Below are 55,987 nucleotides of genomic sequence, written 5' to 3' on the forward strand. Positions count from 1 at the left end.
CGCCGCGTTGCACAGGCTGACCATGTCCTCGCGCAACTCGACCCCGGTCACCTGCCCTTCGACCTGCAAGGTATTGCGCAGGTAATCGTGGATGGCAAAGGTCAGGTAACCCTTGCCCGAACCGAAGTCCGCCACCCGCAGCGGCTGGTCGAGCTTGATCGGCGACTGGCTCAGGGCGTGGGAAAACACCTCGATGAACTTGTTGATCTGCTTCCACTTGCGCGACATCGCTGGAATCAGCTCGTGCTGCGGGTTGGTTACCCCCAGGTCGCTGAGAAACGGCCGGCTGAGCTCCAGATAGCGGGTCTTCTCGCGATTGTGCTCGGCGGACGGCACTTCTCGTGCCTGTTGGGCCTTGCCCTTGAACAGCGTGCTCTTGCCCTTCTTGCTGTACTCCAGTTGCACTTCGTCGGTGAGCGACAGCAGGTGGGCATTCTTGAAGGACGCCGGGAGCAACCCGGCGATGATCGCCTGGCCTTCGGCGAGGGCGAAGTTCTTGGTGATATCACGGGTCTTGTAGCGATAGACAAAGGACAGGCACGCCTGCTCCTTGACCGTCACCTGCTTGATGATCAGCCGTTGCAGGTCCGCTTCGTCGCCTACGTACTTGGCCAGTACCAGCTTGATAAAGGCGTTCTGGCTCAGGCTGGTGTCCAGCAGGTCGAGAAATTGTCCGTGGTGGTCCGGCGCGGGCTGGGCGGGAGTGGCAGTAGCTGACATGGAAAAAGCGCCTCGGGCGTGCGGGATCTGGATAAGGGGAATGCCGGGCATTTTAGGCGGGATGGGACGCCAGGGCACGGGCTTATTTCGTCATTCGTCCGGATACCGCGCCCGAACCGCGGGCCTCAGCCCAGCAGCACCAAACGGTTAGGCAGTTCGTTACGCGCCTGGGTCACCGGCACATGGGCCTTGAGCAGTTCGCCGCAGGACTCGATGCAGCTGATAAAACCCTGCAAGGTCTGCCCTTGTTTGACCCGCTCGGTGAAGGCCTTGACGATGGGCTCCCAGGCACTGTTGTCGAGCCGCTGGGAAATCCCCTTGTCCACCAGGATTTCGACATGGCGCTCGGCCTCGCAGACAAAGATCAGGACACCGGTACAGCCGACGGTATGGTGCAGGTTCTGTTCGAGAAACTGCCGCCGCGCCAGGCCCGACGCCCGCCAGTGCCGCACCGAACGCGGAATCAGCCGGCTGGTGATCGAGGGGATGCGGAACACCAGGCACAGCACGATAAAGCTGCTCCATTGCACCGCCAACAGGCTGTGGCTATTCATCCAGCCGAAGGCGAAGTTGACGACCCCCGGCACCAGCAGCGCCAGCAGGCTGGCCCACAGCAACGGGATATAGGCGTAGTCGTCGGCACGCCGCGCCAGCACGGTCACCAGTTCCGCATCGGTCTGCTGCTCGACCCGGGTAATCGCTTCGGCAACCTGCCGTTGTTCGTACTCATTCAGTAAGGCCATGGTTGTGCACGCTCTCTAATAGTTATTGTGGACTACCAACTGCCCGATGCTCCGCCGCCACCAAAACTGCCGCCGCCACCACTGAAACCGCCGCCGGAGCGTCCGCCACCGCTGCCACCGAAACCTCCCGAACCGCCGCCCCTGGGCCCGAAGCCCATCAGTTGCATGATCGCGCAGATCAACACGAAGAGCACCATGAGGAAGCCGATCAATACCGGGTGCCGCGAACCGAAATCCCCTTCGGGTTCGGTTTTTTCCGTCAGCGGGCTGCCCAGTACCTTGAGCATGGCGTCGACACCGGCGCTGATGCCGCTGGAAACATGGTCGCGCTTGAACTGCGGCACGATCAACTGGTTGATGATCAAGGACGACTGGGCATCAGTCAGGCGATCTTCCAGGCCATAACCCACTTCAATCCGCACCTTGCGCTCGTCCCGGGCGACGATCAGCAGCGCGCCGGTGTTCTTGTCCTTCTGACCGATCCCCCAGTGACGCCCCAACTGGTAGCCATAATCCTCGATAGTCGTGCCTTGCAGGTTCGCCACGGTCACCACCACGATCTGCTCGCCGGTGGCCTTTTCATGGGCCAGCAATTGCTGGTTCAAGGCCTCGCGCACCGGTGCGTCGATCATCTGGGCGCTGTCCACCACCCGCCCGCTCAGTTCGGGAAACTGCAAGTCGGCCCTGGCCACCAGCGCCAAGGCGCAGAGCAACAGCCACAGAGCACTTTTGAAAATACGCATGCCTACCTCGTTCGTGATGAAGCAGGGTCGGGCGTTGCCACGTGCACGCGCGGCAACGCCCATCGGGTTACTGGAACTTCACCTGCGGTGCTTTCTCGGCGTCCTGGGTGGTCGCTTCGAACGTCGGGCGCAACGGCAGGTTGCTGTACATCAGGCTATGCCAGAGACGGCCGGGAAAGGTGCGAATCTCGGTGTTGTACTTTTCCACGCTGAGGATGAAGTCACGCCGCGCCACGCTGATACGGTTTTCCGTGCCTTCGAGCTGGGACTGCAGGGCCAGGAAGTTCTGGTTCGACTTCAGATCCGGGTAGCGCTCCGAGACCACCATCAAGCGACTGAGCGCGCCGGTCAACTGGCCCTGGGCGTCCTGGTACTGCTTGAGCTTCTCGGGATTGTCCAGGGTGCTGGCATCGACCTGGATCGAGGTCGCCTTGGCCCGCGCCTCGACCACCGCGGTCAGGGTTTCCTGCTCCTGCTTGGCATACCCCTTGACCGTTTCCACCAGGTTCGGGATCAGGTCCGCGCGGCGCTGGTACTGGTTCTGCACCTGGGCCCAGTTGGCTTTCACCTGTTCGTCGTAGGTGGGAATATTGTTGATGCCGCAGCCGGCCAGCAACGTCGCCAGCAATGCCAGTACGGCGAATCTGCAACTCGAACGGAAGCCCTGTTGTGCCTGCATGCTCGAAAACTCCTTGAAACGTCGAAAAGGGAAAAATCCCAGGATTTTTCTCACCCGGGACTGGGGCATAATCCGCCACCGCCACTGGAATGTGTGAAGCCAATCAGCTAAAAGATGCCCAGCGCGAAAAACAGTTCACAAATGTGCTGGATTATTAGCACAACAATAGTCGCTCCCTATAACTAAACAGCCCGGCCAGTGCGCAACGATCGATCGCCGGACCGGGCCCCCGAGATAATCATTCATGAAGAAGCTGTGTTTGCTGGGCCTCGCTATTGGCCTGGCCAGTCTCCCGGTAGTGGCTGAAACAAAGCCCGCGCCCCTGGAAAACAAGGACGCTTTCATCGCCCAGTTGATGAAGCAGATGACCCTCGAGGAAAAGATCGGCCAATTGCGTCTGATCAGTATCGGCCCGGAAATGCCTCGGGAACTGATCCGCAAGGAAATCGCCGCCGGTAACATCGGCGGCACCTTCAACTCCATCACCCGTCCGGAAAACCGTCCGATGCAGGACGCGGCCATGCGTAGCCGGCTGAAGATCCCCATGTTCTTCGCCTATGACGTGATCCACGGCCACCGGACCATTTTCCCCATCAGCCTGGCCCTCGCCTCCAGCTGGGACATGGACGCCATCGGGCGCTCCGGGCGCGTTGCCGCCCAGGAGGCCAGCGCCGATAGCCTCGACATCACCTTCGCACCCATGGTCGATATTTCCCGCGACCCGCGTTGGGGCCGAACCTCCGAAGGTTTCGGCGAGGACACCTACCTGGTTTCGCGCATTGCCAAGGTGATGGTCCACGCCTACCAGGGCAAGAGCCCGAGCGAGCCGGACAGCATCATGGCCAGCGTCAAGCACTTTGCCCTCTACGGCGCGGTGGAAGGCGGTCGCGACTACAACGTGGTCGACATGAGCCCGGTAAAAATGTACCAGACCTACCTGCCGCCCTATCGCGCTGCCCTCGACGCCGGCGCGGGCGGGGTGATGGTCGCGCTGAACTCGATCAACGGCATACCCGCCACCTCCAACACCTGGCTGATGCAGGACCTGCTGCGCAAGGAATGGGGTTTCAAGGGTCTGGCGGTGAGCGACCACGGGGCGATTTTCGAGCTGCTCAAGCATGGCGTCGCCAAGGACGGTCGCGAAGCGGCCAAGCTGGCAATCAAGGCCGGCATCGACATGAGCATGAATGACTCGCTGTACGGCAAGGAGCTGCCGGGCCTGATCAAGTCTGGCGAGGTGCCGCAAAGCGATCTGGACAACGCCGTGCGGGAAGTGCTCGGCGCCAAGTACGACATGGGCCTGTTCAAGGACCCGTACCTGCGTATCGGCAAGGCCGAGGACGATCCAGCCGATACCAATGCCGAAAGCCGCCTGCACCGTAGCGATGCCCGGGATATCGCGCGCCGCAGCCTGGTTCTGCTGAAGAACCAGGGCCAGACCCTGCCGTTGCAGAAGTCGGCGAAGATCGCTCTGGTCGGCCCGCTGGCCAAGGCCCCGATCGACATGATGGGCAGCTGGGCCGCCGCCGGCCAGCCAGCGCAATCAGTCACCCTGTATGACGGCATGAGCCGCGCCCTCGGTGACAAGGGCCAACTGATCTACGCCCGCGGCTCGAACATCACCGCCGACAAAAAGGTCGTGGACTACCTGAACTTCCTCAACTTCGATGCCCCGGAAGTGGTGGATGACCCACGCCCGGCACAGCAGCTGATCGACGAAGCGGTCAAGGCCGCGCAGCAGGCCGACGTGGTGATCGCCGCGGTGGGCGAGTCGCGGGGCATGTCCCACGAATCGTCGAGCCGTACCGACCTGAATATCCCGGCCAGCCAGCGGGAACTGATCAAGGCCCTCAAGGCCACCGGCAAACCGTTGGTGCTGGTGCTGATGAACGGCCGTCCACTGACCATCGGCCACGAGCAGGACCAGGCCGACGCCGTACTGGAAACCTGGTTCAGCGGTACCGAAGGCGGCAACGCCATCGCCGACGTGCTGTTCGGCGACTACAACCCGTCGGGCAAGCTGCCGATCACCTTCCCACGCTCGATCGGCCAGGTGCCGATGTACTACAACCACCTGACCATCGGCCGGCCGTTCACACCGGGCAAACCGGGCAACTACACCTCGCAGTATTTCGACGAGGAAAACACCCCGCTGTATCCCTTCGGTTATGGCCTGAGCTACACCGACTTCAGCCTGAGCGACATGGCGCTGTCTTCGACCACGCTGAACAAGAGCGGCAAGCTCGATGCCAGTATCACCGTCAAGAACACTGGCAAGCGTGATGGCGAAACCGTGGTGCAGTTGTATATCCAGGATGTCGCCGGTTCCATGATCCGTCCGGTCAAGGAACTGAGGAACTTCCAGAAGGTGATGCTCAAGGCGGGCGAGCAGAAGGTCATTCACTTCAACATCGACGAGGACGACCTGAAGTTCTACAACACCCAGTTGAAGTACGCCTCGGAGCCGGGCAAATTCAACGTGCAGATCGGCCTGGACTCGCAGGATGTGACGCAGCAGAGTTTCGAGTTGTTGTAAGACCTGTAGGAGCTGATTTGCCAGCGATGGCGGTGTCGTACTCACCGCCGCCATCGCCAGCAAGCCGGCGCCTACAAGGTTTCGGGCACGACAACCGCCAGGCGGCGCAGCTCGGATTTGTAGGCGCCGGCTTGCTGGCGATGGCGCCCGGATAGGCGCTACAAGACTCAAGGGCGTCGCCCCCCCAAGGCACTGCCAAAGCCGACATGCTATCTTTCCCGCCCCTCCCCAGCCTGTCGTTGCCCGTATGCCGCCGATCCCCCGTTCCCTGCGCCTGGCGTTCCACACCCTGCTGATTGTCGCGGGTACCGCCTTGGCCGCCGGCTGGGCCGTGCATCGCGCCGAACAACAGGCCCTGGTCGACGATGCCTCGCGTGGCAAGACCCAACTGACGCTTTACGCCAACGCCCTGCACACCCTGATCGAACGCTACCGCGCGCTGCCCGCCGTGCTCGCCCTCGACCCGCAATTGCGCGCGGCCCTCGCCGGCCCCATCGACGCAGCCCAGCAGGACGCCCTGAACCGCAAACTGGAGCGGATCAACGGTGCGGCACGCTCTTCCACCTTGCAACTGCTGGACCGCAACGGCCTGTCGGTGGCCGCCAGCAACTGGCGCCTGCCCAGCAGCTACGTCGGTCACAACTATGGGTTTCGCCCCTACTTCAACCAGACCCGCATCGAGGGCAGCGGGCACTTCTATGCCGTTGGCGTGACCAGCGGTATTCCCGGCTACTTTCTCGCCAGCGCGGTGACCGGCGACAACGGCGAATTCCTCGGCGCGATGGTGGTGAAGCTGGAGTTTCCGGAACTGGAGCGCGAATGGAGCAAGGGCAACGACACGCTGCTGGTCAGCGATGCCCGCGATATCGTCTTTATCGCCAACCAGCCCGGCTGGCGTTATCGCCTGCTGCGCCCGCTGCGTGACAGCGACCGCAGTGAAATCGGCAGCACCCGGCAATATGACAAGCAGTCCCTCAGCCCCCTTGAATACCGATCCTTGCGGATGTTCGGCGACAACAGCTACCTGACCCGGGTCGATGGCCCGGACGGTAGCGCCGACTACCTCTGGGAATCGCTCGCACTGCCGCCGGAAGACTGGACCCTGCACCTGCTGCGCAAACCGCAGATGGCCGCCGAGGAACAGCGCAACGCCGCCCTCGCCGGTGCAGGCCTGTGGCTGACCCTGGTGTTTCTGCTGCTGTTCCTCAGCCAACGCTGGCGCCTGGCGCGCCTGCGCCAGCGCAGTCGCGAAGAGCTGGAACGCCTGGTCGAGGAGCGCACCCGTGACCTGCGCACGGCCCAGGACGGCCTGGTGCAGTCGGCCAAGCTGGCGGCGCTGGGGCAGATGTCCGCTGCCCTCGCCCATGAAATCAACCAGCCGCTGACCGCCCAGCGCATGCAATTGGCGACCTTGCGCCTGCTGCTCGATCACGGTCGGATCGACGACGCTTACCAGGCTCTCGCGCCGCTGGAGCAGATGTTGACCCGCATGGCGGCCCTCACCGGGCACTTGAAAACCTACGCTCGACAAAGCCCCAGCGGCCTGCGCGAGCCCCTCGACCTGGCCGGCGTGGTCGACCAGGCGTTGCAGCTGCTGGACCCGCGCCTGCGTGAAGACGCAGTCAGCACGGTGCTACACCTGACCCGCCCGGCCTGGGTCCGTGGTGATGCCATTCGCCTGGAGCAGGTACTGATCAACCTGTTGCGCAACGCCCTGGACGCCATGCATGACAAGCCGCTCAAGCGTCTGGAAATCCGTATCGAAGCTCGCCCTCCGGTGTGGCTGCTGACCGTGGGTGACAGCGGCGGTGGCATCGCCGAGGAACACCTGAGCAAGGTCTTCGACCCGTTCTTCACCACCAAGCCGGTAGGCGAAGGCCTCGGCTTGGGCCTGGCGGTGTCCTACGCCATCGTCCATGAACTGGACGGCCGCCTGAGCGTCGACAATCGCCAGGGCGGGGCCTACTTCAGCCTGACCCTGCCGATTGCCCCGGAGATGGACAGACAATGAACGCCGTGATCGTGGTTGACGACGAAGCCAGCATCCGCACGGCCGTCGAGCAATGGTTGAGTCTGTCAGGCTTCCAGGTGCAGACCTTCAGTCGCGCCGAGGAGTGCCTGGCGCAATTGCCAGGGGATTTCCCCGGGGTGATCCTCAGCGACGTGCGCATGCCCGGCATGGGCGGCCTGGAATTGCTGGCGCGCTTGCAGACACACGACCGTGACCTGCCGGTGATTCTGCTGACCGGGCACGGCGACGTGCCCATGGCGGTGGAAGCCATGCGCGAGGGTGCCTACGACTTCCTGGAAAAACCCTTCAGCCCACAGAGCCTGCTCGCCAGCCTCGCCCGGGCCATGGAGAAGCGCCGCCTGGTGCTTGAGAACCGCCAGTTGCATGAACAGGCCGATCACCGCTCCCGGCTCGAGCGCAGCCTGCTCGGGGTTTCCCGGAGCCTGCTAACCCTGCGCCGGCAGGTGCTGGAGCTGGCGGCGCTGCCGGTCAATGTGCTGATCCGCGGCGAAACCGGCAGCGGCAAGGAGTTGGTTGCCCGCTGCCTGCATGACTTCGGACCGCGGGCCGACAAGCCGTTTGTCGCCCTCAACTGCGCGGCGATTCCCGAGGCCTTGTTTGAAGCCGAATTGTTCGGCCATGAAAGCGGGGCCTTTACCGGGGCTCAGGGCAAGCGTATCGGCAAGCTGGAATACGCCGATGGCGGCACGTTGTTTCTCGACGAAATCGAAAGCATGCCGCTGGCCCAGCAGGTGAAACTGCTGCGGGTGTTGCAGGAGCAGAAGCTGGAGCGGCTGGGTTCGAACCAGAGCATCGCGGTGGACCTGCGTATTGTCGCGGCGACCAAGCCCGACTTGCTGGACGAGGCCCGGGCCGGGCGTTTTCGCGAGGACCTGGCCTATCGGCTGACGGTGGCGCAGTTGCGCCTGCCACCATTGCGCGAGCGGCGCGAAGATATCCCCTTGCTGTTCGAGCACTTCGCCTACAGCGCGGCCGAGCGACTGGGGCGGACCTCGACGCCGCTGAGCGGGCCGCAGTTGAGCCGCCTGTTGAGCCATGACTGGCCGGGCAATGTGCGGGAATTGGCCAATGTCGCCGAACGCTCGGTCCTCGGCCTGGGTGAGCCGGAGCCCGACGGCATCGACCCGGGCCAATCCCTGGCGGCACAGCAGGAGGCCTTTGAAGCGCAGTGCCTGCGTTCGGCCCTGAACCGGCACAAGGGCGATGTCAAAGCGATACTCGAAGAACTGCAACTGCCGCGCCGCACCTTCAATGAAAAGATGCAGCGTCATGGCTTGACGCGCGAGATGTTCCTCAAGGACGAGTGAACCCCGCCCAGGAAAACACCGCCTATCAACCTGTGGGAGCGGAGCTTGCCCGCGAAGCTTTTAGCGCTCTCAAGGGCACCTTCGCGGCGGTGCGGCGATCCGACAAGCTCCGCTCCCACAGGTTGTGCTGTGTTTGTCTGGTTCATGTTTCAGCCAGCACATCCCGCATCGGCAATTTTCCGCTTACCGTTTTATCGCCAATAGGCGGATTTCCGCTCACAAAAACCCGCCAGCCCTTCTAAACCGGGCCTTCCGCCGTTGGCACAGCTCCTGCTATAGCCCTGGCAGGCTGCGCTTGCGCGCGCTCCACAAAAACAATGACTTGAAGGTTCCCTGATGGATAACTCCTCTACCCTGCCTCTGGGGTCGGCGGCCGCGCCGGCCAAAGAAAGAACCACCTCCAGCCGTCTGAAATCGATTTTCAGCGGTTCGATCGGCAACATGGTCGAATGGTACGACTGGTACGTCTACGCCGCGTTCTCGCTGTACTTCGCCAAGGTCTTCTTCCCCAAGGGCGATTCCACCGCCCAGCTTCTCAACACCGCCGCGATCTTCGCCGTGGGCTTCCTCATGCGCCCGATCGGCGGCTGGCTCATGGGCCTCTATGCTGACCGCAAAGGGCGCAAGGCCGCCTTGATGGGCTCGGTCCTGCTGATGTGCGCAGGCTCGCTGATCATCGCCCTCACCCCGGGCTATGAAACCATCGGCGTCGGCGCCCCGATCCTGCTGGTGGTCGCCCGCCTGATGCAGGGCCTGTCGGTCGGCGGCGAATACGGCACCTCAGCCACCTACCTCAGCGAGATGGCGACCAAGGAACGTCGCGGCTTCTTCTCCAGCTTCCAGTACGTAACCCTGATCTCCGGCCAGCTCATCGCCCTGGCGGTGCTGATCGTGCTGCAACAGACCCTCAGCACCGAACAGTTGCAAGCCTGGGGCTGGCGTATTCCGTTCGCCATCGGCGCCCTGTGTGCCGTGGTCGCGCTTTATCTGCGTCGCGGCATGGAAGAAACCGCGTCCTTCACCGAGAAGAAGGAAGAACCGAAAGAAAGCCTGATGCGCACCCTGATGCGACATCCCAGGGAACTGATGACCGTGGTCGGCCTGACCATGGGCGGCACCCTGGCGTTCTACACCTACACCACCTACATGCAGAAATACCTGGTGAACACGGTCGGCATGAGCATCTCCGACTCCACCACCATTTCGGCGGCGACGTTGTTCCTGTTCATGTGCCTGCAGCCGCTGGTCGGGGCGTTGTCGGACAAGATCGGCCGGCGACCGATCCTGATTGCCTTCGGCATCCTCGGGACCCTGTTCACCGTGCCGATCCTCAGCACCCTGCACAGCATCCAGACCTGGTGGGGCGCGTTCTTCCTGATCATGGCGGCGCTGATCATCGTCAGCGGCTACACCTCGATCAACGCGGTGGTGAAGGCCGAACTGTTCCCGACTGAAATCCGTGCGCTGGGCGTCGGTCTGCCGTATGCCCTGACGGTCTCGATCTTTGGCGGCACGGCGGAATACATTGCGCTGTGGTTCAAGAGCGTCGGCATGGAAACCGGCTACTACTGGTACGTGACAGCCTGCATCGCCTGTTCGTTGCTGGTGTACGTGACCATGAAGGACACCCGCAAGCATTCACGGATCGAGACCGACTGAGTACCGACAGCGCTGCCCCCTTGTAGGAGCCGGCTTGCCGGCGATGAGGCCCTTGAGCCTTGCAGCGTCCATGCGGACGCCATCGCCGGCAAGCCGGCTCCCACAAGGTTCGGCGGCGTGTTCAAAAGCGCATTCCCCTCCCTTGCCCCACGCCTTTACCGGGCGCTCCTGGCGCATTTGCGCGCAATCGCAAAAGAATTACCTGAATTAATAGTCAGTTAATTTCCAAGCGACATTCTGATCCTACGTTAGATCGACCTGGCCCCGGCCCCTTGGCATCACGTTGAATGCCGACCCTTTCTGGCGCCACACATATCGATTTATACGATTGATTAAAGCATTTATTTGCGCTTTTTAATCAAATTAACAAGCGTAAAATCACTTCCATACCCACTGAACAAAACGCACACCTTCAGGAGCAACCCCCATGAAAACCAAACTGATCCTCGCTCTGGCCCTCTCGGTACTGGCTGCCAACACCTTCGCCGCCGATGGCTATGACAAAACTCCAGGCGGCGCCTATACCGTGGCTGCCGATGGTTACGACAAGACCCCAGGTGCCAACGCTGTTGCCGCTGACGGCTACGACAAGACCCCAGGTGCCAACGCTGTTGCCGCTGACGGTTACGACAAAACCCCAGGTGCCAACGCTGTTGCCGCTGACGGTTACGACAAGACCCCAGGTGCCAACGCTGTCGCTGCCGACGGCTACGACAAAACCCCTGGCGCTGCTGCCATCAGCTAACCCCACCGTTAGCCTTGCAGCCCGGCTTCGGCCGGGCTTAGTTGTTTCTGGGGATACTGAAAATGCCACGAAACCTGTAGGAGCCAGCTTGCTGGCGATGACGGCCGATCAGACGACGCAAGACTCCCTAAGCAGGCGCCTACAAGGACCAACACCTATCGCATTTCCCCGCAACGCATCGCACACTGTCGCCTTCCCTTGTTGATCCGGTCCCTGGAAACCCTCGAACCATGTCCGACGCCATCCACTACTACGAACCCGCCAACGGCCACGGCCTGCCTCACGACCCGTTCAATGCCATCGTCGGCCCGCGGCCCATCGGCTGGATTTCCTCGCAGGATGCCCAGGGCCAGTTGAACCTGGCGCCCTACAGCTTTTTCAACGCGTTCAACTACATCCCGCCGATCGTCGGATTCGCCAGCATCGGCCGCAAGGACAGCCTGAACAACATCGAACAAACCGGCGAATTCTCCTGGAACCTCGCCACCCGGCCCCTGGCCGAAGCCATGAACCAGAGTTGCGCGGCGGTGCCGGCCGAGGTCGATGAATTCGAACTGGCCGGCCTCACACCCGCCGTCTCACGAATCATCAAGGTGCCACGGGTACAGGAAAGCCCGGTGTCATTCGAATGCAAGGTCACCCAGATCATTCAACTGCAACGGGCGGATCGGCAATTGGTGCCCACCTGGCTGGTGCTCGGCGAAGTGGTCGCCGTGCATATCGCCAAGTGGCTGCTCAAGGAGGGGATCTACGACACCGCCGCCGCCGAACCGATTCTGCGCGGTGGCGGTCCGGCGGACTACTTCCAGTTGGGCCCGGAAGCCCTGTTCAAGATGTATCGCCCACGCGCCTAGCGCAGCTTGCTGGCGATAAGGCCCTTGAGCCTTGCCGCGCCCATCCGGACGCTATGGCCAGCAAGCCGGCGCCTACAAGAGCCGTGCCCAGCAGAGGATCAGTTGCAAACCTAAGCGACAGACCAGGACAACTCACCCTCTTCGTCGACATCGGCCAGGCGCGCAAGCTCCAGCGCCGCAGCCTCGTCGGCCTCGAAGGCGGTCTTGAACTTCTGTTCATCGAGTATTTTGTGAAACCGGGGTGCGCCGGAACCGTCCAGGGCTTTCACGGCAATCGCCGCGCTATAACCCCCTTCACCGGGTACCACCGCCGAAACGGCTTCGAAGTGTGTGAATGCTTTACGTGCCATGCCTGTTATCCCGGCCAATTGAGTGGCCGGCATTCTAAACCTTCAGCTGGCCAACTGCTGCAAGGCACCGGCGCTGGACAGATGAAAATCGCACTGGGCCCGGGCCGCGCTGACATCGCTGAAGGTATGGAAGTCGAAGCTGTCGACCACCAGTTCCTGGATCAGCTCGGCAAAGACCTGCATCACCGGGGTATTGAAGTAGGCCGTCATGGCCGCTTGGTTGACCCAGAACCCGGACACCAGCCACAGGTCGGCATCGGCCAGGGAGTGCTGCAGGGAAAACTGCAGGCAACCGCAGGCCTGGCGGGAGGGTTCGATCAGGCTGCTCAGCCGTGCGCCCAGTTCGGCGGAGCGCCCAGGGCGTGCACGAACAAAGGCCATGTGACTGACGGGGATAGGCTTGGACATGCGCGGCGCTCCCGAAGAGAAGTTGTACTCGCTCAATCAGTGCGGGGACTGACTGCGACAGGAACAGAGATTAGAGCGTTTGCCGAGGGGGTCGTTAGTCGATTCCTGCCGGCTTATTGCACAATCCTGCCGCGACAGCGATTCCCACGAGCGCCAATCACCCCACGCTACCGCGCCCCTGCCGACAGCATTTTGAGCAATGTCACAACGCCTGGCCGCCTGTAACATGAGCGTCATATGAAAAGACTGCAGAATCAGGCAAGAATTGCGCAGTATTGTCCTGGCGCCGTGGATTGCCCAAACTTAAGCTTGCCCCATTCGCAATCATCTCCAGGGCCCGCCATGTCCTTGCTCGATCAACCCCAAGTCCCCCTGCCGGTCGAAATGGAAAAATTGCGCGCGGAACTGGCCGAGATCATCTGCCGTAACACCGGTGAAGACGGCTCCTATGCCACCGCCGTTGGCTCGCTGCATCTGTCACGCCATAGCCAGCCCCAGGAATTCTCCCCGGTACTGGCCCAACCGGCCCTGTGCGTCCTGGCCCAGGGGCGCAAGGAAGTGCGCCTGGGGGACGAGAACTTTGTCTACGATCCGCTGAACTACATGGTGGTCTCGGTTTCCATGCCGATCTGCGGGCGGATCACCAGCGTCTCGCCGCAACACCCGATCCTCGCCTTGCGCATGGATATCGATCCGGCCGAAATCAGTGCCCTGATTGCCGAGGCCGGGCCCATGGGTGTGCCCAGCCGACCGACCGGGCGCGGCCTGTATGTGGAGCGCCTGGACACACAGATGTTCGATGCCCTGCTGCGCCTGACCCGCCTGCTCGACAGCCCGAAAGATATCAACATGCTCGCGCCGCTGATTCGCCGGGAAATTCTCTATCGACTGCTACGCAGCCCGCAGGGTTATCGACTGTATGAGATCGCCATCGCCAATAGCCAGAGCCACCGGGTCAGCCAGGCGATCAAGTGGTTGAACGGCAACTTCGAGCAACCGTTGCGCATCGACAGTCTCGCCCGCGAGGCCAACCTGAGCGTGTCCACCCTGCACCACCGGTTCAAGGCGATGACCTCCATGAGCCCGCTGCAGTACCAGAAGCAGTTGCGCCTGCAGGAAGCGCGGCGGCTGATGCTGATCGAAGGCCTGGATGCCTCGGCGGCGGGCTACCGCGTGGGCTATGAAAGCCCTTCGCAGTTCAGCCGCGAATACAGCCGGTTGTTCGGCGCGCCGCCGCTACGCGACCTGGCGCGGTTGCGCCTGAGTGTCTAGAGGCTAGGCCGCCAGCACCCGACAGGCCTCGGCCGGAATGGTCACCGAGACCCTATGCCCAACGCCCAGGCCAATGCCCTGGCACGGCGTGCTCAGCGCCGTGAACGACACGCCGGAACACTCGACAATGGTTTCAATGGTCGAGCCGATATCGCGAACGAAGATCACCGTGCCGAGCAGGCGATTATTGCCTGCCGTCGCCTCGGGCGCGGAGAGTTGCAGGTCCTCCGGACGCACCAGCATCCGCACCTGCTTGCCGGCCTCGACAGCGGCACTGCCCAGCACCTCGATACTCTCGCCCCCCGGTAGCCCGACCCGGCCACCCCCCAGCACGGTGGCCGGAAAGATATTGCCCGAACCGATAAAGTCAGCGACGAACTCGTTGGCCGGGTGCCGATAGATCTCGATGGGCGTGCCCACCTGCTGCACCCGATGCTCGCCCAGCACCACCACGATATCGGCCATGGTCATGGCTTCACGCTGGTCGTGGGTGACCATGATGGTGGTGATGTTCAGGCGCTGTTGCAGTTGGCGGATTTCCACCTGCATCGATTCACGCAACTTGGCGTCCAGCGCCGACAGCGGCTCATCCAGCAACAGCAGCTTGGGCCGCGCGGCGATCGCCCGGGCAATCGCCACCCGTTGGCGCTGGCCACCGGAGAGCTTGGACACCGGCCGGTCGACCATCTCGCTCAGTTGAATCAGTTGCAGCAGTTCGACCACCCGCGCCTGCTGCTCAACCTTGCCGACCCCGCGCAGTTTCAGTGGATAGGCGATGTTCTCGCCCACGGTCATATGCGGAAACAGCGCCAGGGACTGGAACACCATGCCGAAGTTGCGCAGGTGCGCCGGGGTCTGGCCGATGTCCTCGCCATCCAGGCGGATCTCACCGCCGCTGAGGGTTTCCAGGCCGGCGATCATCCGCAGCAAAGTGGTCTTGCCACACCCCGAAGGGCCGAGAAAACACACCAGCTTGCCCTCGGGCAGGTGCAAATTGACGTCCTTCACCGCACAGGCCATGCCGTAGTGCTTTTCAACGTTTTCCAGAATCAGTCCAGTCATGTTGCTTACCTCAAGAAATCAGAAGGAAACGCCGCCTTCGCCCACCAGCTTCTCCAGCGCCCAGATCAGGACGAAGTCGATCAGCACGATCAGCACGGCAAAGGAGAAAACAGTGGGGTCCAGGGACGAGACAGTGCGGCTGTACATCCAGATCGGCACGGTCATCACGTCAATGGTGTAGAGGAAATAGGTCACGGTGAATTCGTTGAACGAGACGATAAAGGCCAGCAGCATCCCGGCGAGAATCCCCGATTTCATCAACGGCACCACCACATCGAGAATCGCCCGCTGCGGTGAAGCACCAAGCATCCGCGCGGCCTCCTCGACCTCGCTGCCGATGGAGAGCATGGCTGCCGTGCAGTTCTTCACCACGAAGGGCAAGGCCAGGATCACGTGGGCAATCACCAGCCGCGAGAAGCTCATCTGGAACGGCAGGCTGTCGAACACCAGCAGCAAGGCCAGCCCCAACACCACCATCGGAAACACCAGCGGCAGGGACATCAGTTGCAGGGCCACGGCCTTGCCACGGAATTCGCAACGCACCAGCGCATAGGCCGCGGGCACCGCCACCAGGGTCGCAAACAGCATGGTCAGGCAGGCCACCAGCAGGCTGGTGGTCATCGCCTTGCCCAGACTCAGTACATCGCTGGCATCCGGCGAAACGATGGTCTGCCAGGCCGCCCGATACCATTGCAGACTGTAGCTGCTGGGCGGGAAGTCGAGGTTCGAGGCGCCGCTGAAGGACATGACGATCATGGTCAGGATCGGCAGCACCGCCAGCAGCAGGATGAACCCCGAGAGAATACCGGCGAAGCGTCCGGTTTCCCCCGGCAGGATCGACAGGCGTTTGTGCGACAACAGGCTCATTGGCAGGACTCCAGCATCCGGCGCCGACGGCCGGTGACGTATTCGGACAGGGTCATGATCGCCAGGGTGGTGATGATCAGGACCACGCCGGCCGCCGAGGCCGCCGGCCAATTCATCAGCGGGGCAATCTGGTCATGGACCATCACCGCCAGCATCGGCACGCGCCGACCGCCCAGCAGCAGGGGTACGACAAAGCTGCTGGCGTTGTAGGCAAATACCAGGGTCGCGCCGGTGATAATGCCCGGCAGGCTCATCGGCAAGACCACCTGGCGAAACACCTGGAAGCGGCTGGCGCCGAGGGTCGCGGCGGCCTCTTCGTAGGTGCGCGCGACACCGCGCATGGCGCTGGCGATCGGCAGTACCGCGAGGGGGAAAGCGGTCTGTACCAGGCCCATCAGCACGCCGTTCTGGTTGTACAGCAGCATGATCGGACGCTTGATCAGACCCAGGCCCATCAGCGCCTGGTTGAGCATCCCGCCAGGACCGAGGATCACCAGCCAGCCGTAGCTTTGCAGCAGCAGGTTGACCAGCAGCGGCAGAAGCACCGCGGCGAGGAAGATCCGGCGCAGAAATGGCGAGGTCAGGCGCGACATGGTGTAGGCCACGGGGATCGCCAGCAGCACCGCGATCACTGCGCTGAACAGCGCCAGGCGCAGGGTCAGCAGCAACGATTTGAGGTAGTAGGGTTCCAGTAGCTGCGCGTAGCTGGCGAAGCTGAAGCCGGTCCATTCGGCGCCCTTGGTGCCGACGCTCATGCGCAGCACCAGCAGGCTGGCGAGGATCAGCACGGCGAGAAACAGCATCGACGGCGAGAGGAAAAGCCAGGCCCGGGCGGTGGGCGAAATACCCGCTATCGGACGCGGCAAAGCCACGCCGACCGGCCGGGTCAGAGGTTGGTGTTCCATAAAAAGAGTCTCGACTGAGAGAAATCATCAACAAGGCAGAAGCTTGGCGGACAAACCCCATCGCCAGGGTTGACACGGCCCCTGTAGGAGCCAGCTTGCTGGCGATAGCGGTTTATCAGGCGACAAGGATGTTGACTGTCAGATCGCCATCGCCAGCAAGCTGGCTCCTACAGGTTTCGCGACAGGTTCAAAACCAACACGAAAGCGCCAAGGCCCCTGCGCCTGAACTTCAGGACGAAAAGATTTCCGTATAGCGGCGAATCCACTGGTCATGCACCGTCGCCAGGAACGCGTTGTCGTGCATGATGGCTTTCTCGGCGATCTGCTCCGGGGTCAGGATATACGGGCTCTTGCGCGCCTCGGCGGAGATGATCGCCTTGGCATTGACCGGTCCGTTGAAGATGTCTTCGGCCATCTTGCCCTGCACCAGCGGGTCGAGCGAATGGTCGATAAAGGCGTAGGCCAGGTCGGTATCGCCAGGACGATTCTTCGGCATCACCGAGAGCATCAGGTCGGTGTAGAAGCCCTCCTTCATGCCGAAGGTGGCGCCCAGGCCGTAGGCCGGATCACGAATCTGTTTCGGAAAGAACGCCGGCGCATACAGGCCACCCAGGTCCAGAGAACCGGTGCGGAACAGTTCGGCGATCTGGTTGGGGTTTTCCCCGAGGGTAACCACGCGGTCCTTGAGCTCGGCGAGTTTCTTGAAGCCCGGCTCGATATTGTGCTCGTCACCGCCGGCCAGCTTGGCGGCGATGATGATCAGGTCCATGGCCTCGGTCCAGTTCGGCGGCGGCAGGAACAGGTTGCTGGCGAAGTCCTTGTCCCACAGCGCCGCGTAGCTGTCCGGCGCCTCCTTCACGGTGCGGGTGCTGTAGACCAGGCTGTTGCACCAGAGCAGGTAGCCGATACCGTGGCCGTTGGCACCGGTGCGGTATTTTTCCGGCACGTCGACCAGGTTGGGGATGCGGTTCAGATCGGGCTTTTCCAGCAGCCCGGCAGCGGCCAGGCCTTCGGCGCCGACACCGGCCAGGGTGATGATGTCGTACTGCGGACGATCACCGCCGGCCTTGAGCTTGGCGACCATTTCCGAGGTGCTGCCGGTGCGGTCGGCGATGACCTTGGCGCCGGTCTTGGCCTCGAACGTCGCGGCGATATTGCGCAGGGCGGCGAGGCCGGTGTCATCGGACCAGGTCAGCAGCTTCAGGGTCTTGCCCTGGAAGCGGGTGTCGCTGGCGTTGGCCCGGATAAACGGCATGCTCATGGCGGCGGCGGCCACCGAAGCGACGCCCACGGTCTTGATAAACTGCCTTCTGTTCAGGTCGTACTGGCCCATTTCGGACTCCCTTTATTCTTTTAGGTATGAGGTCGGTCGCAACGTCTGCAGCCGGTCTTCGATCTCGCTGGAGCCCCCGAGGACCGTGGGTCGTGGCTGAGTCGGCAGGTTCATCCTGAGGTCGCCCGGAACCGGCAACAATCGAAAGTTTGTCATTGAAGCCATGCGCCCGGCGCATGCCTCATTTCGAGGCATGCGTTGCCCTGTCAGGGGCCACACCTACCCCACGCCGATACACAAAACAGACAGGCACAACAAACTCCTGTACGAGCTGGCTTGCCAGCGATGGCGTCCGAACGATCGATGCAAGACGTTCGGGCCTCATCGCTGGCAAGCCAGCTCCTACAGGGTGTGCGGCGGCGTCAAGATTCCACGGCCCGAAAGCTTTCTACAGGGCGCGAATCACGTGTTTGATCTCCTGGAACGCCTGCAAACCCCAAGGCCCCAGCTCACGGCCCAGGCTGCTCTGCTTGTAGCCGCCCCAGGCGGTTTGCGGAAAGATCACCTGCGGCGCATTGATCCACACCAGCCCGGCCTGCAAGGCATTGGCAACCCGCTGCGCGGTCTCGTCACTGCGGCTGACCACGCTGGCCACCAGACCGAACTCGCTGTCGTTGGCCAGCGCCAACGCCTCGGCCTCGCTGGCAAAACTGCGCACGCAAAGTACCGGGCCGAAAATCTCTTCACGCCACAACGCACTGTCCAGGGGCACTTCGGTGAAGATCGTCGGCCGCAAAAAATAGCCGCGCGCAAGCTCCGGCGGACGTCCGCCGCCACAGACCAGCCGAGCGCCGACACTCAGGCCACGGTCGATATGGCCGAGCACACGCTGGTATTGCGCCTGGTTGACCAGCGCGCCCATTTCCACCTCGGGGTCGAACGGGTCCGCCACGCGAATGGCTTCGGCCCGCGCGGTCAGGCGCAGCAGGAACTCATCGGCGATCTCCTCCGCTACCAACACCCGGCTGGTGGCCGAGCACATCTGCCCGGCGTTGAAGAAACCGCCGCCACTGGCGAGCTCCACCGCAAGATCGAGGTCGGCGTCAGCCATCACCAGCAACGCCGATTTCCCCCCCAGCTCCAGGCTCACACCCTTCACGGTTTCCGCCGCCCGCTGCATCACCTGGACCCCCACCGCATTGCTGCCGGTGAAGGAAATCTTCGCCACCCGGGGGTCGGCCGCCAGTGGCGCGCCGACGGCCAGGCCGGTGCCACAGACCAGGTTGAAGACCCCGGCCGGCAAGCCGCTGTCGGCGATGATCGCGGCCAGTTCCAACTCCGGCAATGGCGTGACTTCCGACGGCTTGAGCACCACGCAGCAACCGGCGGCCAGGGCCGGAGCCAGCTTCCAGGCGGTGGTGACCATCGGGAAGTTCCACGGCACGATCAGCCCCACCACCCCACACGGCTCGCGGCGTACATGGGCGGCGAAAGCGTCGCTGGGCAACTCGACCGGCTTGTCCTGCTGCCCGTCGAGGGTCTCGGCCAGGCCCGCGTAATACTCGAAGGTGGCAATCACATCATCGACATCGATGCCCGCCTCGAACAGCGGCTTGCCGTTGTTGCTCGATTGCAGCTGGACCAGGGTTTCGCGGCGCTCGCGCACGCCCTCGGCAATCCTGCGCAACACGGCACCGCGCTGGGCCCCGGTAGTCGCCGACCAAACGGCGAAAGCCCGGCACGCCGCGCTCACCGCCTGCTCCACCGCCTGCCCATCACCACCGGAAACGCTGCCAAGCAAAGCCTCGGTGGCCGGATTGATCACCCGTAGCTGCTCGCTGCCGGAACGCCATTGGCCGTCGATGTAGAGACCGTCCTGATTCATTTGCACGTTCATCACCAGGCCTCCCCTTCCATCCACAATCGCTGGTCGATTTCGATCAGGGTCGGCCCCTGGCGATCCGCGGCGGCCTCCAGTGCCGTACGCAAGGTTTCGACGCCGGCAACGGCCTCGGCCACGCAGCCCAGGGCCCGGGCCACGCCGATAAAGTCCGGGGTGTAGATATCCACGCCGACCGGGGTGATGGCGCGATTGACCATGTATTTCTTGATCTCTTCGTAGCCCTGGTTATTCCACAGCAGCACGATGATCGGGGTCCGCGCCTCAACCGCGCTGGCCAGTTCAGACAGAGTGAACTGCAAACCGCCATCGCCGATCAGGCAGACCACCGGAGGCCGTTGGCCGCGCTCACGGGCACCGCCCAACCAGGCACCGATGGCCGCCGGCAAGGCATAACCGAGGGTGCCGTAGCCGGTGGACGAGTTGAACCAGCGACGTGGGTGCTCCGGGTTCAGGGTCAGGTTGCCGGTGTAGACCGGCTGGGTCGAATCGCCCACCAGCACCGCCTCCGGCAACACGTCGAGAACGGTGTTGAGGAATTGCGTCTGGGCGCGGGTCGGTGCATCCCAGAGAGCGCCCAGTTCCGCGCGCAAGGTAGCGGCACGTTGCGGCCCCCAATCGCCCTGACGATCAGCCAGCGCCTGGCCCTCGACAGCCGCGAGCAGCGCCTCGGCCGCTGTCCGCGAGTCGGACACCAGCGCGACCTTGGGCGGATAGTTGCGCACGGTCTGGTCCGGGTCGATATCGACACGCAACAAGGTACCGGGAATCTCGAAGCCGCCGGCAAAGGTGATGTCGTAGTCGGTTTCCGCCAGCTCCGTGCCAATGGCCAGGACCACATCGGCATCCGCCACCAGGGCGCGGGTGGCGACCATGGACTGGGTCGAACCGATCAGCAACGGATGGCGCGACGGCAACATGCCCTTGGCATTGATGGTCAAGGCCACCGGTGCCTCCAGTCGCTCCGCCAGTCGGGTCAGCGCGGCTGCCGCATCGATGGCACCGCCACCGGCGAGGATCAGCGGATGGCGAGCCTTGGCCAGCAGTTCGGCCATTTGCGCGATCGCCGCCGGGGCGGCACCGGCACGGGTGATCTGCACCGGCTGGCTATCGAGCAAGGCATCGGCGTTTTCCACCAGCACGTCGAGGGGAATCTCGATGTGCACCGGACGCGGCCGCCCGGCCTGGAACAGGGCGAAGGCCCGGGCCAGCACTGCCGGCAGTTCGGCCGCCGACATCAGTGTGTGGGAGAACGCCGCGACGCCCGCCACCAGCGTGCCCTGGTTCGGCAATTCGTGCAGTTTGCCGCGCCCGCCGCCCAGTTGACTGCGCGACTGCACGCTGGAAATCACCAGCATCGGGATCGAATCGGCATAAGCCTGGCCCATCGCGGTGGTGATATTGGTCATGCCGGGGCCGGTGATGATAAAGCACACTCCCGGCTTGCCGCTGGTGCGGGCGTAGCCGTCGGCCATGAAACCGGCGCCCTGTTCATGGCGCGGCGTGACATGCTCGATGCGCGACGACGCCAGCCCGCGATAGAGCTCCACGGTATGCACGCCAGGAATGCCGAACACCTGCTCGACCCCGTAGCCTTCCAGTAACTTGACCAATACTTCGCCGCACGTCGCCATCTGTCCCGCCCTTCTTGTTCGTATAAGCCATGCTGCCGATGAGCACGGCGATAGGGGTATTGGAGCGTTTGGCCGATGGCGGGCACAAGGCAAAAATAGTCATACTAGGCATGTCCTGTCGTCATGCCTGAGCTGCCCTCCCATGAAACGTCCGCCACCGCTGCCCGCTCTGCATACCTTCCTGGTCACCGCCCAGTGCTGCAACTTCACCCGCGCGGCCGAACTGCTGCACATCACCCAGGGCGCGGTGAGCCGGCAGATCGCCGGTTTGGAGAGTCACCTCGGTTATGCGTTGTTCCAGCGCCAGGCCCGTGGCCTGAGCCTGACCGCCCAGGGCCGTGAACTGTTTCCACGGATCCAGCAGGTGTTCAACCTGATCGACGAGGCGGTGGATCAGGTTGGCGCCCGGCGCGAGGCCCTGCAGCTCAAAGCCCCGACCTGCATGATGCGCTGGCTGCTGCCACGCCTGTTGCAATGGCAGAAGGAGCGCCCGGACGTGCCCGTGGAGCTGACCACCACGGTGCAGCATGCGGTGGATTTCCGCCGCGAGGAATTCGATGCCGCCGTGGTCTATGGCGCGCCGCCGGGACCTTCGGTGGCGTCTCACCACCTGTTCGACGAACAGCTGACGCCGGTTTGTTCGCCGCAACTGCTGGAAGGTCCGGTGCCGTTGCACAGCTTCGCCGACCTTGAGCAGCATATGCTCCTGCATCCCACGCGCGACCAGCGGGATTGGGAAGCCTGGCTCAAGGTAGCGGGCGCGCGGGTCAGTAATATCGGCAAGGGACAGCATTTCGACACCCTGGACCTGGCGATGAGCGTGGCGTCCCAGGGCACTGGCGTGGCGATTGGTGATTGGGCGTTGATCGGCGAGGACCTGAGCGCTGGACGACTGGTTATGCCGTTCGATTTGCGGGTGCGCACCGGACAGGCGTACTACCTGGTCTACCCGGAGCGGGCCGGGACGGCGCCAGAGTTGCGGGAACTGATGGAGTGGCTGGTGGCACAGGCGGCGGAGCGAGTTTAAACCTGTAGGAGCCAGCTTGCTGGCGATGTAGACGCTGCGCTGTCCCAGACGGACCGCGTTATCGTTCATCGCCAGCAAGCCGTCTCCTACAGATAGCAAAAGGTATCGCTGAAACTCAGTAGCCGACAGCAAACCGCTGGCGCGAATGCGCGGGTTTCTCGACTTCATCCAACAGGGCAATGGCGTAGTCGGCGAAAGTAATCCAGCTGCGACCTTCGGCACTCACCAGCAGGTCGTCCTTGCCCAGACGGAAATGGCCGGTACGCTCGCCCTCGACAAACTCCGCCGACGGCGACAGGAAGCTCCAGTCGAGTTCCTTTTCCTGACGCAAGGTCTCAAGGAACTCCGCACCGGCACTGGCCTCAGCCTTGTACTCCGCCGGAAAGCCCGGACTGTCGATCACCCGACCACCACCCGGCAACAACAGCGAACCGGCCCCGCCGACCACCAGCAAGCGTTTGACTCCGGCCTGCTTCACCGGAGCGATCACCGCTGCGGCCGGCAGCGTGGCGAAATGCGCGGCGCTGATCACCACATCGTGACCGGCAATCGCCGCTTCCAGCGCAGCGGCATCCAGCGCATCGACCGCCTTGCTCACCACGCCGGCTCGCTCAGTGATCTTCGCCGGGTTGCGGGCGATGGCGGTCACGCTGTGGCCGCGCCGCAGGGCTTCTTCCAGCAACTGGCTACCGGCACGTCCGCTGGCACCAATGATTGCAATCTTGCTCATGACACTCTCCAGTTCCAATCGAATGACGCTGTGCGTCGAGGGGCGCCTTCCCACCCAGGGAGCAGGGAGGCCGATCTACAAAATCTGTTGGCCGTGAGGGCGATGAACAGAGCTTAGTTGCCCGAACCAATACAAAAAATGCGATGCTGAAACATAGTTTGTTTCTGAAAGTGGGCAAATCATGGATCGTCTTACGGCAATGCGGGTCTTCGTCACGGTGGTCGACCTGGGTAGCCAGTCGGCGGCGGCCGACCATCTGGACCTGTCGCGACCGGTAGTGTCGCGCTACCTCGCGGAGTTGGAGGACTGGGTCGGCGCCCGGCTGATGCACCGCACCACCCGTAAGCTGAGCCTGACCGCCGCCGGCAACGAAACCCTGCCGCGCTGCCGACAACTGCTGGAGCTGTCGACGGACCTGCAGGCCGCCGTCCGCGAACCTGACGAGGCGCCGCGCGGGATACTACGGATCAGCGTCAGCACCTCCTTCGGCCTGGCACAACTGGCCCATGCCATCGCTGAATACGTCAAGCGCTACCCGGGCGTCAGTGTCGACCTGCAGATGCTCGACCGCACGGTGAATTTGGTCGACGAACGTATCGACCTGGCGATTCGCACCAGCAACGAATTGGACCCGAACCTGATCGCCCGCCGTCTGACTGTCTGTCGCTCGGTGATCTGTGCCTCTCCGGCCTACCTGCGCGAGCATCCGGCGCCGCAGCGGGTGGAGGAACTGAGCCGGCACAATTGCCTGACCCACTCCTACTTCGGCAAGAGCCTCTGGCATTTCGAGCAGGATGGCGAACAGGTTTCCGTGCCGGTACAGGGCAATATCAGCGCCAACGAGGCCGGGACCCTGATGCAGGCGGTGATCGCCGGGGCGGGTATCTCGATGCTGCCCACCTACCAGGCCGGGGCCTATATCAAGCGGGGCGAACTGGTGCGGCTGTTGCCCCTGGCGGAACCGATACGGATGAACATCTACGCGGTGTACGCCTCGCGCAAACACATGCCGGCGGCGCTGCGCAGCATGCTCGACTTCCTGGTGCAGCACTTTCCCGAAACGCCGCTCTGGGATGAGGGATTATGAGGACTGGCCAAACGAAGCCGGCGATTCGCAGTATCCTGATTGCCTTGATGCTGGCGATTTTCCTCGGTGCGCTGGACCAGACGATTGTCGCCGTCTCTATGCCCGCCATCTCCGCTCGTTTCAAGGATGTCGGCCTGCTGGCCTGGGTGATTTCCGGCTACATGGTGGCGATGACCGTGGCTGTACCAATCTACGGCAAGCTCGGCGACCTCTATGGTCGACGTCGGCTGATGCTGTTCGGCATGGGTCTGTTCACCCTCGCCTCGCTGTTTTGCGGCCTGGCCCAGAGCATGGAGCAACTGGTGCTGGCGCGGATCATCCAGGGCATCGGTGCAGGCGGCATGATTTCGGTCAGCCAGGCGATTATCGGCGACATCATCGCGCCCCGCGAACGCGGCCGTTACCAGGGTTATTTCAGCAGCATGTATGCGCTGGCCAGCGTCGCCGGGCCGGTGCTCGGCGGTTATATGACCGAGTACCTGTCGTGGCGCTGGGTCTTCCTGATCAACCTGCCACTGGGCCTGGGCGCCTGGTGGGTGGTCCACCGCACCCTGGTCGGCCTGGCGATACCACAGCGCAAACCGATCATCGACTACCTCGGCACCGTCCTGATGATCATCGGCCTGACCGCCCTGCTGCTGGGCATCACCGTCATCGGCCAAGGCCACCATTGGAACGACAGCCAGGTGCTGGGCCTGCTGGTTACGGCGCTAAGCGCCCTGTGGCTGTTTGTCCTGCACGAACGGCGCACGGCCGAACCCTTGCTGCCGATGCACCTGTTCCTCAACCGCAACGCCCTGCTGTGCTGGTGCACGATCTTCTTCACCAGCTTCCAGACGATCTCGCTCACGGTGCTGATGCCCCTGCGTTTCCAGAGCGTGACCGGCGCCGGCGCCGACAGCGCGGCCCTGCACCTGCTGCCGCTGGCGATGGGGCTGCCCATGGGGGCCTACTTTGCCGGACGCAGGACCTCGGTGACCGGCTACTACAAACCACTGATCCTGAGCGGGGCGCTGCTGATGCCACTGAGCATTCTCGGCATGGCGTTTACCCCGCCCCAGGCGGTACTGCTCAGCAGCCTGTTCATGTTGCTCTGCGGGATTGCCGGCGGCCTGCAGTTCCCGACCTCGCTGGTGGGCACGCAGAACTCCGTGGAACAACGTGATATCGGCGTCGCCACCAGCACCACCAACCTGTTCCGCGCCCTCGGCGGTGCAATGGGCGTGGCGCTGATGTCGGCGTTGCTGCTGGCGCTGTTGCAGGACTTCAGCCTGACGCACCTGGCTGGCGCTTCGGGCAATGCCTTGCTCGAAGGCCTGAACAGCGCTGAAGGCCCGGCGCGCGATGCCCTGCGCGGGGAACTGCTGCTGAGCTTCCGCCATCTGCTGCTGATCAGCGCCGCCATCGCCCTGCTGGGATTGGCGGCGGCGCTGGCGATGCCGAACAACGTGTTGCGCGGGCGGGACGACAAGACCCACTGATCGCAAGGCTCGCCTGGTGGGGTGGTCAAGGGCTGTAATACCCGACCGCCACCAGGTACTGCCCGACCCTTCTCAGGTAGGCATGCTTGTCCTCGATCTTGCCGGTCACCGGATTCTTCCAGCGATATTCGTACTCTCCACGCTCCTGCTTGGCCATCATTGCCAGGATCGGCGCCCCCACCGGCTTGCCGTCGGGGTCCTTGACCTTGCTGAAGTCAGTGTCCACAAGTCGCAGGTTGGTCCCGTGGGCCAGGTAACGATGGGTTTTCAGATCCACCACGAAGACATACAGGTCATCCTCCAGGAAGCCCAGGGCATTGATCGACTCGAGCGTGGCCTGCTTGTCCTTGCCCAGATCGGTCGCCGCCCTGGCCAGCAAAGCTTCGGCCTGCTGCGGCGAGGCCCGAGGCAGGTAATAACCGACCGCCAGGATGCGCTCGCCGACGCGCTGGTAAAACACCCGCTTGCGCTCGACCTTGCCATCATTCCAGTTCTGCCAGCGATACTCGGCCTCACGGATGCCGCCACCTTCAGGGGTCTTGAGCCTGTCCTTGAACGCCTTGCGCAAATCCAGACCCAGGGCTTCGGACACGTCACGCCCGATCAGTGCCGAAGAGGGGCCGCCGCTGGCCAGCATCACGCCATGGGTGTCGACCACAAACACATAGCGGTCCTGATCGACGAATTCACCCTGGCGACTGAACGCGGCGAACGCCTTGTCACCCTGGTCGCGGTAGTAAGCCACGGCCTTTTCCAGCAGCGCCCTGGCCGCCGGCGCTTCATCCGGCGGTACGCTTGCCGCCAGCGCCGACCCCAGGCACAGCAACATCAAACAGCCTGACAAGGCCCGTGTTAAGCCAAACCCCATGGTGCACCCCTCGTTCCTGTTGGTCTGCCAGCAGCGTAGACCGCCACAGCCTATACGGAAGCATTCAGCAAGCCGAGGTGGAGGGCCCCGACCGCTGCGCAAAATGTGCGGGCATTTTTTATCCGCACCACTAGAATGCGTCCATCGGGAACCCGCCTACGGAATCGTCATGCCGCTTCGCTCAGTGCTCTACTCGCAACGCTCGTTGATCCTGACGCTGATCGCCCTGCTGGCCAGCGGTTTCCTCGCCACCTCCCTGCTCAGCTACTACGCCTCGCGCACCTCGATCCGCGACGGCATCGTCAATACCGAACTGCCCTTGACCTCCGACACTGTCTACTCGGAAATCCAGAAAGACCTGGTCCGCCCGATCCTGATTTCCTCGATGATGGCCCGCGACACCTTTATGCGTGACTGGGTGGTGGCCGGCGAACGCGACCCGGAGCAGATGACCCGCTACCTCAACGAAGTCATGACCCACTACGGCGCCTACACCGCCTTCTTCGTCTCCAACAGCAACCTGACCTACTACCAGGCCAAGGGCGTGCTGAAGAAAGTCCGCATCGACGATCCCAACGACCTCTGGTACTTCCGTGTGCGGGACATGCAGGCCCCCTACGAGATCAATGTCGACCCGGACACCGCCAACAATAATCGCCTGACCTTCTTCATCAACTACAAGGTCTTCGACTACGACGAGCACTTTATCGGTGCTGCCGGCGTCGGCCTGACCGTGGACGCGGTGGTCAAGCTGATGGACAAGTACCAGCAGCGCTACCAGCGCAGCGTCTACTTCGTCGACACTTTCGGTCGCCTGGTGCTGACTGGCGCCGATGGCGGCCCCGAAGGCGCCCGGGCCGGGCAGTCGCTGAACGACCTGGCAAGCATGAAGAACCTACAGGCCAAACTGCCCAAACCCCACGATGGCAGCTACGAATACACGGACTCGGACGGCAAGGGGCACTTCCTCAATGTGCGCTTCATTCCAGAGTTGAACTGGTACCTGTTCGTCGACAAGCGCGAGGACAGTGCCCTCAGCGGGATTCGCCAGTCGCTGTACCTGAACCTGCTGATCTGCCTGGTGGTGAGCCTGATCGTGCTGGCCCTGCTCAACCGCGTGATCCAGCGTTACCAGCGCAAGATCCAGGCCCTGGCGACACTCGACAGCCTCACCGGCCTGCCCAATCGCCGAGGCTTCGACCTGCTGGCGGCCCAGGCCCTGCATGAGGCCCAACGCGAACCCAAGCCGCTGACCGCGCTGCTGCTGGACCTGGATCATTTCAAGCAACTCAACGACAGCTACGGCCACCTTGCGGGCGATGCCGTGCTGAGCGGATTTGCCCGAGACCTGGAGAGTTGCCTGCGCCAGTCGGAAATTATCTGCCGCTGGGGTGGCGAGGAATTCATTGTCCTGCTCAAGGACACCGACAGCACCAATGCCCAACTGATCGCCGAGAAAATTCGCCGACATATCGAGCAACAGGGCTACAGCTACAACGGCCAGAGCCTGCAACTGACCGTCAGCATCGGCCTGACCTCACTCCAACAGGACGACACCTTGCACAGCCTGCTGGCCCGGGCCGATCATGCGCTGTACAGAGCCAAACAGAGCGGACGCAACCGCGTCTGCAGCGACCTGCTGAAATCCGCCCATGAATGACCCCAGCCTTTGTCCGGCCTGCGGTGCGCGCAACGACTGCGCCCTGGCCGACCCGCGCACGGCCGACCGGCCCTGCTGGTGCTACAGCGTCAGCATCGACCCGGCGCTACTCGAAACCCTGCCGGCCGAACTGCGCAACGCCGCCTGCCTGTGTCCGCGTTGCGCGCAAGTGGATAAGCAGCTGAAGGCGCCCCCACAACCGGCGCCATGACGTAAAATGCCCACCCACGCCGAAAGCCTTCAACCATGCGCCTTGACCGTTTCCTCAGCAACCTGCCCCGCTTCAACCGCCAACAGGTGCGCCTGTTATTGGTGCAAAAACGGATCAGAGTCGATGGCCTGAGCATCAGCGATCCGCATCATGAGGTCCGAGAGTTCAGCCAGGTCGAAGTCGACGACGAGGTGCTGCAGGCAGGCTGCCCGCCGCGCTACTTCATGCTGCACAAACCGCCGGGCTGCGTCAGCGCCACCCGCGACCCCGAGCACCGCACCGTCCTCGACCTGATCGACGCGCCCGACGCCGTTGGGCTGCACATCGCCGGCCGCCTGGATTTCAACACCACCGGGCTGATGATCCTGACCAACGACGGCCAGTGGTCGCGCCGGCTGACCCAGCCCCAGACCAAACTGCCCAAGGTCTACTACGTGGAGACCGAACAGCTCATCGGCGCTGAATACGCCGAGACTTTCGCCCGTGGCTTGTATTTTGCTTTCGAGAACCTGACCACCCAGCCCGCCACGCTGGAATTGCTCGGCCCGCGCAGTGCCCGCTTGAGCATCGTCGAAGGTCGTTATCACCAGGTCAAGCGCATGTTCGGCCACTTCGACAACAAGGTCCTGCGCCTGCACCGCGAAGCCATGGGACCGCTGGTGCTGGATGAGCAATTGGCCCCGGGGCACTATCGCCCGTTGCAGGCCGAAGAAATCGGCCGGATCTGAGCGCACGACGACGACCGCTCGGCAGAAGTCACTAACTTATGACAAATCGTTCCTTGCGCAATCAACGTACGCCTGCTTGAATCAGACCGTCAGCCGAAATATGACTGATGAGTCACGCTGCTATACCAAGAAACTCTTTGTCGACTGCGAGGCCCACCGGCTCTCGCTTTGCGGCAGATTGCCCTCCTATAACAACACCCGTCGGCCAGGCTTCAACGGACCGACATGGGCCTGCAACATTCCAGGCGAATGCCTACCTGTCATATAAATCGTGCACAGTTCGTTGCGCGCATACCCGCTTGCCAGGAGTCCTTTGACATGAGGCCAGAAATCGCTGTGTTGGATATACAGGGTCAGTATCGGGTTTACACGGAGTTCTATCGCGCAGATGCCGCAGAAAAGACCATCATCCTGGTCAACGGTTCGCTGGCTACCACTGCGTCGTTTGCACAGACCGTGAAGAACCTGCATCCACAATACAACGTCGTGTGCTACGACCAGCCCTACGCGGGCAAGTCCAAGGTGCACAACCGTCACGAAAGAATGCTGACCAAGGAAATCGAAGGGCAGATCCTCCTGGAGCTGATCGACCATTTCGGCGCCGAGCATGTGATGTCCTTTTCCTGGGGCAGCGCGGCGACCCTGGTTGCCCTGGCGCACCGGCCACGGCGAATCGAGAAGGCGGTGATCAGCTCCTTCTCACCGGTGCTCAGCGAACCGATGCGCGACTATCTGGAACGGGGCGTCGACTACCTGAGCGCCTGCGACCGCGACCGCATGGGCCATCTGGTCAACAACACCATCGGCAAGCACCTGCCGTCGCTGTTCAAGCGCTACAACTACCGGCACGTCAGCAGCCTGGCCGAGCATGAATACGGGCAGATGCACTTCCATATCAGCCAGGTGCTCAGCAGTGACCAGTTGTGCTATCTGACGGCGGCGAAACAGATCGACGTACCGGTGCTGTTCATGAATGGTGAATGGGACGAATACACCTCGCCCAGCGATGCGTTGCAATTCGGTCAGCATGTGCGCCACAGCCAGTTCAGCACCATCCGCAGCACCGGGCACTTTCTCGACATGGAGCACAAGTCCGCCTGCCGCGACAGCCGTCATGCGCTGCTGGAGTTCCTCAAGCCGACGCATCAGGAAAGCCGATCGCGGTATTACCGACACGTTCAGGAGCACCATGCACAGGCCATGTGAACGAGGGTTATCACGGGTTTGCAGCGTTCTTGCGAACGGACACAAATCCCGTGATGGACGCAAACCCCTTGTAGGAGCCAGGCTTGTCGGGACGCCGCATCGCAGCGAAGAGGCCCGAGTGGCCACCAGAAGTCTCGCAGGCAAGCCTGGAACCGACAGGAACCGCGCTTGCGCTTACTGACGGGTATTGGCCTTGCGTGCGTGACCGCCGACCCGACGTGCTTGTTAAAACACAGATTTTCAAAGAAAAACTTCAAATCCCCGGCCACATCTGGTACAAAGTCAGCCGTCCGAGCGGGTGTCGTATAATGGCATTACTCCAGCTTCCCAAGCTGATAACGAGGGTTCGATTCCCTTCACCCGCTCCAATCGAATCCAGTCCGACGTTGCTGAACAGTGCGACGAAGACAAAAGAAAACCGGCCCTCAGTGGCCGGTTTTTTTATGGGCGGGATTGCACTAGACCGTCAAAAATAACGTTTCTCCCAGAAACGACAAAGGCGCCTTTCGGCGCCCCATTCGCAGGCAGGCGGCTTGTCATCGCCCCTCTCATTCCGGAACTGCACACCTGGGGTGCATCTCTCGACAGCAAAGCCTAATACCTCCCAAAACGGGATCCTGTAGGTGCGGGTAATAGCAAGTGGTACCTTGCGGATATTCTGGGAAAGCAGCCCGGCTTATGCCGACTCAGGGACGCCACTGGTTGAGTGGTACCGACATATGGAAAAGGCCGTCTATCGCACGCCGCAAGAGATCAAGGCGGAGCTGAGAACTGCCAGTATCCTCAAAGGTGGGAGGGCGGTATTCAACATTGGCGGCAACAAATACCGAGTGATTCTGGCAATCGATGATCAGAGACAGCTTGGCTTCATACGACTCGTTGGCACCCATGCCCAGTATGACCAGATCGACGCGGAGACTGTGTAATGAACATTAAACCTATTCACAACCAGGAAGACCTGAGCGCCGCCTTTGCGCGTATGGAGCAGCTGTGGGGCGCAGAAATCGGTACGCCTGAAGGGGATGAACTGGAAATTCTTGCGCTGCTCATCGAAAAATACGAAGACCAGCATTATCCAATGCCACCTTCCGACCCAATCGAAGCGATTAAATTTCGCATGGATCAGCAGGGCTTGACCCCTCGTGACCTGGAACCTTTCCTTGGATCGAGCGGGCGCGTATCCGAAATATTAAACCGCAAACGCAAACTGAGCTTGTCGATGATCAAGCGCTTGCATGACGGTTTGCGAATTCCTTATGAGTGCTTGCTCGCGGATGTTGCATAACGCGCAAGACTCTGGAGTTTGCCCCGAGTTTTGTCGTCAGCCATCAGCCAATGATTATGCCGAACCAGGCGGCCAACACCTTCACATGTAATAGCCTACCGTTTTCTTCAAGCAATCCGAGTACTCATAAATATCGTCCACCGAGTTGATCGGGTGCCGCGTCTCGTTTTTTTCCTCATCAAAGATCCCGATGTATTTCTGTGAGCGATTAAAATGCAGACGGCAAATCGGCTTACGATTGTTATCATCCAGCAGGATACCGAAGTAGCTCTGAGTGTCCCGCTGCACGATACGTTTCGCATCAACGACAGAACGCACCATCGCACGAACAATGTGATAACCCTCCAGCTCCTCCAGTGTCGTCAGAATTTTAGCTTCTGAATCGACACTATCAGTCGTACTATTTACGCCCTCCGTAGCAACCGGAAGTGAACTGACCGTCGGTTGAAGCACGCCGCTCATTGCGGACTTGAGACGGTCATTGATCTGGTCATTGAGAAACTGCGCTAGCGCCTTTCTGGTCAGTTCATAAAACTGCTCGCGTACTTTCTGAGTTATGACTCCATCGTAAACTCGACTTGCAAAGACTTTGACAAAATCATCATCGGGCTTACTGACTTGAGAGGCGATAACCTTCTTGATCTGACTGACATACTTCAACTCTCCTGCGGCATTGATGATCGAATCCACGTCGAAAGCTGACTTCGTCAACTTAGTCAACTCTGGAACTGAGTACTCATCGATGTCCAGTAAATCGAGTTCCAGAAAAGGCTTCTCGTCCATTTTGTTAGGGGCATCGAGGTCAGTGAAAAACTTATAGACTTGGCCGTTGGTCAGGATGGAAATCCGAGCGCTGGTGACATGAAAATAGCGGAACAATTGAGAGGCATGGTTGAGATTGAGTGACTCGCCGATTTTTTTGCACTCAATCAGAATCTGAACCTCTCCGTCCTTCATGATAGCGTAATCAATCTTTTCACCCTTCTTCGTCCCCACATCACAGACAAATTCAGGGGTCACTTCCTGCGGATCAAAAACATCGTAGCCTAGAACAGTATTGATAAAGGGCATGACGAAGGCGTTTTTGGTCGCCTCTTCCGTCTGAATAGCAGCGCTTTGAAGACGCACTTTGGCAGCGAGACTGGCGAGCTTTTCAAAAAAGTCCATGAACGACCTCTGACCTGTTCAGATCCATTGATGAGGATGATGGCAAAATGACCACTCTTGAGAGTAGACATAAAACAGCACAAAGAAAGGCCGCCTTCCAAAAATCGGGTAAACCCAGACAGGTGGGTTAGAAATAACCTCATGATTTAATTTCACGTACAAATCTAATCAAATCAGCATAGCGGGGTGGGCGTCACAGTTCCCGGACAGGCCAAACGGCTGGCTTGGCATGCGGCATTGGTGCTGCACACCGGCAGGAGGCTTACGTAAAGCCTTGGCAGCATCAGCTTTGAATGCTGCCCTCAAATCAGTCGGTTTCGGGGTACGAAGAGGAGCCCAGCGCCCCTTTTCTTCCTTTTCTCAGCTCAACGCTGAAACATGGTTGATAGCGATAAGCCATCTAACGATAATCCGGCCTCCCTACACTCACGCAAGGATATGCCGTGAAAAAGTCCCTTCTGTTGCTCCCACTGCTCGCCCTGTTGCTGCAAGGCTGCGGTGTGACCATGACCCGCTACGAGCCGAGCTACGAAAACGTCCAACAGCTCAAGCAAACTCCACCGCTGCAATCGATCAGCAATGCCGAGGTGAAAGCCGCCTCTGGCCAGGGCTCGCTGATGGTTCGGGCTAACCCGATCCGTTCGCCGAGCGGCAGCATCCCCCTGCATATTCAGCAGGCCATCAACGAAGAGCTGAGCAAAGCCGGCCTGCTGGATCCGCAAGCAGAGCGGCACCTGAATGTATTGCTGGTCAATAATGAGCTGACGGCAGGAGCCAGCACCGGTACCGGGCAGCTCTCTGCCCGCTTTACTTTGCTCAAGGGCAATGAGGTGGTCTATGACGCGACCAAGGACGTGAACCACGAGTGGAGCAGCAGTTTTTTCGGATTCATTGCGATTCCGAACGCCGCCAATGCCTACAACCCGATGGTGCGTGATTTGCTGAAGGCGCTGTACAGCGACCCGCAGTTCATTCAGGCCTTGAAGTAAGGATAAAAAAGGGCCGCTATTGCGGCCCTTGGTTTATCAAGCCCGTGGTACGCCGGAGTTGAGCGCCGAGTATTTCAGGCCATTGCTCTCGACCATTTGCTTGAGCAGCGCATTGACCTGGCGGCTGAACGTGTCGTTGATCGCCGCTTTCGGGGTGTTGCCCATCAAAGGTACAAACCAGATCCCCATCCAGGTATTGATCGAATCATGGTTGCTCGCATTGCTGATTGCCACCCCTTGTTGGTCAACCGCTTCGAGACTCATGGTGTATTGATCAGTGGCCAGCGCCGGGATGATCATGAGGCTGAGGCCACTGATAAAACCCATGACCAGTTGGCCACCACCCGCCGGATGGTTGTAAACCTTGAGGTGCAGGTTGTAATCACCAGGCTGCTTCTGGAATTCGTCCAGCGTGACACGACTGAAGAGTCCGGAATCGTTCAGCACTTTTTGCAGTTCAGGCTTGAGCATCTCGCGCGCTTGCGGCACTTCAACGGCTGAGGCGCTTTTTGGCACACCTTGGTAGAACTTGAAGTCCACATACACATTCGGCTTGTTCGAATAGCTGGACATCGATGGCAGCTTCACCGGCGCCACTTCGTCCTTGGTGAAGCTCGCGCAACCACTCAGCCCGAGCACTAGGGCCAACCCCAGAATTTTTCCAATTTGCATGTCGACTTCCCTAATTGATGGCATAGCGCCTCCATGGCCGGAGCGCGGAACGGATTCTAGAGAGTCACCAGTAATAACAAAAGGCCATACTCGAGAAATCTGGCCAAATTGGAAAAAAGCCCCCAGCCTGGTCTTTACAAGGCCCACTCCGCGTGGCCCCATAACGTATTTTTGGCGCATAAGAATGGATATCGAGCTGGCTAAAACCTTTCTGGAAATCGTCAGATGCGGCAGTCTGATTGCCGCCGCGCAGCGATTGCATGTGACCCAGACGGCGATCACCGCCCGTGTGCAAAAGCTGGAAAGCAGCCTCAATAGCAAGTTATTCGTCCGCAACAAAGCGGGGGCCAAACTGACAGCGGACGGGGAAGCCTTCGTTGTCTATGCCAACCAGTTGGTACAAACCTGGGAGGCTGCGGTCAGGGATTTACCCCTGCCCGAAGGTTTCCACAAAATATTGCATATCGGTGGCGAAGTCAGTTTATGCAATCCGCTCATTCTGGATTGGGTTCGTGAAATCCAGAAATCCATACCGACGCACGCCATCAAAACGGAGATCAGGGACGGCTCAACGCTGTTACGACAATTGGAGCTTGGCCTGTTGGATGCGGCCTTGGTTTATCAACCGGCCTACTGGCCCGACTTGCAAGTCGAGCAGATTCTCGAAGAAAAATTGATACTGGTCCGCCTGATCGCCAAACCCGAGCCTTATGTCTACATCGACTGGGGCGTTGGCTTCCGGCACTCCCATGACGCGGCCTTGCCGGAAAAAGCAAAGGCAGCGCTTTCCTTCAACCTGGGGCCCGTCGCCCTGCAATATATTCTCGACAATGGCGGGTCCGGCTACTTCAGGACCCGTGTCGTGCAATCCTATATTGAAAGCGGCATTCTTGAGCGCGTCAGCTCCGCCCCTGAATTCAGCTACCCAACCTTCCTGGTCTATTCTCGTAGCCGATCATCGACCGAGCTGCAACTCGCCATCAAGCTATTAAAAGATATTGTCACCCGGGATAGCGATTGGTCCCAACGCTGGGATCCGCTGATCTGACTAATGCAGGTGCACAATCAAATCGCGGTGCAAGGCCGCGATCAAGTCTGTCTGTGTGATCACCCCGACAAATACGTCATTTTGCAGGACCGGAATACAGTGCAAGCCCTGCTTTGACAGTAACGGTATCAGCTCGACAATATGAGCCGTCGTCGTCACACAGGTCACGGGCGCCTGCATGATGTCTTTCAACAAGGTCTTTTTCTTGACCCCGAACACGCCAGGCAAACCGCTGCTCCGACTGGCTAGCGGGTGTTTGATAATATCCGTAAGGCTGATAATACCGACAATATGGTTTTCTTCATTCAGTACGGGCAAGGTTTTGATGTGGTGGTGCATCAGGATCCGCACCGCCTCTTTAATGGTTGTTTCCGGGGTCCCCGAAAGCACGTCCCTCGACATGATATGGGCAGCTTGAATATCCCCCATGCTCCGTCTTAACGCGTGCTTTTCGGTGGATCGGATAATGCTTTCCAGGTCCTCTCTCGTGACGTCAACAAATCCGTCAATATCCGCCAGTGCCGCGTCAAGGTCATCACTATTAAAACCGACCCGCTCGAACGGAGGGATATCCCGGGTGTGGTTGATCTCCGCCGATGGATTGAGATGGGCTTTGGGGTAGCGAACCCCGGTCAGATTATTGAATACCAGTGCACACCCCAAGAGAACTCCGGCATTCAGCATCACCGGATAAAAAACCTGCAGCCCCAAGGGGGCCAAATCGCTTTGAGACAGCACAACACAGAGCGCCACGGCAGCACCGGGAGGGTGCAGGCAACGAAGCATGAACATGCCGCCAATGGCCAATCCCACAGCGACGCTGGCGCTCAAGAAAGAATGACCGAGTAACGGTACCGCTATCAACGCGGCCACGGTAGCGACAAAATAACTGCCGACTATCGACCAAGGCTGAGCCAGTGCGCCCGTAGAAACAGCAAACAACAAAACGGATGACGCGCCTACCGGACCTATAAGATGAAGCGTCAGCTCCAACCCATAGACGTATTGGCACACCAGGGCCGTAATAAGAACACCTGCCCACGCCCCGACTGATGCGCGCAACCATTCCCTGGGCCGGGTGTTCAATGACGCCGGATAAAAACTCGACAAAACAGACTTGATCATTTTTCACACTGAATAAAAAAGGCTCATTAATATTAATGAGCCTGTGTACCGGGGGAGGCACGAAAAAGAGCATTCATTGGAATCAGGTCAGCATTTTGGCAACACTGGACATAGCTGACAAACGCAAAATATTGCTATTTGAATTCATTTTTTTTGATACCAAAATCCTCCACCCCTTCTTTCCTATCGTGTTTCAAGTAGCCACACCCCGGCCCCACCCAAGTGCTCAACTACAAACAGGGCATGGCAACCTAAAAGAGAAGGTTTTTCTGAAGCGGGAGACTAGCGGGTTGAGTGAGCCTTAACCCAATCACTCACCTTTTGCACTACGACGCTTTCGACGCCGTTGTAACCATGATGCGCCATGGCCTCACAAGGATTACCGGAATCATCCCCGCCCTCCACCGTGATCAGTTCCTTGGCCGGGACAGAGGAAAGCTGGCCAAGCAGCGTGGGCGCCAATGCATAGGGGGTGACATGGCAGCCATCGTTACGATGATGCACAACAAGCACAGGAACTTTGATACGAGACAGATCAAACGCGGTGACGCTGCCCACCCCGTCGAGAATACTTGAAGTCAGAACCACACCATCAAATAAACTGTCCGCCGCAAACTTTACACTCACCGAGACTGCGGAGGTCGTGCCACGGCTGGTACCAACCAACCATACTGGGATATTGGACTTTTTCTTCAGAAACTCGGCCACATAACGAATATCCTGAGCGTATCTGTAACTGTCGCGTTCAACCCCGTCGGAGGGCCTATCAACGACAGCAACTTGAAACCCTTGAGCCGCCCACTGATCCCGAGTCCGGACTAGAAAGTTATTCTTGCCCGTGCGGATATCGCCATTGTCATTAATATTGAGTCGACCCTCCCCGCCAGAAAACAAAATCAGACTGGCTCGCGGCTGATCGGGTGTAATCAGAACAAATCGTTCCGTTACCCCTGGCCGCGTAGGTAGGGTATTGGTGGTTTTAGTCGTCGCCGCCAACGTGGGAACGGAAACACAACTAATCAGCAGTATTCTGACAATCCAGGATAGGCGCAACAGAACAGCGCGACGGGTGAGCCTTTCGAAGAATTCCATGAACCACCTCTGACCTGTTCAGCTCCACTGGCGGGAGCCCCAATCATGATCACAGGTTGACAGGTCATTGGGCGGGCTTCAGGAAATGCCACATCGGTGGTGACTTTTTGATGAGTGACCACCGATCAGGCCTAGCCGCCTGAATCAACCGTTACTTCCCGTCAGCCTGCTTCTTCAAGGCCGAGATCAACGCGCCGTTCATAGTGGCCAACGATCCGTACAAGGTCGACAACTCACCATTCAGCGCAGTGACCTGCTGGGCCTTCTGCTCCGGACTCATGTTCTTGTTTGCCTGAAGCTGCTGCAATTGGGCCTGTTTCTCGGCGATCATCTTCTGCAACCGCTCGATCTGCTTGCGCAGTTGCTTGATGTGATCCGGCTCCGAGCTGGCCGCTTGGGCCTGATCGGCTTTGGACGCGCTGACCCCGGCACCGGACAGGTTGACTTTGACCCCTGTCGGGCTATCACTCGTTGCCTTGCCCTCTTTACCGGCATCGGTGGACTTCCCTGTGCCGAGCGGGGACGCTACGGGGACAACAGTGGGGGTATTGATGGTAACGCTGCTGATGGAAACCATGACAGACGCTCATTCAGGTTTAGGTCTCCTTGACATCGACCTGAACCCACCGAACTTTAGCGATATTGTACTAAACCAGATACAAACACCTACAATCGTCTCCCTCAGTGTGTCACCACGCCGCGCTTGACCCCATACATCGCCTCATCCGCATGCTTGAACAGTTGCTGGGCTTCTTCGCCATTTTCCGGATACAGCGCAATCCCGATACTCGCCACGATGCTCAGCTCGAAGGCCTCCCAGGGCACGGGCTTGCCAAGCAGGTGGCGGACCTTGTCGGCCACTCGGTTCGCATGCTCCGGCTGCTGCAAATGCTCCAGCAGGATGACGAATTCGTCGCCGCCGATACGCGCCACGGTGTCGGTCTCCCGGACACATTGTTGCAGGCGTCGAGCCACTTCCTGCAAAAGCAGGTCGCCTACCGCATGCCCAAAGCTGTCGTTGACCTGTTTGAATTTGTCCAGATCGACATAAAGCAGCGCCAACAGCCCACCCTCGCACCGAGCCCGGGCCAACGCGGCCTTCAGACGCTCCTGGAGGAAAGCCCGGTTCGGCAGGTGGGTCAGTTGATCATAGCGCGCCATGTACTCCAGTCGTGCATGCAGTTGCTTGCGCTCGATAGCCGCCGCGACCTGGGCCGAGACGAATTGCAGCAGTTCCTGGTCGTGCTCGGTGTAGCGCTCGCCACCGCTGCTTTTCACCAGCAGTGCACCAATGGTGCCGTTCTGTGAATTCAACGGCACGCCCAGGCAGGAGGGTGCGCCTTCGATGTTCGACAGCAGCGGCTGGCCGCTGCGCACGACCTCGGCACAGTTACGGTCGACGGCGTTCGGCTCGCGCCGGTCGTCAACGAGGTAGGGGAAACTCAGTTGGTCGCGCTGTTGATCGTAAAGCGCCACGCAGAAGTTCTCCGCCGGCAACCACTCGCCGATGATCCGATGCACCCGCTGGAACAGCGCCAGCAGATCCTCGGTGGCGTGGGCCGCTTCGGAAATCGCGTAGAGCGCCGCTTGTCGGGACTCCGCCAGTTTGCGCTCGGTGATATCCCGGGCCACGGCGATGCGCAATTGGTCGACCTCGGACCAGCGCGCCGACCACATGATATGCACCACCTGGCCGTCCTTGCGCACATAGCGGTTTTCAAAATACGGCTTGGGCTGCCCTCCCATGATTTCGCAGGCAGCCTTGAGCGTGCGCTCCCGATCTGCCGGCAGCACCAGGTTGATCATCGGCAGGCCGATCAGTTCGTCCTGGGTGTAGCCGAAGATCCGCTCACAGGCGGCGCTGACAAAGACGAACCGTCCTTCGACATCCACCGCACACACGGCGTCCATCAGCAGGTCGATAAAGCTGGCCAGCGGTGTGACAGTCTTGGATTCCATCAGAAAGAGATCGCCCCAAAAAAAGTAAGCGTCAACGTCTATCCATGGAAATACCGGCTTCCTGCCCTCCCCTTGCAGCAGATTCAAGCCTTGTTTGGCATCAATCCCGGCAACGCATGGACTAGCGCGTTAACGGCAAAGCCGATAAACATCACGCCGCATAACCGGGTGATTATCAACTCGTGCCGCTGGTAAAACGCCCTGACCCGCCGAGCGCCGACAATACCGATGAGAATAGCGTATGCCACGACACCGCCAAGGAAACTGAGAAAAATCAGCCACGGCAGCATCGACCACTGCAACAGTTCGGCGCGACTGGAGAGCAAGGCGGTGAAGGTCGCGACCGCCACCGGGTAGGCCTTGGGGTTGGTCAGGCCGAACAGGATGCCGTGCGCGAAGGGTTGCCGCGCCGCGCCCTGGGGGGCCTCGGCACTGGAGCGCCGGCTGCGGATCGCCCGCAGCCCCAGCCAGAACAGGTAAAGACCACTGAGCACGCCAAGGATATCGAACGCGCTGCTGCCGATTTCCCGAGCACCGACAATGGCCACCAGCGCCGTACTGCACCAGATCACATCCCCCAACAGGTGCCCGCAGAGAAACCCCGCCCCAGCCAGCCGGCCACGGGCTGCGCCGATACCGAAAACCGCCAGCACGCCGGGCCCCGGGGTAATGCCATAGATAAAGCCGGAGGCGAGCACAGCTATGAGCAACGAAGCAGTCATCGGCAATTCCTCGGCGTGGGGCGGAATGGATCGAAGTCTATCAATCCCGCCGATCCAGCGCATTGACTACCAGGCGGTCGACCCAGCCCCACAGCCGCTGCTTGACCCGCCGCCACAGCGGCCGTGCCTTCCAGTCCTGCAGGCTGACTGGCTGGCTGAGGGCAAAATCAGTGAGGAAACTGGCTTCCACCGCCAGGGTCAACGACGGATCGAGGGCTTCGAGATTGGCCTCTAGGTTGAAGCGCAGGTTCCAATGATCGAAATTGCACGAGCCAATGCTGACCCAGTCATCGATCAGCACCATTTTCAGATGCAGGAAGCACGGCTGGTACTCGAAAATCCGCACCCCGGCCCTGAGCAGGCGCGGGTAATAGCGATGGCCGGCATAGCGCACCGACGGATGGTCGGTACGCGGCCCGGTCAACAGCAACCGCACATCGATGCCGCGGTTGGCGGCCCGGCGCAGGGAACGGCGGACCTTCCAGGTCGGCAGGAAATACGGGGTCGCCAGCCAGATGCGCTGCTTGCCGCTGTTCAGTGCCCGTACCAGGGAGCGCAGGATATCCCGATGCTGCCGGGCATCGGCGTAGGCCACCCGGCCCAACCCCTGTCCAACCACCGGAACCCGCGGCAAGCGTGGCAGGCCGAAAGGCGCCAGGGGTCGCCAGGCAGCACGTTGCTCGTTGGCCAACCATTGACGATCGAACAACAGTTGCCAGTCGAGCACCAGGGGACCGCTGATCCGCACCATGACTTCGTGCCATTCAAAGCCCTCTTCACCCGGGGTCCAGAACTCGTCGGTCACCCCGGTCCCGCCGACCACGGCCAGGGACTGGTCCACCAACAGCAGCTTGCGATGATCGCGATAGAGATTGCGCACCCAACGGCGCCAGCTCAGGCGATTGTAGAAGCGCAGTTCGACCCCGGCCTCGATCAGGCGCCGGCGCAGACCCAGGGTAAACGCGAGACTGCCGTAATCATCGAACAGGCAGCGCACCCGCACACCGCGTTCGGCCGCCTCGGCCAGCGCCCGGACCATGGCCTCGGCACAGGCGCCGGCCTCCACCAGGTAAAGCTCCAGCTCCACCTGGCATTCGGCCCGGGCAATCGCTTCAAGCATCAGTGGGAAAAAATTCGGCCCATCGATCAACAGCTCGAAAGCATTGTCAGCCCGCCAGGGGAAGATCGCGCCGGCCATGTCAGCGCGCCGCGAAGATCAGCACCGCGCCCACCGGTACCGACCAGCTGATGGCCGACAGACCGGCGGCCTTGCGCAATACCGCCAGCCCTGGCAGCAGCTCGAAGTCCTCGGCATGCAGTACCAACGGCTCCAGGGTCACCACTTGAAACCGTCGTTCATCCAGCCGGGTCGCCAGCAGCTCGGCGTTGTAGCTGTGCTCCTTGCCGCGCAGCTTCACCACCAGTGGCAGGCGCAGCTCCAGTTGCGCGCCAGGGGCCAGGTCGTTGATCGGCTGGACGTTGATCTGCGCGACGACCTGCGCCTCGGGCCAGGTCTTGATCTCGAACAGGTCACGACGCAAGCGCTCGTCACGCAGGGGAATCCCGGTGCTGACCGACTCCAGCTCAACTTCCAGGGTTGCTACGCCCTGGCGGTCGATCTTGCCGTGCAGGGTCAGGAAGCGGTGGACTTCGGAAATATCGGCGTTGTGGGTGGTGACAAAAGACAGGCGTGAGGACTCGTTGTCCAGGTACCAGTTGGCCTGGGCCGGCAGGGCGAGCACCCCGAGCAGGGCCAGGAATAGGCGGGACCGGTGCATGCAAGCTCCTGATTGGACGTAGGCACCACCTTACCCGCCCGGGATAAAGGTGGCAAACCACGGATCAGGGCTCCAGCCGGCAGCCCTCGTGCGGGCCAACCCAGACAGCGCTGCTGCTGCGTCCCAGCCCTCGGGCGGTGACCCGGTGCTGTTGCGGATCATCGTGGAAGTCGCTGACCGGCACCGACTGTTTGACGTACCCCAGGCAATAGTCCGCCGCATTGTTCATCACATAACGGCAGGAACAGTACTCCTTGGCGGTATAGGCACTGATGATCCCGGGAAAAGCCTGCAAGGCCTGCCGCTCATGCCAGGTCCAAACGCCCAGGGCAAACAGCAGCAGCAACAGGCTGACCAGCGGACGCCGGCGCACAAATCCCCGCGGACTCATGGCGCCACCGTCGGCGCGAACGCCGCCAGCGCTCGCTTGAGCAATTCGTTGTGGCGGTAGCTGCCGTCGCGGTCATCGCCGTAGCGCACGATGACCAGGTCCGCGCTGGGGATCACATACAATACCTGGCCCCAGTGCCCGAGGGCGGCGAAGGTGTCCGGCGGCGCATCCGGCCAGGGCTTGGCGGCGCCCTTGATCGAGCGATTGAGCCACCACTGGCCGCCCCCCACGGCTTCGTCCTGGCCCGGTTTATAGCCGGCGAAGGGCCGCAGGTTGAAGTTCACCCAGGCCCTGGGCAGTAACCGCCGCTCACCCCAACGCCCCTCACGCTCCATCAACAGGCCGATTCGCGCCAGATCCCGGGCCGTCATATAGACGTAGGATGAAGCGACGAAGGTGCCACTGGCATCGCGTTCCCAGACTGCACTGCGAATGCCCAGCGGGTCGAACAGGGCCGTCCAGGGATAGTTCGGATAACGCTTGGCACCGACAATCTGGCGCAAGGCGGCGGACAGCACGTTGCTGTCACCGCTGGAATAACGGAAGACCCGCCCTGGCCGGCTGTACTCGCCATGGGCGGCGGTATAGCCGGCCATATCGGCGTGCCCCTGGGTATAGAGCATCGCCACCACCGATGACTTCAACGGTGCGTATTCATAGTCCTCCTGCCAGTCGATACCGGAGGACCAGTTCATCAGGTGTTCCAGGGTGACATGGGGATGGGCGCGCATGGGTCGATAGAAGCGCGCCGCCGACTCATGCAACTGGAACAGGCCTTGGCCATAGGCCACGCCAAGCACGGTGGCCATCACGCTTTTACTGACAGACCAGGTCAGGTGCGGGGTATTGACGCTGCTGGGACCGGCATACCGTTCGTAGACGATCTGGCCATGGCGGATAACCAGCAGCGCATCGGTACGGACACCTTTTCGTGTGGCATCGTCGCGGCCGGGGAAGGCGTAGGACTCCAGGGTTTCAAGGGCCGGTCCGGACACCTGCGGCCCCTTGGACCAATCTTCGCCCGGCCAGACCTCGGCACGCGCGGTGACGCTGAACGCCAGCAACAAGGCAGGAAAAAAGGTCGAACCCTTGGGCATGGAGCCAGCTCGCAGAAATAGCCTCGCGCCAGCTTAAGCGCGCTTGATGACAATCCTGGTGCAGGGGTTCTCCGGGGCCGAACACAGATCCTGAGCCTGGCTTGCCAGCCAAGCTTTTAGCGTTCTCAAGGACACCTTCGCAGCGCTCCGGCAAGCCCTACAGGTTTTGTGGCGCATTCAAGATCTCGGCCCCCTGATTGGCCGGTCCCGAGCCCCTCCTGTCATATAAGCATCACCAAAGCTTCATGGCGATGACACCGGGGCTAAATAGCCTGACTTTGCACAACAAAGTCGACTGGCCGCACCCCTGGCCGGCAACCGGAGACTCGTAATGACCCAGATCGCCCGCATCAGCGACACCGGCAGTGAACGCCGCCTGCAAGCCGAACGCCTGCTGGGCGCCACGGCGTTGCAAGAAGCCCAAGCCTTGCGCTTCAACGTCTTCAGCGGCGAGTTCAACGCCAAGCTCAAAGGCGCTGAGCTGGGCCTGGACATGGATGATTATGATGTGCACTGCGCCCATATCGGCGTACGCGACCTGAGCACCGGCCGCCTGGTGGCCACTACCCGCCTGCTCGACCACAAGGCCGCCAACACCCTGGGCCGTTACTACAGCGAAGAAGAATTCAGCTTGCACGGCCTCGGCCATCTGCAGGGGCCAATCCTGGAAATCGGCCGCACCTGCGTCGACCCGGCCTACCGTAACGGCGGCACCATCGCCGTGCTCTGGGGCGAACTGGCCGAAGTCCTCAACGCAGGCGGCTACAGCTACCTGATGGGCTGCGCCAGCATCTCGATGCAGGACGGCGGGATCCAGGCCCAGGCGATCATGCAGCGCCTGCGCGAACGCTACCTGTGCACCGAACACCTGCGCGCCGAACCGAAAAAGCCGTTGCCATCACTGGATATTCCCGGCAACGTCATCGCCGAAATGCCCCCGCTACTCAAGGCCTATATGCGCCTGGGCGCGAAGATCTGCGGCGAGCCGTGCTGGGATGAGGATTTCCAGGTAGCCGACGTGTTTATCCTGCTCAAGCGCGACGAGTTGTGCCCACGCTACGCGCGGCACTTCAAGGCGGCAGTCTGATGAGCCGCCTACGGGTGTACGGTCGGATAGCCCGGGTGCTGCTGGTGGTGGCGCTCGGTCTGAGCATGGCCAGCGTCTTCGGGGTGTTCGAACGCCTGAGGGTCGCCAATTCCATGGTGCGGCGGCAACGCTGGTCGCGCTTTTTCATGGCGCGCCTGAGCAATGCCCTGCCCTTTCGCGTCACCGTACGTGGCGAGCTGCCGAGCCAGCCGATGCTGTGGGTCAGCAATCACGTGTCCTGGACCGATATCGCCCTGCTGGGTGGCCTGACCCCGCTGTCCTTCCTGTCCAAGGCCGAAGTACGAACCTGGCCGGTGGCGGGCTGGCTGGCCGCGAAAGCCGGCAGCCTGTTTATCCGCCGTGGCTCGGGTGACAGCCAACTGATCCGCAAACAGATGAGCCGTCATCTGGAACAGCACCACCCGCTGCTGATGTTTCCGGAAGGCACCACTACTGATGGTCGGTCGCTGCGTACCTTCCACGGCCGTCTGCTGTCGGCGGCGATCGATGCGGATGTGGCGCTGCAACCAGTGGCCATTCGTTATCTGCGCGACGGCAAGCCCGACCTGCTGGCCCCGTTCATTGGCGACGACGACCTGCTGTCGCACCTGATGCGCCTGTTTTCCAATGACCAGGGCGATGTGGAGATCCAGATACTCGAACCGATCACCTGCAACGGCCAGGAACGCGCGGTACTGGCCTTCCAGGCGCAGCAGGCGGTACAGATGGCATTGTTTGGTGAAGTCGCTGAAGTGAGGCGTTCGGTAACGCGTCAGGCCGAAGCCGCCTGATAAATCTGGAACATTGAAAACATCGCACTACCTGTAGGAGCCAGCTTGCTGGCGATAGCTATCTGATAGTCGACAGCGTAGTCGCCTGAGAAATCGCCATCGCCAGCAAGCTGACTCCTACAAAGGATCGCGTTCATTCAGGGAGTGAGCGTGGGAAAACGCCTGCAACTCGGGATAGAACAGCCGAAAATCCTCGCTCAACGGCTCATACAGCCCTTCCAGCTCGCGCATCGCATGCGCCAGTTCCTCGGGCCGCGACAAACGCCGCGAAATGCCCCGCAGCACCTGCTCCAGCACCGCGAAATCACGGTAGGAACCCAACCAGTCATTGGCCGCCATATAAGGTGCGATCTCGGCCAGGCGCCCAGGTAGATTCCGCTGGTTTTCCAGCACGCGATAGACCTGGGCGGTAAAGCTGTCCAACTCGCCTTCGGCATAGAGCGCCCAATCCCGCGCCAGGCAATGGTCGAAGAACACATCCAGGACAATCCCGGCATAACGCCGCCGCGTCAGGGAAAACCGCGACAGGGCCTGCCCCACCAAGGGGTGCCGATCGGTAAACACATCGATGTGGCGATGCAGTTGAATCGCCGCTTCGATCGACGGGGTGAACTGCCCTTGCACGCGACCTTTGACAAAGTCGCCATAGAGGCTGCCGAGCAGTTGTTCCGGGCGCTGGCCGCCCAGATGCAGGTGTGCGAGATAATTCATGAGCGACAGCTTAGCACTCCGCCGGCCTATATCGTTATAACCCGATATAGCGAATAACGCTGAGATCAGATCAAAATCATATTGGTGTATCGCGAAATACCGATATATATTTCGCCCCATCGCGATATAACGTTTTATCCACCCTGAGCAACGACCATGCCCCTTGACCTCGACGAAATAATAAAAGCGCTGGCACACCCAGTACGCCGAGACATTCTCAGCTGGCTGAAAGACCCGAAAAACCAGTTTCCCGAGCAGTACCACAACCACGAGTACGGTATCTGCGCCGGACAGATCGACCAGCGTTGCGGCCTGTCGCAATCCACCGTCTCCGCGCACCTGGCGACCCTCCAGCGCGCCGGGCTGATCACCAGTCAGAAAGCCGGCCAATGGCACTTCTTCAAACGCAACGAGGAAACCATCCAGGAGTTCCTCCGCATCATGAGCCAAGAGCTCTAATAAGGACCGCACAAGATGCCCCTCTCGTTACTGATCCTGGCCCTGAGCGCTTTCGCCATCGGCACCACCGAGTTCGTCATCATGGGCCTGTTGCCCGATGTGGCGGCGGACCTCGGCGTGTCGATTCCCGGCGCCGGCTGGCTGGTGACCGGCTACGCCCTCGGCGTGGCGATCGGCGCGCCGTTCATGGCCTTGGCCACTGCGCGGCTACCGCGCAAGGCGGCCCTGGTCGCGTTGATGGGGATCTTTATCGTCGGCAACCTGCTGTGCGCCATCGCCAGTGACTACAACGTGCTGATGTTCGCCCGGATCATCACCGCCTTGTGCCACGGTGCCTTCTTCGGTATTGGTTCGGTGGTGGCGGCCAACCTGGTGGCCCCGGACAAGCGCGCCTCGGCGGTAGCCCTGATGTTCACCGGCCTGACCCTGGCCAACGTGCTCGGCGTACCGCTGGGTACCGCACTGGGCCAACAGGCCGGCTGGCGCTCGACTTTCTGGGCGGTGACGGTGATCGGCGTGATCGCGCTGATCGGCCTGATTCGCTACCTGCCGGCCAAGCGTGACGAGGAAAAACTCGACATGCGCGCCGAACTGGCCGCACTCAAGGGCGCCGGGCTCTGGTTATCCCTGAGCATGACCGCACTGTTCGCCGCCGCCGTGTTCGCCCTGTTCACCTACATCGCGCCGCTGCTCGGCGAAGTGACCGGCGTCTCGCCACGGGGCGTGACCTGGACCCTGGTGCTGATGGGCCTGGGCCTGACCGTCGGCAACATCATCGGCGGCAAGCTGGCGGACAAAAACCTCGCCGCGACCCTGATCGGCGTGTTCATCTCCATGGCCGTGCTGGCCACCGTGCTGACCTGGAGCAGCCTGCTGCTGATCCCCGCCGAACTCACCCTGTTCCTCTGGGCCACCGCCTGCTTCGCCGCCGTACCGGCCCTGCAGATCAACGTGGTGACCTACGGCCAGGCCGCGCCCAACCTGGTCTCGACCCTGAACATCGGCGCCTTCAACGTCGGCAACGCCCTCGGGGCCTGGGTCGGCGGCAACGTCATCGCCCACGGCTTCGGCCTCACCCGCGTCCCCCTGGCCGCCGCGGCACTGGCAGTCCTCGCACTGCTGGTGACCCTGATCACCTTTCGCCAGAACAACAACGACGAACTCGCTCCTGCTACCCACTGACTCCTGCTATCAACTGTTACCCACGAGGTTTGTACACATGGCAACTCTTTTCGATTCGATCAAACTGGGCGACCTGGAACTGCCGAACCGCATCATCATGGCCCCACTGACCCGCTGCCGTGCCGATGAAGGTCGCGTGCCCAACGCGCTGATGGCCGAGTATTACGTACAGCGCGCTTCCGCCGGTCTGATCCTCAGCGAAGCCACCTCCGTGGCGCCGATGGGCGTCGGCTACCCGGACACCCCGGGTATCTGGTCCAACGACCAGGTGCGTGGCTGGGCCAACGTGACCAAGGCCATCCACGCCGCTGGCGGGCGGATCTTCCTGCAACTGTGGCACGTCGGCCGAGTGTCCCACCCTTCATACCTGAACGGCGAACTGCCGGTCGCGCCGAGTGCCATCCAGCCCAAGGGCCATGTCAGCCTGGTGCGCCCACTGTCGGACTACCCGATCCCGCGCGCCCTGGAAACCGCTGAAATCGCCGACATCGTCGACGCCTACCGCGTCGGGGCGGAAAACGCCAAGGCCGCCGGTTTCGACGGTGTGGAGATCCACGGCGCCAACGGCTACCTGCTCGACCAGTTCCTGCAAAGCAGCACCAACCAGCGCACCGACAACTACGGCGGCTCCGTGGAAAACCGCGCGCGCCTGATGCTCGAAGTGACCGATGCGGTGATCGAAGTCTGGGGTGCCGGCCGCGTCGGCATGCACTTGGCGCCACGCGCCGACTCCCACGACATGGGCGATGAAAACCTCTCGGAAACCTTCACCTACGTCGCTCGCGAACTGGGCAAGCGCGGTATCGCGTTTATCTGCTCCCGCGAGAAAGAAGCCGGCGACAGCCTTGGCCCACAACTGAAGGCGGCCTTCGGCGGCCCTTACATCGCCAACGAACGCTTCACCAAGGACAGCGCCAACGCCTGGCTGGCCAGCGGCAAGGCCGATGCGGTGGCCTTCGGCGTGCCGTTCATCGCCAACCCGGACCTGCCCGCCCGCCTGCAGGCTGATGCGCCGTTGAACCCCGCGCACCCGGAAACCTTCTATGGCAAAGGCCCGGTCGGCTACATCGACTACCCGACGCTGTAAGCAGCACCCGGCAAGCCCCGCCAACAGAAAGCCCCGGCCCGCAAGCGCCGGGGCTTTCTGTTGGCGATGGCAGGGCAACCGCCTTCAACTCGCCGCTTTATTGAAGTGACCCACCTCTATTGAGGAATAAGCCTACATACGGTACTGCCCTTTGCTCGGGGTATTTTCGGTAACAAACCCCATACTTACCCAGTGCCCCGCCGGAATCGGCCAGGCACGCAGTGTCATGGGATGACGCTGCCTCAAAGACCTCATTAAAAGGAATTAATCAGATGACTCCCCTCTTGCAGTCCATCAGCCTCGCCCTGTTCTGCGCCGTGCTCTCGGGACTGATTTCTCTCGCCGCCTTCGCCACCGGCACCTCTGGCATCGCCCCCCTCGGACCTGGCGCGTCAGAACCCGAGCCGGCAAAATCGGGCGTTTCCAAAATAGTCACCTCCATCGAGATCAGCAACGACTCCCCCGACGCCCTCGAACTGCTGGGCACCGGTCTCGACCTGGGCGGCGCTGCGCCATCGAGTTTCAACATCGCCAGTGGCGAGCGCCGGGAACTGGTACTGGACGGTCCGAGGGCCTGGTTCATCTATGGCGCCGGGTCGCGCAAGTGTCGCTTCGTCGCCCAACATAGCCTGCAGGAACGCTTCGCCAACACCCAACGTCCCAACTACCTGCCCATCTGGATCAGGAAGGCCGAGTCCATCGGTGAGCGCCAGGCCTCCTGCAAAGCGCGCCTGAGTAAAACCCTCAAGGCGCCGCCCTACAGCTACAACGTCAAGTTCAGTATGAGTTGAGTGGCACAGCGGCCACACTGAACGACGATTGCGTTGAAGACCTCGATAAACCATTGGCGCGGAAAACGCCCCTCTCGCCGCTGGCCAGGTTCTCAGCGCGTGCGCTGGCCCCAGGCCGCCGCGAGCCCACTGAGGCAGATCACCGAAATGCCCACTACGCCGAATGCATCCGGCGTGTGATCGAAGATCAGATAGCCGTACATCCCCGCGAAGAGAATCTGCCCGTAACTGAACGGTGCCAGCATCGCTGGCGCCGCATGCCGGAACGCCTGGGTCAACAGCATGTGGCCGAGCATGCCGCAGGTGCCCAGGCCAAGCATGAACAGCCCATGCCCCCAGGTGGGAGTAGTCCAAAAAAACGGCAGCAAAGCCGTCATGATCAGACTATTGAGGATACCCGTGAGAAAGTTGCTGGTAGTCGGGCTGTCGACACCGCTGAGCATCCGCGTCAGCAATTGATAGAAGCCAAAGCACAGGGCCGAACACAGTGGCAGGGCTACCGCCGGGGTGAACAAGGCGCCACCAGGGCGGACCACGATCAGCACGCCGACAAAACCAGCGATCACCGCCGCCCATTGGCCACGACCGACCCGTTCCCCCAATAGAGGCACGGACAAAGCCGTCACCAGCAAGGGCGCGAGAAAGTTGACCGCCGTGGCTTCGGCCAAGGGGATGTAGCGCAGCCCCGTGGTGAAAAACAAGCTGGTGCCGATCAGGCACAACGCCCGCAGCAACTGCAGGCCTGGCCGTTGGGTACGCACCACGGCGGAGAAGCCGCTGCGGGGCACAAAGATCACCAACATCAACAAGGTATGCACCACGTAGCGGGCCCAGACCACCATGACAATGGGATAGAACCCGGACAGGTACTTGGACAACGCATCGTGGCTGGCAAACATCAGCACCGCCAGGCCGATCAGGGCTATGCCCTTGAGCGGCTGCTCGGAACCCTTGTGCAACAAATCGGGCACACTCATTCACAAACTCGCAACACATTCGCTACAAAATACGTAGCTTACTAACTACCAAGATAGAGCGGTCGGGTAGATAATGGTCCGCTGCTGTCCGTCGATACAGCGCGTCAACTCTACTCGCGTCCGATTCTGATACAACTAGAATCAATTACGCATTTTGCCTTAATTGCGCAGGCCAGGACTCAAGCGCAGCATGTCCAGCCCGGTATCGACCAGACGTTCCGCTTCCGATTGCAGCTCAAAGCTGTCGGAGACCAGCAGCCATTGAGCAATAATCCCATGGATATACGCGTGTATGGCGATGGCGGCGCGGGGAGGGTCGAGATCTCCCGGCAATTGCCCGCGGGCAACGGCATTACGCAGGGTCAAACCGATCTTCAGATTGCAGTCCACACTGGCGGCCTGGCGCTGACGGCGCAGGTCACACATTTCATCGGTGAACTCGCACTTATGAAACAGAATTTCGTTGATTCGCCGAGTCTGGGGGTCCAGCGCAACCTGACGAAGCACATGAATCAGCAACGTGCGCATGCAGCCCAGCGGATCAAGTTCTTCTTCGCTCTCGCTCGCCCGGGCCAAGGTATCCAGCGGTTCGTGGAGGCTGTCGAGCATCGCCTGCACCAGTTCGGCCTTGTTGCTGAAATGCCAATAGATCGCGCCCCGGGTCACCCCCGCCAGAGTCGCGATATCGGCCAGGGTCGTGCGCGCCACACCTCGCTCATAGAAAGCTTTTTCGGCAGCTTCAAGTATCTGTCTCCGGGTCTCCTGAGCTTCCTCTTTGGTGCGACGGACCATGGCAGTAAAACCTCAATCAGGGTGCCGCGGACGAACGCCGGGCTTAATCGGAACTTAATGGCGGGAGGCGATTGTTGTGCCTTTTCCCGGGCTAAATCACATGCTTTGTAACTATTTCCGCGCAAAGCGCAAGTATTTACAAACAACCATGAATGTAAGTATATTCATTAGCAACCTATTTATCCACCCGGACCACCTTTCTTACCCTTCCACTTTTCTTGTGCGCATCGTGCGCGCCTGACCCGAGGATTTTCATGCAACTCAAGCCAGCTGTTACCGCTCTGGTCACCGCCGTCGCCCTGGCATCGCTGCTCAGCGGATGTAAAGAGGAAAAGGCTGCTGCGCCAGCCGCTCCTCCCGCACCTCAGGTCGGCGTCGTTACCCTGCAAACCCAGGCTTTTACCCTGACCTCCGACCTGCCCGGTCGCACCACGGCGTACCGCATCGCGGAAGTCCGTCCACAGGTCAATGGCATCATTCTCAAGCGTCTGTTCAAGGAAGGTGGCGATGTCAAAGCCGGCCAACAGCTGTACCAGATCGACCCGTCGGTCTATGAAGCGACCTTGAAAAGCGCCGAAGCGAACCTGCAATCGACCCGTTCGATTGCCGATCGCTACAAGCAGCTGGTCAACGAACAGGCCGTCAGCCGCCAGGATTACGACACCGCCGTCGCCAACCGCCTGCAATCGGAAGCGGCCCTGCAAAGTGCCCAGATCAACGTGCGTTACACCAAGGTGTACGCGCCGTTGTCCGGGCGTATCGGCCGTTCTTCGGTCACCGAAGGCGCACTGGTCAGCAGCGGTCAGAGCACTGCCATGGCGACGATTTCGCAACTCGACCCGATCTACGTCGACGTGACCCAGTCCACCGCCGAACTGCTGCAGCTGCGTCGCGAGCTGGAAAGCGGTCGCCTGCAGAAAGCCGGCGACAATGCCGCCTCGGTCAAGCTGACCCTGGAAGACGGCAGCCAGTACAAGCAGGACGGCAAGCTGGAGTTCTCCGAAGTCACCGTGGATGAAACCACCGGCTCCGTGACCCTGCGCGCGGTGTTCCCGAACCCGGATCACACGCTGCTGCCCGGCATGTTCGTGCATGCCCAGTTGCAGGCCGGTATCAACAGCGCGGCAATTCTCGCCCCGCAACAAGGCGTGACCCGCGACCTGAAAGGCACCCCGACCGCGCTGGTCGTCGGCCCGGACAACAAGGTCGAGCTGCGTCAGCTCAAGGCCAGCCGTACCGTCGGCAGCCAGTGGCTGATCGAAGACGGCCTGAAAGCCGGCGATCGGGTGATCACCGAAGGTCTCCAGTTCGTCCGTCCTGGCGTTGAAGTCAAGGCCAGCGAAGCCACTAACGTGAAGGCAGCCAACCCGGCACCTGCCCCGGCAACAGTTAAAGCCGCGGGCAGCAAAGGGGAGTAAACCATGTCGAAATTTTTTATCGACCGTCCAATCTTCGCCTGGGTGATCGCCCTGGTGATCATGTTGGTCGGGGCTCTATCGATCCTCAAGTTACCGATCAACCAGTACCCGGCCATTGCACCGCCGGCCATCGCGATTGCCGTGACCTACCCGGGCGCTTCGGCGCAGACCGTACAGGACACCGTGGTCCAGGTGATCGAGCAGCAGCTCAACGGTATCGACAACCTGCGTTATATCGAGTCGTCGAGTAACTCCGACGGCAGCATGACCATCACCGCGACCTTCAATCAGGGCACCAGCCCCGATACCGCGCAGGTCCAGGTGCAGAACAAACTGAACCTGGCCACCCCGCTGCTGCCGCAAGAAGTGCAGCAGCAGGGTATCCGCGTGACCAAGTCGGTGAAGAACTTCCTGATGGTGATTGGTGTCGTCTCCACGGACGGCAGCATGAACCGCGACGACTTGGCGAACTACATCGTTTCCAACATGCAGGACCCGATCTCGCGGACCGCCGGTGTCGGTGACTTCCAGGTGTTCGGCGCCCAGTATGCGATGCGCATCTGGCTCGACCCGGCCAAGTTGAACAACTTCAAACTGACCCCGGTGGACGTGAAAACCGCCATCGCCGCACAGAACGTCCAGGTCGCTTCCGGGCAACTGGGTGGGCTGCCGGCCATGCCCGGGCAACAGTTGAACGCCACCATCATCGGCAAAACCCGCCTGCAGACCGCCGAACAGTTCAAGGCGATCCTGCTCAAGGTTAACCAGGACGGCTCGCAAGTGCGCCTGGGTGATGTCGCCGATGTCGCCCTTGGCGGTGAAAACTACAGCATCAACGCCCAGTTCAACGGCAAGCCGGCGTCAGGGCTCGCCGTGAAACTCGCTGCCGGCGCCAACGCCCTGGATACCGCCAAGGCCTTGCGCAAGACCATCGCCGGACTTGAGCCGTTCTTTCCGCCTGGCATGCAAGTGGTTTACCCGTACGACACGACTCCGGTCGTGACTGAATCGATCAAGGGCGTGGTTGAAACCCTGGTCGAGGCGATCGTGCTGGTGTTCCTGGTGATGTTCCTGTTCCTGCAGAACTTCCGCGCCACCATCATCACCACCATGACGGTACCGGTGGTCTTGCTGGGGACTTTCGGGATCCTCGCGGCCGCCGGTTTCAGTATCAACACCCTGACCATGTTCGGCATGGTGCTGGCCATCGGCTTGCTGGTGGACGATGCCATCGTCGTGGTGGAAAACGTCGAACGGGTGATGAGCGAGGAAGGCTTGTCGCCCAAGGAAGCCACCAAGAAATCCATGGGGCAGATCCAGGGCGCACTGGTGGGTATCGCCCTCGTGCTCTCGGCGGTATTGCTGCCCATGGCGTTCTTCGCCGGTTCCACCGGGGTGATCTACAAGCAGTTCTCGATCACCATCGTGTCCGCCATGGCCCTGTCGGTGATGGTCGCCCTGATCTTCACCCCGGCGCTGTGCGCCACCATGCTCAAGCCGATTGCCAAGGGTGACCACGGCACGGCCAAACGCGGCTTCTTCGGCTGGTTCAACCGCAACTTCGACCGTAGCGTACGCGGCTATGAGCGCACCGTGGGCAGCATCCTGCGCCACAAGGCGCCGTACCTGCTGGTCTACGTGATCATCTTTGCCGGCATGATCTGGTTATTCATGCGCATTCCGACCTCGTTCCTGCCGGAAGAAGACCAGGGCGTACTGTTTGCCCAGGTGCAGACTCCAGCCGGCTCCAGCACCGAACGGACCCAGGCGGTCCTCAATGAGATGCGTGAGTATCTGTTGACCAAGGAATCCGACACCGTGTCTTCGGTGTTTACCGTGAGTGGTTTCAACTTCGCCGGTAATGGTCAGAGTTCAGGCCTGGGCTTCATCATGCTCAGGCCCTGGGGTGAACGCACCAGCCAAAACAGCGTGTTCGGCCTCGCCGCCCGTGCGCAGCAACACTTCTTCTCGTTCCGCGACGCGATGGTATTTGCCTTCGCCCCTCCGGCCGTATTGGAGTTAGGTAACGCCATCGGTTTCGACGTCTATCTGCAAGACCAGGCCGGTATCGGTCACGACAAGTTGATGGCCGCGCGTAACCAGTTCCTCGGCTTGGCCGCGCAAAGCAAGGTGCTCGCCCAGGTGCGTCCAAACGGTCTGAACGACGAGCCGCAATATCAACTGAGCATCGACGACGAACGCGCCAGTGCCCTGGGCCTGTCCCTGTCGGACATCAACAACAGCTTGTCGATTGCCCTGGGTGCCAACTACGTCAACGACTTCATCGACCGTGGTCGGGTGAAGAAGGTCTTTGTGCAGGGCAAGCCGAGTTCACGGATGAGCCCTGAAGACCTGCAGAAATGGTACGTGCGCAACAGCGCCGGGGTCATGGTGCCGTTCTCCGCGTTCGCCAAGGGCGAGTGGGTCTACGGCTCGCCGAAGCTGTCGCGCTTCAACGGCGTTGCCGCCATGGAAATCCTTGGTGCGCCGGCCCCCGGCTACAGTACCGGCCAGGCCCTGGCGGAAGTCGAGGCGATTGCCGCGAAACTGCCGGCCGGCGTCGGGATCTCCTGGACCGGCCTGTCGTACGAGGAGAAGCTGTCCGGCTCCCAGGCGCCAGCACTGTTCGCCCTGTCGCTGCTGATGGTGTTCCTGTGCCTGGCCGCACTGTACGAAAGCT

General features: G+C 61.1%; 54 protein-coding genes and 1 tRNA gene (2 of these 55 running past the window's edge). 27 read left to right on the forward strand and 28 right to left on the reverse strand.

From position 1 onward, the window contains the following. The 4 genes from AC07VG_RS08410 to AC07VG_RS08425 form a co-directional block, all read right to left on the reverse strand. Positions 1-720, reverse strand: the 5' portion of a protein-coding gene (locus AC07VG_RS08410; RefSeq protein ID WP_495020856.1) for a class I SAM-dependent methyltransferase. Its footprint begins 498 nt before the window's first position; only the first 720 of its 1,218 coding nucleotides appear in the window; its start codon is at positions 718-720; its stop codon lies off the left edge, out of view. Between the two features lie 125 nt (positions 721-845). Next, positions 846-1,463, reverse strand: a complete 618-nt coding sequence (locus tag AC07VG_RS08415; protein ID WP_495020857.1) for a TPM domain-containing protein — start codon at positions 1,461-1,463, stop codon at positions 846-848. Between the two features lie 32 nt (positions 1,464-1,495). Beyond that, positions 1,496-2,206 (reverse strand): TPM domain-containing protein, encoded by a 711-nt coding sequence (locus tag AC07VG_RS08420; RefSeq protein ID WP_494999570.1) that lies wholly within the window; start codon positions 2,204-2,206, stop codon positions 1,496-1,498. Positions 2,207-2,273: 67 nt separating this feature from the next. Next, positions 2,274-2,885 carry a LemA family protein gene (locus AC07VG_RS08425; RefSeq protein ID WP_494999569.1) on the reverse strand — a complete coding sequence of 204 codons (612 nt, stop codon included), beginning with the start codon at positions 2,883-2,885 and terminating at the stop codon, positions 2,274-2,276. A gap of 244 nt (positions 2,886-3,129) precedes the next feature. On the opposite strand from AC07VG_RS08425, the gene bglX reads away from it, so the two are divergent. The 6 genes from bglX (at position 3,130) to AC07VG_RS08455 (ending at position 12,018) form a co-directional block, all read left to right on the forward strand. Then, positions 3,130-5,421, forward strand: a complete 2,292-nt coding sequence (gene bglX / locus AC07VG_RS08430) for a beta-glucosidase BglX (RefSeq protein WP_494999568.1) — start codon at positions 3,130-3,132, stop codon at positions 5,419-5,421. A 247-nt stretch (positions 5,422-5,668) separates the two neighbouring features. After that, positions 5,669-7,432: a sensor histidine kinase gene (locus AC07VG_RS08435; protein ID WP_494999567.1), complete on the forward strand. Its 1,764-nt coding sequence runs from the start codon at positions 5,669-5,671 to the stop codon at positions 7,430-7,432. Continuing rightward, positions 7,429-8,760, forward strand: a complete 1,332-nt coding sequence (locus tag AC07VG_RS08440) for a sigma-54-dependent transcriptional regulator (RefSeq protein ID WP_494999566.1) — start codon at positions 7,429-7,431, stop codon at positions 8,758-8,760. The genes AC07VG_RS08435 and AC07VG_RS08440 overlap by 4 nt, the downstream gene beginning before the upstream one ends. A gap of 336 nt (positions 8,761-9,096) precedes the next feature. Then, positions 9,097-10,419 carry an MFS transporter gene (locus AC07VG_RS08445; RefSeq protein ID WP_494999565.1) on the forward strand — a complete coding sequence of 441 codons (1,323 nt, stop codon included), beginning with the start codon at positions 9,097-9,099 and terminating at the stop codon, positions 10,417-10,419. A 427-nt stretch (positions 10,420-10,846) separates the two neighbouring features. Then, positions 10,847-11,164 carry a hypothetical protein gene (locus tag AC07VG_RS08450; RefSeq protein ID WP_494999564.1) on the forward strand — a complete coding sequence of 106 codons (318 nt, stop codon included), beginning with the start codon at positions 10,847-10,849 and terminating at the stop codon, positions 11,162-11,164. Between the two features lie 230 nt (positions 11,165-11,394). Next, a complete protein-coding gene (locus tag AC07VG_RS08455; RefSeq protein ID WP_495020858.1) occupies positions 11,395-12,018 on the forward strand; it encodes a flavin reductase family protein in 624 nt (207 codons plus the stop codon). A gap of 110 nt (positions 12,019-12,128) precedes the next feature. Here the strand turns inward: AC07VG_RS08455 and AC07VG_RS08460 are convergent, their stop codons facing one another. Both AC07VG_RS08460 and AC07VG_RS08465 read right to left on the reverse strand, forming a co-directional pair. Next, entirely contained in the window at positions 12,129-12,368 is a 240-nt protein-coding gene (locus tag AC07VG_RS08460) for a hypothetical protein (RefSeq protein ID WP_494999562.1), read from the reverse strand. Between the two features lie 42 nt (positions 12,369-12,410). After that, on the reverse strand, positions 12,411-12,776 hold the full coding sequence (locus AC07VG_RS08465) for a putative quinol monooxygenase (protein WP_494999561.1): 366 nt from the start codon (positions 12,774-12,776) through the stop codon (positions 12,411-12,413). A gap of 342 nt (positions 12,777-13,118) precedes the next feature. Here AC07VG_RS08465 and AC07VG_RS08470 point away from each other — a divergent pair, with 342 nt between their 5' ends. Beyond that, the gene (locus tag AC07VG_RS08470; protein ID WP_494999560.1) at positions 13,119-14,048 is read left to right on the forward strand and encodes an AraC family transcriptional regulator; all 930 of its coding nucleotides are present in this window, start codon (positions 13,119-13,121) and stop codon (positions 14,046-14,048) included. A gap of 3 nt (positions 14,049-14,051) precedes the next feature. Here the strand turns inward: AC07VG_RS08470 and AC07VG_RS08475 are convergent, their stop codons facing one another. The 6 genes from AC07VG_RS08475 to AC07VG_RS08500 all read right to left on the reverse strand — a co-directional run bounded on the left by AC07VG_RS08475 (position 14,052) and on the right by AC07VG_RS08500 (position 21,689). Then, entirely contained in the window at positions 14,052-15,110 is a 1,059-nt protein-coding gene (locus tag AC07VG_RS08475; RefSeq protein WP_494999559.1) for an ABC transporter ATP-binding protein, read from the reverse strand. Positions 15,111-15,128: 18 nt separating this feature from the next. Beyond that, positions 15,129-15,977 (reverse strand): ABC transporter permease, encoded by an 849-nt coding sequence (locus tag AC07VG_RS08480; RefSeq protein WP_494999558.1) that lies wholly within the window; start codon positions 15,975-15,977, stop codon positions 15,129-15,131. Beyond that, on the reverse strand, positions 15,974-16,882 hold the full coding sequence (locus AC07VG_RS08485; RefSeq protein ID WP_494999557.1) for an ABC transporter permease: 909 nt from the start codon (positions 16,880-16,882) through the stop codon (positions 15,974-15,976). Before AC07VG_RS08485 ends, AC07VG_RS08480 begins: the two co-directional genes overlap by 4 nt. A gap of 229 nt (positions 16,883-17,111) precedes the next feature. After that, positions 17,112-18,215 carry an extracellular solute-binding protein gene (locus AC07VG_RS08490; protein WP_248794483.1) on the reverse strand — a complete coding sequence of 368 codons (1,104 nt, stop codon included), beginning with the start codon at positions 18,213-18,215 and terminating at the stop codon, positions 17,112-17,114. 388 nt (positions 18,216-18,603) lie between these two features. Then, positions 18,604-20,052 (reverse strand): aldehyde dehydrogenase family protein, encoded by a 1,449-nt coding sequence (locus AC07VG_RS08495; protein WP_494999556.1) that lies wholly within the window; start codon positions 20,050-20,052, stop codon positions 18,604-18,606. Continuing rightward, positions 20,052-21,689 carry a 5-guanidino-2-oxopentanoate decarboxylase gene (locus AC07VG_RS08500; protein ID WP_494999555.1) on the reverse strand — a complete coding sequence of 546 codons (1,638 nt, stop codon included), beginning with the start codon at positions 21,687-21,689 and terminating at the stop codon, positions 20,052-20,054. Before AC07VG_RS08500 ends, AC07VG_RS08495 begins: the two co-directional genes overlap by 1 nt. A gap of 142 nt (positions 21,690-21,831) precedes the next feature. Here AC07VG_RS08500 and AC07VG_RS08505 point away from each other — a divergent pair, with 142 nt between their 5' ends. Beyond that, complete coding sequence (locus AC07VG_RS08505; RefSeq protein WP_494999554.1) at positions 21,832-22,716, forward strand: LysR substrate-binding domain-containing protein; 885 nt, start codon at positions 21,832-21,834, stop codon at positions 22,714-22,716. Between the two features lie 115 nt (positions 22,717-22,831). Here the strand turns inward: AC07VG_RS08505 and AC07VG_RS08510 are convergent, their stop codons facing one another. Further along, positions 22,832-23,446 (reverse strand): NAD(P)-dependent oxidoreductase, encoded by a 615-nt coding sequence (locus AC07VG_RS08510; RefSeq protein WP_494999553.1) that lies wholly within the window; start codon positions 23,444-23,446, stop codon positions 22,832-22,834. 181 nt (positions 23,447-23,627) lie between these two features. On the opposite strand from AC07VG_RS08510, the gene AC07VG_RS08515 reads away from it, so the two are divergent. Both AC07VG_RS08515 and AC07VG_RS08520 read left to right on the forward strand, forming a co-directional pair. After that, entirely contained in the window at positions 23,628-24,533 is a 906-nt protein-coding gene (locus AC07VG_RS08515; RefSeq protein WP_494999552.1) for a LysR family transcriptional regulator, read from the forward strand. Continuing rightward, positions 24,530-26,014: an MDR family MFS transporter gene (locus AC07VG_RS08520; RefSeq protein ID WP_495020859.1), complete on the forward strand. Its 1,485-nt coding sequence runs from the start codon at positions 24,530-24,532 to the stop codon at positions 26,012-26,014. The genes AC07VG_RS08515 and AC07VG_RS08520 overlap by 4 nt, the downstream gene beginning before the upstream one ends. A 25-nt stretch (positions 26,015-26,039) precedes the next feature. Here the strand turns inward: AC07VG_RS08520 and AC07VG_RS08525 are convergent, their stop codons facing one another. Then, entirely contained in the window at positions 26,040-26,882 is an 843-nt protein-coding gene (locus AC07VG_RS08525) for a cache domain-containing protein (protein ID WP_494999550.1), read from the reverse strand. 169 nt (positions 26,883-27,051) lie between these two features. Between AC07VG_RS08525 and AC07VG_RS08530 the strand changes: the two genes are divergently transcribed. The 7 genes from AC07VG_RS08530 to AC07VG_RS08560 all read left to right on the forward strand — a co-directional run bounded on the left by AC07VG_RS08530 (position 27,052) and on the right by AC07VG_RS08560 (position 31,972). Then, on the forward strand, positions 27,052-28,542 hold the full coding sequence (locus AC07VG_RS08530; RefSeq protein ID WP_495020860.1) for a sensor domain-containing diguanylate cyclase: 1,491 nt from the start codon (positions 27,052-27,054) through the stop codon (positions 28,540-28,542). Then, entirely contained in the window at positions 28,535-28,753 is a 219-nt protein-coding gene (locus tag AC07VG_RS08535; protein WP_494999548.1) for a cysteine-rich CWC family protein, read from the forward strand. Before AC07VG_RS08530 ends, AC07VG_RS08535 begins: the two co-directional genes overlap by 8 nt. 35 nt (positions 28,754-28,788) lie before the next feature. Then, positions 28,789-29,481 carry a 16S rRNA pseudouridine(516) synthase gene (locus AC07VG_RS08540; protein ID WP_495020861.1) on the forward strand — a complete coding sequence of 231 codons (693 nt, stop codon included), beginning with the start codon at positions 28,789-28,791 and terminating at the stop codon, positions 29,479-29,481. Positions 29,482-29,799: 318 nt separating this feature from the next. Then, on the forward strand, positions 29,800-30,687 hold the full coding sequence (locus tag AC07VG_RS08545; protein WP_495020862.1) for an alpha/beta fold hydrolase: 888 nt from the start codon (positions 29,800-29,802) through the stop codon (positions 30,685-30,687). Between the two features lie 294 nt (positions 30,688-30,981). Next, a tRNA-Gly gene (locus AC07VG_RS08550) sits at positions 30,982-31,055 on the forward strand. Between the two features lie 255 nt (positions 31,056-31,310). Next, positions 31,311-31,613: a type II toxin-antitoxin system HigB family toxin gene (locus tag AC07VG_RS08555; protein WP_495020863.1), complete on the forward strand. Its 303-nt coding sequence runs from the start codon at positions 31,311-31,313 to the stop codon at positions 31,611-31,613. Next, positions 31,613-31,972, forward strand: a complete 360-nt coding sequence (locus AC07VG_RS08560; RefSeq protein WP_495020864.1) for a helix-turn-helix domain-containing protein — start codon at positions 31,613-31,615, stop codon at positions 31,970-31,972. Before AC07VG_RS08555 ends, AC07VG_RS08560 begins: the two co-directional genes overlap by 1 nt. An 81-nt stretch (positions 31,973-32,053) precedes the next feature. Here the strand turns inward: AC07VG_RS08560 and AC07VG_RS08565 are convergent, their stop codons facing one another. Next, the gene (locus tag AC07VG_RS08565) at positions 32,054-33,139 is read right to left on the reverse strand and encodes a type I restriction endonuclease (protein ID WP_495020865.1); all 1,086 of its coding nucleotides are present in this window, start codon (positions 33,137-33,139) and stop codon (positions 32,054-32,056) included. Positions 33,140-33,582: 443 nt separating this feature from the next. Between AC07VG_RS08565 and AC07VG_RS08570 the strand changes: the two genes are divergently transcribed. Beyond that, on the forward strand, positions 33,583-34,128 hold the full coding sequence (locus AC07VG_RS08570; protein ID WP_495020866.1) for a hypothetical protein: 546 nt from the start codon (positions 33,583-33,585) through the stop codon (positions 34,126-34,128). Between the two features lie 36 nt (positions 34,129-34,164). Here AC07VG_RS08570 and AC07VG_RS08575 read toward each other — a convergent pair whose 3' ends face one another. Next, the gene (locus tag AC07VG_RS08575; protein WP_494999532.1) at positions 34,165-34,800 is read right to left on the reverse strand and encodes a hypothetical protein; all 636 of its coding nucleotides are present in this window, start codon (positions 34,798-34,800) and stop codon (positions 34,165-34,167) included. A gap of 184 nt (positions 34,801-34,984) precedes the next feature. Here AC07VG_RS08575 and AC07VG_RS08580 point away from each other — a divergent pair, with 184 nt between their 5' ends. Next, a complete protein-coding gene (locus AC07VG_RS08580; protein WP_494999531.1) occupies positions 34,985-35,848 on the forward strand; it encodes a LysR family transcriptional regulator in 864 nt (287 codons plus the stop codon). Here the strand turns inward: AC07VG_RS08580 and AC07VG_RS08585 are convergent, their stop codons facing one another. The 9 genes from AC07VG_RS08585 to AC07VG_RS08625 form a co-directional block, all read right to left on the reverse strand. Then, positions 35,849-36,973: an HPP family protein gene (locus AC07VG_RS08585; RefSeq protein ID WP_495020867.1), complete on the reverse strand. Its 1,125-nt coding sequence runs from the start codon at positions 36,971-36,973 to the stop codon at positions 35,849-35,851. It abuts the gene before it with no gap. 282 nt (positions 36,974-37,255) lie between these two features. Then, entirely contained in the window at positions 37,256-38,065 is an 810-nt protein-coding gene (locus tag AC07VG_RS08590; RefSeq protein WP_495020868.1) for an alpha/beta hydrolase, read from the reverse strand. Between the two features lie 151 nt (positions 38,066-38,216). Then, entirely contained in the window at positions 38,217-38,642 is a 426-nt protein-coding gene (locus AC07VG_RS08595; protein ID WP_494999528.1) for a hypothetical protein, read from the reverse strand. Positions 38,643-38,746: 104 nt separating this feature from the next. Continuing rightward, positions 38,747-40,024 (reverse strand): diguanylate cyclase domain-containing protein, encoded by a 1,278-nt coding sequence (locus AC07VG_RS08600; protein ID WP_494999527.1) that lies wholly within the window; start codon positions 40,022-40,024, stop codon positions 38,747-38,749. An 83-nt stretch (positions 40,025-40,107) separates the two neighbouring features. Further along, the gene (locus tag AC07VG_RS08605; protein WP_494999526.1) at positions 40,108-40,746 is read right to left on the reverse strand and encodes a LysE family translocator; all 639 of its coding nucleotides are present in this window, start codon (positions 40,744-40,746) and stop codon (positions 40,108-40,110) included. Positions 40,747-40,786: 40 nt separating this feature from the next. After that, positions 40,787-41,944: a phospholipase D-like domain-containing protein gene (locus tag AC07VG_RS08610; protein WP_494999525.1), complete on the reverse strand. Its 1,158-nt coding sequence runs from the start codon at positions 41,942-41,944 to the stop codon at positions 40,787-40,789. A gap of 1 nt (position 41,945) precedes the next feature. Then, on the reverse strand, positions 41,946-42,524 hold the full coding sequence (locus tag AC07VG_RS08615) for a YceI family protein (RefSeq protein WP_494999524.1): 579 nt from the start codon (positions 42,522-42,524) through the stop codon (positions 41,946-41,948). A gap of 64 nt (positions 42,525-42,588) precedes the next feature. Beyond that, complete coding sequence (locus tag AC07VG_RS08620; protein ID WP_495020869.1) at positions 42,589-42,915, reverse strand: amidase; 327 nt, start codon at positions 42,913-42,915, stop codon at positions 42,589-42,591. After that, positions 42,912-44,012, reverse strand: a complete 1,101-nt coding sequence (locus AC07VG_RS08625; RefSeq protein WP_495020870.1) for a serine hydrolase domain-containing protein — start codon at positions 44,010-44,012, stop codon at positions 42,912-42,914. The genes AC07VG_RS08620 and AC07VG_RS08625 overlap by 4 nt, the downstream gene beginning before the upstream one ends. Before the next feature lie 331 nt (positions 44,013-44,343). Between AC07VG_RS08625 and olsB the strand changes: the two genes are divergently transcribed. Together olsB and AC07VG_RS08635 are read left to right on the forward strand one after the other, a co-directional pair. After that, on the forward strand, positions 44,344-45,099 hold the full coding sequence (gene olsB / locus AC07VG_RS08630) for an L-ornithine N(alpha)-acyltransferase (RefSeq protein WP_494999521.1): 756 nt from the start codon (positions 44,344-44,346) through the stop codon (positions 45,097-45,099). Next, complete coding sequence (locus AC07VG_RS08635) at positions 45,099-45,890, forward strand: lysophospholipid acyltransferase family protein (RefSeq protein WP_494999520.1); 792 nt, start codon at positions 45,099-45,101, stop codon at positions 45,888-45,890. Before olsB ends, AC07VG_RS08635 begins: the two co-directional genes overlap by 1 nt. A 117-nt stretch (positions 45,891-46,007) precedes the next feature. Here AC07VG_RS08635 and AC07VG_RS08640 read toward each other — a convergent pair whose 3' ends face one another. Then, the gene (locus AC07VG_RS08640; RefSeq protein ID WP_494999519.1) at positions 46,008-46,601 is read right to left on the reverse strand and encodes an acyl carrier protein phosphodiesterase; all 594 of its coding nucleotides are present in this window, start codon (positions 46,599-46,601) and stop codon (positions 46,008-46,010) included. A 156-nt stretch (positions 46,602-46,757) separates the two neighbouring features. Here AC07VG_RS08640 and AC07VG_RS08645 point away from each other — a divergent pair, with 156 nt between their 5' ends. The 4 genes from AC07VG_RS08645 (at position 46,758) to AC07VG_RS08660 (ending at position 50,120) form a co-directional block, all read left to right on the forward strand. Further along, the gene (locus AC07VG_RS08645) at positions 46,758-47,060 is read left to right on the forward strand and encodes an ArsR/SmtB family transcription factor (protein ID WP_494999518.1); all 303 of its coding nucleotides are present in this window, start codon (positions 46,758-46,760) and stop codon (positions 47,058-47,060) included. Positions 47,061-47,075: 15 nt separating this feature from the next. Beyond that, positions 47,076-48,242 carry an MFS transporter gene (locus tag AC07VG_RS08650; RefSeq protein ID WP_495020871.1) on the forward strand — a complete coding sequence of 389 codons (1,167 nt, stop codon included), beginning with the start codon at positions 47,076-47,078 and terminating at the stop codon, positions 48,240-48,242. Positions 48,243-48,279: 37 nt separating this feature from the next. After that, positions 48,280-49,329 (forward strand): alkene reductase, encoded by a 1,050-nt coding sequence (locus AC07VG_RS08655; RefSeq protein ID WP_494999516.1) that lies wholly within the window; start codon positions 48,280-48,282, stop codon positions 49,327-49,329. Positions 49,330-49,601: 272 nt separating this feature from the next. Beyond that, entirely contained in the window at positions 49,602-50,120 is a 519-nt protein-coding gene (locus tag AC07VG_RS08660) for a hypothetical protein (RefSeq protein WP_495020872.1), read from the forward strand. A gap of 92 nt (positions 50,121-50,212) precedes the next feature. Here AC07VG_RS08660 and AC07VG_RS08665 read toward each other — a convergent pair whose 3' ends face one another. Both AC07VG_RS08665 and AC07VG_RS08670 read right to left on the reverse strand, forming a co-directional pair. Continuing rightward, positions 50,213-51,097: a DMT family transporter gene (locus tag AC07VG_RS08665; RefSeq protein ID WP_494999514.1), complete on the reverse strand. Its 885-nt coding sequence runs from the start codon at positions 51,095-51,097 to the stop codon at positions 50,213-50,215. Between the two features lie 159 nt (positions 51,098-51,256). After that, positions 51,257-51,889 (reverse strand): TetR family transcriptional regulator, encoded by a 633-nt coding sequence (locus tag AC07VG_RS08670; RefSeq protein ID WP_494999513.1) that lies wholly within the window; start codon positions 51,887-51,889, stop codon positions 51,257-51,259. A gap of 254 nt (positions 51,890-52,143) precedes the next feature. On the opposite strand from AC07VG_RS08670, the gene AC07VG_RS08675 reads away from it, so the two are divergent. Together AC07VG_RS08675 and AC07VG_RS08680 are read left to right on the forward strand one after the other, a co-directional pair. Further along, positions 52,144-53,307: an efflux RND transporter periplasmic adaptor subunit gene (locus tag AC07VG_RS08675; protein WP_494999512.1), complete on the forward strand. Its 1,164-nt coding sequence runs from the start codon at positions 52,144-52,146 to the stop codon at positions 53,305-53,307. A 3-nt stretch (positions 53,308-53,310) separates the two neighbouring features. Beyond that, positions 53,311-55,987: the 5' portion of an efflux RND transporter permease subunit gene (locus AC07VG_RS08680; protein WP_494999511.1), read on the forward strand. It continues 476 nt past the right edge of the window; the window shows 2,677 of its 3,153 coding nt (coding positions 1-2,677); its start codon is at positions 53,311-53,313; its stop codon lies beyond the right edge, outside the window.

The sequence above is a fragment of the Pseudomonas sp. GW821-FHT03C07 genome, from assembly GCF_059420925.1.

Excerpts from the sequence above, each read along its gene's own strand:
- AC07VG_RS08415 (WP_495020857.1), bottom strand. The coding sequence starts at position 1,463 with ATGGCCTTACTGAATGAGTACGAACAACGGCAGGTTGCCGAAGCGATT.
- AC07VG_RS08420 (WP_494999570.1), bottom strand. The coding sequence starts at position 2,206 with ATGCGTATTTTCAAAAGTGCTCTGTGGCTGTTGCTCTGCGCCTTGGCG.
- AC07VG_RS08425 (WP_494999569.1), bottom strand. The coding sequence starts at position 2,885 with ATGCAGGCACAACAGGGCTTCCGTTCGAGTTGCAGATTCGCCGTACTG.
- bglX (WP_494999568.1), top strand. The coding sequence starts at position 3,130 with ATGAAGAAGCTGTGTTTGCTGGGCCTCGCTATTGGCCTGGCCAGTCTC.
- AC07VG_RS08435 (WP_494999567.1), top strand. The coding sequence starts at position 5,669 with ATGCCGCCGATCCCCCGTTCCCTGCGCCTGGCGTTCCACACCCTGCTG.
- AC07VG_RS08440 (WP_494999566.1), top strand. The coding sequence starts at position 7,429 with ATGAACGCCGTGATCGTGGTTGACGACGAAGCCAGCATCCGCACGGCC.
- AC07VG_RS08445 (WP_494999565.1), top strand. The coding sequence starts at position 9,097 with ATGGATAACTCCTCTACCCTGCCTCTGGGGTCGGCGGCCGCGCCGGCC.
- AC07VG_RS08450 (WP_494999564.1), top strand. The coding sequence starts at position 10,847 with ATGAAAACCAAACTGATCCTCGCTCTGGCCCTCTCGGTACTGGCTGCC.
- AC07VG_RS08455 (WP_495020858.1), top strand. The coding sequence starts at position 11,395 with ATGTCCGACGCCATCCACTACTACGAACCCGCCAACGGCCACGGCCTG.
- AC07VG_RS08460 (WP_494999562.1), bottom strand. The coding sequence starts at position 12,368 with ATGGCACGTAAAGCATTCACACACTTCGAAGCCGTTTCGGCGGTGGTA.
- AC07VG_RS08465 (WP_494999561.1), bottom strand. The coding sequence starts at position 12,776 with ATGTCCAAGCCTATCCCCGTCAGTCACATGGCCTTTGTTCGTGCACGC.
- AC07VG_RS08470 (WP_494999560.1), top strand. The coding sequence starts at position 13,119 with ATGTCCTTGCTCGATCAACCCCAAGTCCCCCTGCCGGTCGAAATGGAA.
- AC07VG_RS08475 (WP_494999559.1), bottom strand. The coding sequence starts at position 15,110 with ATGACTGGACTGATTCTGGAAAACGTTGAAAAGCACTACGGCATGGCC.
- AC07VG_RS08480 (WP_494999558.1), bottom strand. The coding sequence starts at position 15,977 with ATGAGCCTGTTGTCGCACAAACGCCTGTCGATCCTGCCGGGGGAAACC.
- AC07VG_RS08485 (WP_494999557.1), bottom strand. The coding sequence starts at position 16,882 with ATGGAACACCAACCTCTGACCCGGCCGGTCGGCGTGGCTTTGCCGCGT.
- AC07VG_RS08490 (WP_248794483.1), bottom strand. The coding sequence starts at position 18,215 with ATGGGCCAGTACGACCTGAACAGAAGGCAGTTTATCAAGACCGTGGGC.
- AC07VG_RS08495 (WP_494999556.1), bottom strand. The coding sequence starts at position 20,052 with ATGAACGTGCAAATGAATCAGGACGGTCTCTACATCGACGGCCAATGG.
- AC07VG_RS08500 (WP_494999555.1), bottom strand. The coding sequence starts at position 21,689 with ATGGCGACGTGCGGCGAAGTATTGGTCAAGTTACTGGAAGGCTACGGG.
- AC07VG_RS08505 (WP_494999554.1), top strand. The coding sequence starts at position 21,832 with ATGAAACGTCCGCCACCGCTGCCCGCTCTGCATACCTTCCTGGTCACC.
- AC07VG_RS08510 (WP_494999553.1), bottom strand. The coding sequence starts at position 23,446 with ATGAGCAAGATTGCAATCATTGGTGCCAGCGGACGTGCCGGTAGCCAG.
- AC07VG_RS08515 (WP_494999552.1), top strand. The coding sequence starts at position 23,628 with ATGGATCGTCTTACGGCAATGCGGGTCTTCGTCACGGTGGTCGACCTG.
- AC07VG_RS08520 (WP_495020859.1), top strand. The coding sequence starts at position 24,530 with ATGAGGACTGGCCAAACGAAGCCGGCGATTCGCAGTATCCTGATTGCC.
- AC07VG_RS08525 (WP_494999550.1), bottom strand. The coding sequence starts at position 26,882 with ATGGGGTTTGGCTTAACACGGGCCTTGTCAGGCTGTTTGATGTTGCTG.
- AC07VG_RS08530 (WP_495020860.1), top strand. The coding sequence starts at position 27,052 with ATGCCGCTTCGCTCAGTGCTCTACTCGCAACGCTCGTTGATCCTGACG.
- AC07VG_RS08535 (WP_494999548.1), top strand. The coding sequence starts at position 28,535 with ATGAATGACCCCAGCCTTTGTCCGGCCTGCGGTGCGCGCAACGACTGC.
- AC07VG_RS08540 (WP_495020861.1), top strand. The coding sequence starts at position 28,789 with ATGCGCCTTGACCGTTTCCTCAGCAACCTGCCCCGCTTCAACCGCCAA.
- AC07VG_RS08545 (WP_495020862.1), top strand. The coding sequence starts at position 29,800 with ATGAGGCCAGAAATCGCTGTGTTGGATATACAGGGTCAGTATCGGGTT.
- AC07VG_RS08560 (WP_495020864.1), top strand. The coding sequence starts at position 31,613 with ATGAACATTAAACCTATTCACAACCAGGAAGACCTGAGCGCCGCCTTT.
- AC07VG_RS08565 (WP_495020865.1), bottom strand. The coding sequence starts at position 33,139 with ATGGACTTTTTTGAAAAGCTCGCCAGTCTCGCTGCCAAAGTGCGTCTT.
- AC07VG_RS08575 (WP_494999532.1), bottom strand. The coding sequence starts at position 34,800 with ATGCAAATTGGAAAAATTCTGGGGTTGGCCCTAGTGCTCGGGCTGAGT.
- AC07VG_RS08580 (WP_494999531.1), top strand. The coding sequence starts at position 34,985 with ATGGATATCGAGCTGGCTAAAACCTTTCTGGAAATCGTCAGATGCGGC.
- AC07VG_RS08585 (WP_495020867.1), bottom strand. The coding sequence starts at position 36,973 with ATGATCAAGTCTGTTTTGTCGAGTTTTTATCCGGCGTCATTGAACACC.
- AC07VG_RS08590 (WP_495020868.1), bottom strand. The coding sequence starts at position 38,065 with ATGGAATTCTTCGAAAGGCTCACCCGTCGCGCTGTTCTGTTGCGCCTA.
- AC07VG_RS08595 (WP_494999528.1), bottom strand. The coding sequence starts at position 38,642 with ATGGTTTCCATCAGCAGCGTTACCATCAATACCCCCACTGTTGTCCCC.
- AC07VG_RS08600 (WP_494999527.1), bottom strand. The coding sequence starts at position 40,024 with ATGGAATCCAAGACTGTCACACCGCTGGCCAGCTTTATCGACCTGCTG.
- AC07VG_RS08605 (WP_494999526.1), bottom strand. The coding sequence starts at position 40,746 with ATGACTGCTTCGTTGCTCATAGCTGTGCTCGCCTCCGGCTTTATCTAT.
- AC07VG_RS08610 (WP_494999525.1), bottom strand. The coding sequence starts at position 41,944 with ATGGCCGGCGCGATCTTCCCCTGGCGGGCTGACAATGCTTTCGAGCTG.
- AC07VG_RS08615 (WP_494999524.1), bottom strand. The coding sequence starts at position 42,524 with ATGCACCGGTCCCGCCTATTCCTGGCCCTGCTCGGGGTGCTCGCCCTG.
- AC07VG_RS08620 (WP_495020869.1), bottom strand. The coding sequence starts at position 42,915 with ATGAGTCCGCGGGGATTTGTGCGCCGGCGTCCGCTGGTCAGCCTGTTG.
- AC07VG_RS08625 (WP_495020870.1), bottom strand. The coding sequence starts at position 44,012 with ATGCCCAAGGGTTCGACCTTTTTTCCTGCCTTGTTGCTGGCGTTCAGC.
- olsB (WP_494999521.1), top strand. The coding sequence starts at position 44,344 with ATGACCCAGATCGCCCGCATCAGCGACACCGGCAGTGAACGCCGCCTG.
- AC07VG_RS08635 (WP_494999520.1), top strand. The coding sequence starts at position 45,099 with ATGAGCCGCCTACGGGTGTACGGTCGGATAGCCCGGGTGCTGCTGGTG.
- AC07VG_RS08640 (WP_494999519.1), bottom strand. The coding sequence starts at position 46,601 with ATGAATTATCTCGCACACCTGCATCTGGGCGGCCAGCGCCCGGAACAA.
- AC07VG_RS08645 (WP_494999518.1), top strand. The coding sequence starts at position 46,758 with ATGCCCCTTGACCTCGACGAAATAATAAAAGCGCTGGCACACCCAGTA.
- AC07VG_RS08650 (WP_495020871.1), top strand. The coding sequence starts at position 47,076 with ATGCCCCTCTCGTTACTGATCCTGGCCCTGAGCGCTTTCGCCATCGGC.
- AC07VG_RS08655 (WP_494999516.1), top strand. The coding sequence starts at position 48,280 with ATGGCAACTCTTTTCGATTCGATCAAACTGGGCGACCTGGAACTGCCG.
- AC07VG_RS08660 (WP_495020872.1), top strand. The coding sequence starts at position 49,602 with ATGACTCCCCTCTTGCAGTCCATCAGCCTCGCCCTGTTCTGCGCCGTG.
- AC07VG_RS08665 (WP_494999514.1), bottom strand. The coding sequence starts at position 51,097 with ATGAGTGTGCCCGATTTGTTGCACAAGGGTTCCGAGCAGCCGCTCAAG.
- AC07VG_RS08670 (WP_494999513.1), bottom strand. The coding sequence starts at position 51,889 with ATGGTCCGTCGCACCAAAGAGGAAGCTCAGGAGACCCGGAGACAGATA.
- AC07VG_RS08675 (WP_494999512.1), top strand. The coding sequence starts at position 52,144 with ATGCAACTCAAGCCAGCTGTTACCGCTCTGGTCACCGCCGTCGCCCTG.